Annotated in this window: 56 protein-coding genes and 2 pseudogenes (1 of these 58 only partly in view); 25 read left to right on the forward strand and 33 right to left on the reverse strand. The window is 65.0% G+C overall.

Going from position 1 to position 55,966, the window contains the following annotated elements:
* Positions 1–241, forward strand: a 241-nt coding sequence (locus tag NFC73_RS08620; protein WP_254749331.1) for a hypothetical protein, incomplete at its 5' end; no start/stop codon positions are given.
* A gap of 185 nt (positions 242–426) precedes the next feature.
* Here the strand turns inward: NFC73_RS08620 and NFC73_RS08625 are convergent.
* From NFC73_RS08625 to NFC73_RS08640, 4 genes are all read right to left on the reverse strand, one after another.
* Positions 427–1,422 (reverse strand): ribokinase, encoded by a 996-nt coding sequence (locus NFC73_RS08625; protein ID WP_254749333.1) that lies wholly within the window; start codon positions 1,420–1,422, stop codon positions 427–429.
* On the reverse strand, positions 1,419–2,846 hold the full coding sequence (gene uriT, locus NFC73_RS08630) for a uridine transporter UriT (RefSeq protein WP_254749335.1): 1,428 nt from the start codon (positions 2,844–2,846) through the stop codon (positions 1,419–1,421). The genes NFC73_RS08625 and uriT overlap by 4 nt, the downstream gene beginning before the upstream one ends.
* On the reverse strand, positions 2,847–3,866 hold the full coding sequence (gene uriH, locus NFC73_RS08635; protein ID WP_254749475.1) for a uridine-preferring nucleoside hydrolase UriH: 1,020 nt from the start codon (positions 3,864–3,866) through the stop codon (positions 2,847–2,849).
* A 169-nt stretch (positions 3,867–4,035) separates the two neighbouring features.
* On the reverse strand, positions 4,036–5,088 hold the full coding sequence (locus tag NFC73_RS08640) for a LacI family DNA-binding transcriptional regulator (RefSeq protein WP_254749337.1): 1,053 nt from the start codon (positions 5,086–5,088) through the stop codon (positions 4,036–4,038).
* A 278-nt stretch (positions 5,089–5,366) separates the two neighbouring features.
* Between NFC73_RS08640 and NFC73_RS08645 the strand changes: the two genes are divergently transcribed.
* The 10 genes from NFC73_RS08645 (at position 5,367) to NFC73_RS08690 (ending at position 16,556) form a co-directional block, all read left to right on the forward strand.
* Complete coding sequence (locus tag NFC73_RS08645) at positions 5,367–6,671, forward strand: extracellular solute-binding protein (protein ID WP_254749339.1); 1,305 nt, start codon at positions 5,367–5,369, stop codon at positions 6,669–6,671.
* Positions 6,672–6,673: 2 nt separating this feature from the next.
* Positions 6,674–7,576: a carbohydrate ABC transporter permease gene (locus tag NFC73_RS08650; protein WP_254749342.1), complete on the forward strand. Its 903-nt coding sequence runs from the start codon at positions 6,674–6,676 to the stop codon at positions 7,574–7,576.
* The gene (locus NFC73_RS08655) at positions 7,576–8,490 is read left to right on the forward strand and encodes a carbohydrate ABC transporter permease (protein WP_254749344.1); all 915 of its coding nucleotides are present in this window, start codon (positions 7,576–7,578) and stop codon (positions 8,488–8,490) included. The genes NFC73_RS08650 and NFC73_RS08655 overlap by 1 nt, the downstream gene beginning before the upstream one ends.
* Before the next feature lie 25 nt (positions 8,491–8,515).
* Complete coding sequence (locus tag NFC73_RS08660; protein WP_254749346.1) at positions 8,516–9,694, forward strand: Gfo/Idh/MocA family protein; 1,179 nt, start codon at positions 8,516–8,518, stop codon at positions 9,692–9,694.
* A gap of 42 nt (positions 9,695–9,736) precedes the next feature.
* Positions 9,737–10,435 (forward strand): ThuA domain-containing protein, encoded by a 699-nt coding sequence (locus NFC73_RS08665; protein WP_254749347.1) that lies wholly within the window; start codon positions 9,737–9,739, stop codon positions 10,433–10,435.
* Positions 10,420–11,538 (forward strand): Gfo/Idh/MocA family protein, encoded by a 1,119-nt coding sequence (locus NFC73_RS08670; protein ID WP_254749349.1) that lies wholly within the window; start codon positions 10,420–10,422, stop codon positions 11,536–11,538. Before NFC73_RS08665 ends, NFC73_RS08670 begins: the two co-directional genes overlap by 16 nt.
* A 46-nt stretch (positions 11,539–11,584) precedes the next feature.
* Positions 11,585–12,622 carry a LacI family DNA-binding transcriptional regulator gene (locus NFC73_RS08675; RefSeq protein ID WP_254749351.1) on the forward strand — a complete coding sequence of 346 codons (1,038 nt, stop codon included), beginning with the start codon at positions 11,585–11,587 and terminating at the stop codon, positions 12,620–12,622.
* Between the two features lie 52 nt (positions 12,623–12,674).
* A complete protein-coding gene (locus NFC73_RS08680; RefSeq protein ID WP_254749353.1) occupies positions 12,675–13,784 on the forward strand; it encodes a GTP pyrophosphokinase in 1,110 nt (369 codons plus the stop codon).
* A 131-nt stretch (positions 13,785–13,915) separates the two neighbouring features.
* Positions 13,916–15,268 (forward strand): glycosyltransferase family 87 protein, encoded by a 1,353-nt coding sequence (locus tag NFC73_RS08685; RefSeq protein ID WP_254749355.1) that lies wholly within the window; start codon positions 13,916–13,918, stop codon positions 15,266–15,268.
* A 61-nt stretch (positions 15,269–15,329) separates the two neighbouring features.
* Entirely contained in the window at positions 15,330–16,556 is a 1,227-nt protein-coding gene (locus tag NFC73_RS08690; RefSeq protein ID WP_254749357.1) for a glycosyltransferase 87 family protein, read from the forward strand.
* Between the two features lie 32 nt (positions 16,557–16,588).
* On the opposite strand, the gene mptB is transcribed toward NFC73_RS08690, so the two are convergent.
* Positions 16,589–18,202, reverse strand: a complete 1,614-nt coding sequence (gene mptB, locus NFC73_RS08695; RefSeq protein WP_254749359.1) for a polyprenol phosphomannose-dependent alpha 1,6 mannosyltransferase MptB — start codon at positions 18,200–18,202, stop codon at positions 16,589–16,591.
* 185 nt (positions 18,203–18,387) lie between these two features.
* Here mptB and NFC73_RS08700 point away from each other — a divergent pair.
* Positions 18,388–19,102, forward strand: a pseudogene (locus tag NFC73_RS08700) (SulP family inorganic anion transporter); the annotation flags it as partial.
* A 2-nt stretch (positions 19,103–19,104) separates the two neighbouring features.
* Here the strand turns inward: NFC73_RS08700 and NFC73_RS08705 are convergent.
* The 3 genes from NFC73_RS08705 to NFC73_RS08715 are packed head-to-tail and all read right to left on the reverse strand — an operon-like array spanning position 19,105 to position 22,284.
* Complete coding sequence (locus NFC73_RS08705; RefSeq protein ID WP_254749361.1) at positions 19,105–20,256, reverse strand: GGDEF domain-containing protein; 1,152 nt, start codon at positions 20,254–20,256, stop codon at positions 19,105–19,107.
* 49 nt (positions 20,257–20,305) lie between these two features.
* Positions 20,306–20,959, reverse strand: a complete 654-nt coding sequence (locus NFC73_RS08710) for a response regulator (RefSeq protein WP_254749363.1) — start codon at positions 20,957–20,959, stop codon at positions 20,306–20,308.
* Positions 20,959–22,284, reverse strand: a complete 1,326-nt coding sequence (locus tag NFC73_RS08715) for a sensor histidine kinase (RefSeq protein ID WP_254749365.1) — start codon at positions 22,282–22,284, stop codon at positions 20,959–20,961. The genes NFC73_RS08710 and NFC73_RS08715 overlap by 1 nt, the downstream gene beginning before the upstream one ends.
* 165 nt (positions 22,285–22,449) lie before the next feature.
* Here NFC73_RS08715 and NFC73_RS08720 point away from each other — a divergent pair, with 165 nt between their 5' ends.
* From NFC73_RS08720 to NFC73_RS08750, 7 genes are all read left to right on the forward strand, one after another.
* Complete coding sequence (locus tag NFC73_RS08720; protein ID WP_254749367.1) at positions 22,450–23,568, forward strand: ABC transporter permease; 1,119 nt, start codon at positions 22,450–22,452, stop codon at positions 23,566–23,568.
* 32 nt (positions 23,569–23,600) lie between these two features.
* The gene (locus tag NFC73_RS08725; RefSeq protein ID WP_254749369.1) at positions 23,601–24,341 is read left to right on the forward strand and encodes an ABC transporter ATP-binding protein; all 741 of its coding nucleotides are present in this window, start codon (positions 23,601–23,603) and stop codon (positions 24,339–24,341) included.
* 242 nt (positions 24,342–24,583) lie between these two features.
* Positions 24,584–25,432 (forward strand): sugar phosphate isomerase/epimerase family protein, encoded by an 849-nt coding sequence (locus NFC73_RS08730; RefSeq protein ID WP_254749371.1) that lies wholly within the window; start codon positions 24,584–24,586, stop codon positions 25,430–25,432.
* Positions 25,429–26,679: a Gfo/Idh/MocA family protein gene (locus NFC73_RS08735; protein ID WP_254749373.1), complete on the forward strand. Its 1,251-nt coding sequence runs from the start codon at positions 25,429–25,431 to the stop codon at positions 26,677–26,679. Before NFC73_RS08730 ends, NFC73_RS08735 begins: the two co-directional genes overlap by 4 nt.
* Positions 26,680–26,688: 9 nt before the next feature.
* Entirely contained in the window at positions 26,689–27,393 is a 705-nt protein-coding gene (locus NFC73_RS08740; protein ID WP_254749375.1) for an alpha/beta fold hydrolase, read from the forward strand.
* Positions 27,394–27,493: 100 nt separating this feature from the next.
* Positions 27,494–27,769 (forward strand): type II toxin-antitoxin system Phd/YefM family antitoxin, encoded by a 276-nt coding sequence (locus tag NFC73_RS08745; RefSeq protein WP_056347465.1) that lies wholly within the window; start codon positions 27,494–27,496, stop codon positions 27,767–27,769.
* Positions 27,766–28,059: a type II toxin-antitoxin system RelE family toxin gene (locus NFC73_RS08750; protein ID WP_254749377.1), complete on the forward strand. Its 294-nt coding sequence runs from the start codon at positions 27,766–27,768 to the stop codon at positions 28,057–28,059. Before NFC73_RS08745 ends, NFC73_RS08750 begins: the two co-directional genes overlap by 4 nt.
* 36 nt (positions 28,060–28,095) lie before the next feature.
* On the opposite strand, the gene NFC73_RS08755 is transcribed toward NFC73_RS08750, so the two are convergent.
* Complete coding sequence (locus tag NFC73_RS08755; protein ID WP_372494610.1) at positions 28,096–29,322, reverse strand: multidrug effflux MFS transporter; 1,227 nt, start codon at positions 29,320–29,322, stop codon at positions 28,096–28,098.
* Positions 29,323–29,491: 169 nt separating this feature from the next.
* On the opposite strand from NFC73_RS08755, the gene arfB reads away from it, so the two are divergent.
* The gene (gene arfB / locus NFC73_RS08760; RefSeq protein WP_254749379.1) at positions 29,492–29,914 is read left to right on the forward strand and encodes an alternative ribosome rescue aminoacyl-tRNA hydrolase ArfB; all 423 of its coding nucleotides are present in this window, start codon (positions 29,492–29,494) and stop codon (positions 29,912–29,914) included.
* Between the two features lie 44 nt (positions 29,915–29,958).
* Here the strand turns inward: arfB and NFC73_RS08765 are convergent, their stop codons facing one another.
* The 14 genes from NFC73_RS08765 to NFC73_RS08830 all read right to left on the reverse strand — a co-directional run bounded on the left by NFC73_RS08765 (position 29,959) and on the right by NFC73_RS08830 (position 42,847).
* On the reverse strand, positions 29,959–31,029 hold the full coding sequence (locus NFC73_RS08765) for a HoxN/HupN/NixA family nickel/cobalt transporter (RefSeq protein WP_254749381.1): 1,071 nt from the start codon (positions 31,027–31,029) through the stop codon (positions 29,959–29,961).
* On the reverse strand, positions 31,029–31,898 hold the full coding sequence (locus NFC73_RS08770; protein ID WP_254749383.1) for an urease accessory protein UreD: 870 nt from the start codon (positions 31,896–31,898) through the stop codon (positions 31,029–31,031). Before NFC73_RS08770 ends, NFC73_RS08765 begins: the two co-directional genes overlap by 1 nt.
* Complete coding sequence (ureG, locus tag NFC73_RS08775; protein WP_254749385.1) at positions 31,895–32,509, reverse strand: urease accessory protein UreG; 615 nt, start codon at positions 32,507–32,509, stop codon at positions 31,895–31,897. The genes NFC73_RS08770 and ureG overlap by 4 nt, the downstream gene beginning before the upstream one ends.
* 42 nt (positions 32,510–32,551) lie before the next feature.
* A complete protein-coding gene (locus tag NFC73_RS08780) occupies positions 32,552–33,262 on the reverse strand; it encodes an urease accessory protein UreF (protein ID WP_254749387.1) in 711 nt (236 codons plus the stop codon).
* A complete protein-coding gene (gene ureE / locus NFC73_RS08785; protein ID WP_254749389.1) occupies positions 33,243–33,728 on the reverse strand; it encodes an urease accessory protein UreE in 486 nt (161 codons plus the stop codon). Before ureE ends, NFC73_RS08780 begins: the two co-directional genes overlap by 20 nt.
* A gap of 24 nt (positions 33,729–33,752) precedes the next feature.
* Positions 33,753–35,465, reverse strand: coding sequence for an urease subunit alpha (gene ureC / locus NFC73_RS08790; protein ID WP_254749391.1), 1,713 nt, complete (start codon positions 35,463–35,465; stop codon positions 33,753–33,755).
* Positions 35,462–35,809: an urease subunit beta gene (locus tag NFC73_RS08795; protein ID WP_254749393.1), complete on the reverse strand. Its 348-nt coding sequence runs from the start codon at positions 35,807–35,809 to the stop codon at positions 35,462–35,464. Before NFC73_RS08795 ends, ureC begins: the two co-directional genes overlap by 4 nt.
* A gap of 15 nt (positions 35,810–35,824) precedes the next feature.
* Positions 35,825–36,127 (reverse strand): urease subunit gamma, encoded by a 303-nt coding sequence (locus NFC73_RS08800; protein WP_252567738.1) that lies wholly within the window; start codon positions 36,125–36,127, stop codon positions 35,825–35,827.
* 117 nt (positions 36,128–36,244) lie between these two features.
* Positions 36,245–36,565: a DUF1801 domain-containing protein gene (locus tag NFC73_RS08805; protein ID WP_254749395.1), complete on the reverse strand. Its 321-nt coding sequence runs from the start codon at positions 36,563–36,565 to the stop codon at positions 36,245–36,247.
* Positions 36,566–36,718: 153 nt separating this feature from the next.
* Positions 36,719–37,093, reverse strand: coding sequence for a rhodanese-like domain-containing protein (locus tag NFC73_RS08810; protein WP_254749397.1), 375 nt, complete (start codon positions 37,091–37,093; stop codon positions 36,719–36,721).
* A 65-nt stretch (positions 37,094–37,158) separates the two neighbouring features.
* Positions 37,159–38,934, reverse strand: a complete 1,776-nt coding sequence (locus NFC73_RS08815) for an ATP-binding protein (RefSeq protein ID WP_254749399.1) — start codon at positions 38,932–38,934, stop codon at positions 37,159–37,161.
* A 7-nt stretch (positions 38,935–38,941) separates the two neighbouring features.
* A complete protein-coding gene (locus NFC73_RS08820) occupies positions 38,942–40,657 on the reverse strand; it encodes a 5-oxoprolinase subunit B/C family protein (protein WP_254749401.1) in 1,716 nt (571 codons plus the stop codon).
* Between the two features lie 19 nt (positions 40,658–40,676).
* Positions 40,677–42,029, reverse strand: a complete 1,353-nt coding sequence (locus NFC73_RS08825) for an MFS transporter (protein ID WP_254749403.1) — start codon at positions 42,027–42,029, stop codon at positions 40,677–40,679.
* A 59-nt stretch (positions 42,030–42,088) separates the two neighbouring features.
* On the reverse strand, positions 42,089–42,847 hold the full coding sequence (locus NFC73_RS08830; RefSeq protein WP_254749405.1) for a LamB/YcsF family protein: 759 nt from the start codon (positions 42,845–42,847) through the stop codon (positions 42,089–42,091).
* A 106-nt stretch (positions 42,848–42,953) separates the two neighbouring features.
* On the opposite strand from NFC73_RS08830, the gene NFC73_RS08835 reads away from it, so the two are divergent.
* Positions 42,954–43,682, forward strand: coding sequence for a GntR family transcriptional regulator (locus NFC73_RS08835; protein WP_254749407.1), 729 nt, complete (start codon positions 42,954–42,956; stop codon positions 43,680–43,682).
* A 17-nt stretch (positions 43,683–43,699) separates the two neighbouring features.
* Positions 43,700–44,035, forward strand: a complete 336-nt coding sequence (locus tag NFC73_RS08840) for a hypothetical protein (protein ID WP_254749409.1) — start codon at positions 43,700–43,702, stop codon at positions 44,033–44,035.
* Between the two features lie 93 nt (positions 44,036–44,128).
* Here the strand turns inward: NFC73_RS08840 and NFC73_RS08845 are convergent, their stop codons facing one another.
* Complete coding sequence (locus tag NFC73_RS08845) at positions 44,129–44,878, reverse strand: LysR family transcriptional regulator substrate-binding protein (protein ID WP_254749411.1); 750 nt, start codon at positions 44,876–44,878, stop codon at positions 44,129–44,131.
* Between the two features lie 133 nt (positions 44,879–45,011).
* Between NFC73_RS08845 and NFC73_RS08850 the strand changes: the two genes are divergently transcribed.
* Positions 45,012–45,416 carry a DUF5997 family protein gene (locus NFC73_RS08850; protein WP_252603374.1) on the forward strand — a complete coding sequence of 135 codons (405 nt, stop codon included), beginning with the start codon at positions 45,012–45,014 and terminating at the stop codon, positions 45,414–45,416.
* A gap of 28 nt (positions 45,417–45,444) precedes the next feature.
* Here the strand turns inward: NFC73_RS08850 and NFC73_RS08855 are convergent, their stop codons facing one another.
* Together NFC73_RS08855 and NFC73_RS08860 are read right to left on the reverse strand one after the other, a co-directional pair.
* Positions 45,445–45,825, reverse strand: a complete 381-nt coding sequence (locus NFC73_RS08855) for a VOC family protein (protein WP_254749413.1) — start codon at positions 45,823–45,825, stop codon at positions 45,445–45,447.
* Between the two features lie 490 nt (positions 45,826–46,315).
* The gene (locus tag NFC73_RS08860; RefSeq protein ID WP_254749415.1) at positions 46,316–46,882 is read right to left on the reverse strand and encodes a recombinase family protein; all 567 of its coding nucleotides are present in this window, start codon (positions 46,880–46,882) and stop codon (positions 46,316–46,318) included.
* Between the two features lie 273 nt (positions 46,883–47,155).
* On the opposite strand from NFC73_RS08860, the pseudogene NFC73_RS21005 reads away from it, so the two are divergent.
* Positions 47,156–47,308: pseudogene (locus NFC73_RS21005) on the forward strand (LacI family DNA-binding transcriptional regulator); the annotation flags it as partial.
* 27 nt (positions 47,309–47,335) lie between these two features.
* Positions 47,336–48,235, forward strand: a complete 900-nt coding sequence (locus NFC73_RS08865) for a LacI family DNA-binding transcriptional regulator (RefSeq protein ID WP_254749417.1) — start codon at positions 47,336–47,338, stop codon at positions 48,233–48,235.
* Positions 48,236–48,257: 22 nt separating this feature from the next.
* Here the strand turns inward: NFC73_RS08865 and NFC73_RS08870 are convergent, their stop codons facing one another.
* The 7 genes in view from NFC73_RS08870 to NFC73_RS08900 are tightly spaced (at most 20 nt apart) and all read right to left on the reverse strand, a layout consistent with a single transcriptional unit that may run on beyond the window.
* On the reverse strand, positions 48,258–49,997 hold the full coding sequence (locus tag NFC73_RS08870) for an ABC transporter ATP-binding protein (RefSeq protein WP_254749419.1): 1,740 nt from the start codon (positions 49,995–49,997) through the stop codon (positions 48,258–48,260).
* Positions 49,994–50,806, reverse strand: a complete 813-nt coding sequence (locus tag NFC73_RS08875; RefSeq protein WP_254749421.1) for a sugar phosphate isomerase/epimerase family protein — start codon at positions 50,804–50,806, stop codon at positions 49,994–49,996. The genes NFC73_RS08870 and NFC73_RS08875 overlap by 4 nt, the downstream gene beginning before the upstream one ends.
* 20 nt (positions 50,807–50,826) lie before the next feature.
* Positions 50,827–51,708, reverse strand: coding sequence for an ABC transporter permease (locus NFC73_RS08880; RefSeq protein WP_254749423.1), 882 nt, complete (start codon positions 51,706–51,708; stop codon positions 50,827–50,829).
* Complete coding sequence (locus NFC73_RS08885; protein WP_254749425.1) at positions 51,705–52,658, reverse strand: ABC transporter permease; 954 nt, start codon at positions 52,656–52,658, stop codon at positions 51,705–51,707. Before NFC73_RS08885 ends, NFC73_RS08880 begins: the two co-directional genes overlap by 4 nt.
* A gap of 20 nt (positions 52,659–52,678) precedes the next feature.
* Complete coding sequence (locus NFC73_RS08890) at positions 52,679–54,229, reverse strand: ABC transporter substrate-binding protein (protein ID WP_254749427.1); 1,551 nt, start codon at positions 54,227–54,229, stop codon at positions 52,679–52,681.
* 2 nt (positions 54,230–54,231) lie between these two features.
* Positions 54,232–55,950, reverse strand: coding sequence for a hydantoinase B/oxoprolinase family protein (locus tag NFC73_RS08895; protein ID WP_254749429.1), 1,719 nt, complete (start codon positions 55,948–55,950; stop codon positions 54,232–54,234).
* Positions 55,943–55,966, reverse strand: partial view of a hydantoinase/oxoprolinase family protein gene (locus NFC73_RS08900; protein WP_254749431.1) — the end only. Its footprint extends 2,160 nt past the window's final position; the window shows 24 of its 2,184 coding nt (coding positions 2,161–2,184); the start codon falls outside the window, past its right edge; it ends in the stop codon at positions 55,943–55,945. The genes NFC73_RS08895 and NFC73_RS08900 overlap by 8 nt, the downstream gene beginning before the upstream one ends.

Here is a 55,966-nt window from a genome sequence, read left to right on the forward strand (position 1 = left end):
CCCGTGCCACCGGGGCACACCCACACCCCCACCCAGCAGCAAAGGCCACCCCATGCCCAACCACCACGCCCAAAAACCCACCCTCCGCCTCAGCCGCAACGGAACAGAACCCCTCGAAATCCAACTCGAATCAACAAACCCAGTCACCGTCCAACTACAACTGGACAGCCCCTGCACCTGCCAACACCCCACCCAAAACCGCCCCGGCTCCTACATCGACAGCGACCCCGGCACCCACTAACGCCAACAGCAACCACCAAGCGGCATCAGCCCCAAAAAACCATGACCGTTCAGCTGGGCATCCCAGTACTCCACCGGGCCAGAAGCCGGTAACCCCGGACTGCAGTGCGGCATACAAATGAAGCGCCCGACGGCGGCAGGAGACTGCCGCCGTCGGGCGCTTCTTGTGTAGCTGCCGTCAGACTGTCAGACGGCACCCGAGGTGAGTACGCGCCTGACGTCGTTCTCATCCGGGTAGGCGGCCTGCGTTCCCTTGCGGGTGGTGGCGAGTGCGGCGGCAACCGAGGCGAAGGCGGCGGCGTCAGCCAGCGGCGCACCGGCCGCCAGGCGGGCGGCCACGGCACCCGTGAAGGCGTCGCCCGCGCCGGTGGTGTCCACTGCGTTGACCCTGACAGGTGCTATCTGGATCAACTGCTGCCCGGCAGGGGCCAGCGAATCCAGTACCACGGAGCCGTGGGCCCCCAGCGTGACGAGGACCCGCTGGAGTCCCCGCTCGGCGAAGCGGAGCCTGACCGCTTCCCAGTCGCTGGCGTCGGCGTCGCTGCCGGGAATTGCGGCCGAGCCGGGATTCCCGGCGGAGCCGAGGAACAGCGACGCCTCGTGGGCGTTGACCAGCAGGACGTCGGTCAGGTCCGCCAGCTGCTGCGGGATTTCCGCGTAAGGCGAGAGGTTCAGCAGGACTGTGGCGCCGGCGTCGTGCCCTGCCCGGGCGGCGGCCTCAACCGTGTCACGGCCAACCTCCAGGCAGAGGCAGACCACCGCGGCGCCGTCGAACGTTTCCGCCGCGGCGGCGACGTCCGACGGCGAGAGGGTGCCGTTGGCGCCTGCCGAGATGATGATGTTGTTCTCGCCGTTGGAATCCACGGCGATGACGGCGACGCCGGTGGCCTCGGTTGCTGAGGTCCGCACGCCGGAGATGTCCACCCCGGCGCGGGCGGCGGAGGACAGGAGCATGTCGCCGTTGGCGTCCGCACCGACGGCGCCCACCAGGCTGACGGACCCGCCCAGGAGGCTGGCGGCGACGGCCTGGTTGGCGCTCTTGCCGCCCGGGTTCACGGCGAAACCGTTGCCGTGCACCGTCTCACCGGGCAGCGGCAGCCGCTCGCAGTAGATGGTCAGGTCCGCGTTCAGGGAACCGACGACGACGATCCGGCCTGGGGTGCCGGCTGTTGCGGAACTCATTCGGTCACCTCAGCCTCGACGGGCTTGGGGATGAGGAGCGAGGCGGCGAAAGCGGCCACCGTGATGACCAGGCCCGTCACAACCACGGAGAGGTAGGACGCCTGGGCGTCGCCGAGGGCCGAGGTGGCCACCAGCACGGCCGGCAGCACCAGGAAGCTCAGGCCGGCCCCCAGGTTGAAGGCGCCCGCGTTCATGCCGGGAAGGAACCCCGGGTTTCCGGCGGGTGAGAGGACAACTCCGAGTCCGTTCAGCATGATGTTGACCGTACCGGCGTACATGATGCCCAGCAAGACGGTTCCGGCGATCATCATGGGGAGGCTGCTGAGTCCGAAGAACGCGATGATGGCCAGGGCGGCGATGCTGCCCAGCATGCCGATCCGCAGGACCTTGGTGTAGCCGAGGATGGGCGCGAGCCTGCCGCTGAGGGGACCCACCAGCCAGCCGAGCAGGGCGTACGGGGTGAGGATGATCAGTGACATTTCGGTCGGGCCGATGCCGAATCCCGGATCCGCGGCCTGCACGTACGCCGGCACGATCCCGTTGATCACGGCGAAGATGCCGGTCATGGTCAGCGTGGTGGTCAGCAGCGGCGCCCAGGTGGAGCGCTGGCGCAGGTGGATGGTTTCCACCATGGGCTGTTTGGCGCGCTTTTCCACGGTCCAGAAGCAGTAGAACGCGACGGCGGCGACCACCACCAGTCCGATCGCCAGCAGGAGCGTGCCGGGTGCGAAGGCGCCCACCAGCTTGGAGCCCTCGTTGAGGGCGGTGAGCAGTGCACCCACGGCGACGACGATGAAGAACACGCCCAGCCAGTCCATGGAGGTGCCGGCGGCCGGCTTGCTCTCGCCGGCGAGGAAGGCGATCAGGGCGGTGGCGACGACGGCCAGGACCACCATGAGCCAGAAGATGCTGCGGAACCCGAAGTGTTCGGCGAAGTAGCCGCCCACAAAGGAGTCGACGCCGGCCACGCCGCCGTTGACGGCGGTGATGAGGCCCATCAGCGTCCCGTATTTGCGCGGGTTGCTGACGGCGGAGCGCAGCATGATCAGGCACAACGGCACGGTGGGGCCGCTGACGCCCTGGATGATGCGGCCCACAAAGAGCCAGGTCACGTCGGGGGCCATGGCCGCGATGACCGAACCGACGGCCATCAGGAGCATCATGCCGATGAGGATCTTCTTCCGGCCGATGATGTCGCTCAGGCGGGGCAGGAAGAGGGAGAACAGGGCGGCCGCGGTGAAGAACCAGGTCTGGGAGAGGCCGATGACGGCCTGATCGGTGTTCAGTTCCTTGCCCATGGTGACCAGGGCGGGGCTGAGCATGGAGGCGTTGAGCTGGAAGGCGACGCACGCGGCCAGCAGGGCGACCATCAGGGCAGTAACGTTGCCCCGGCTGGTCTTTGCCTCAGTGAGGGTGGCGCTCATCTACTTGCCTCCCGTGGCTGCTGCAAGGCCGGCGGGTTCAGCGGCGGCGGGAGTGCCGACTGTTTCTGTCAGAGGTTCCCCAATCCGCACCAGGGCATCCGTGACCAGGTCCCAGAAACGGGCGTGGTCCAGGTCAACGGCCACGGAGGTGGTGCAGTCCTCCGGTGCGGGGGCGCGGAAGTCGGCCACGGTCATGCCGAGCGTCAGTGTGCCCTGGAGTTCAATGTCCACCGGGACCTTGCGGGTGGTGACGATGCTGGGATCGATCACATAGGCCACGGCGCACGGATCATGGACGGGCGGGAAGTCAAAGCCCTGGGCGTCCTTGTAGGTCTGGGTGAAGAACTCCATCAGTTCCATCACGAACTTGGCGGGCTTGGTGCCGACGGCGGCGATCTTCTCGACGACGTCCGGGGTGGCGAGGGCCTGGTGGGTAAGGTCCAGGCCAACCATCACGACGGGCCACTTCTCGTTGAACACGATGTGGGCGGCTTCGGGGTCGATGATGATGTTGAATTCGGCCACGGCGCTCCAGTTGCCCACGTGGTAGCCGCCGCCCATCAGGACAACTTCCTTGACGCGTTCCACAATGCGCGGTTCCTTGCGGGCTGCCAGCGCGATGTTGGTGAGGCCGCCGGTGGGGACCAAAGTGACCGTGCCCGGTTCGTGGGCCATCACGGTATCGATGATGAGGTCGACGGCGTGGCGCGGGTCCAGCTCGATGGTGGACTCGGGCTGTGCCGGGCCGTCCATGCCCGTTTCGCCGTGGATGGACGGCGCGGTTTCGATGGTGCGGACCAGGGGCCGGCCGCATCCTGCGGCGAAAGGCACGCCGGTGATGCCGGCAATTGTCCCGACGGCGAGCGCGTTCCTGGTGACCTTTTCGAGCGTCTGGTTGCCCACCACGGTGGTGACGGCCAGCAGATCAATGTCCGGGTTGCCGTGCGCGAGCAGGATGGCCACGGCGTCGTCATGCCCGGGGTCGCAGTCAAGAATGATTTTCCTGGGGCCGGGTTTCATCGGTTTGGATTCCACGTTAAATCTCCACGTCATTGGGGCCTGCCGAAGCAGCGGCCGAAAGTATTCACGGAGATCATGACACCTGCCCAAGCCACGCGTCAAGCGCTTAACGTAGCCGCACGTCAAACGCTTGACGCATTTGACGAACGAGCAGTTCAGGCCACGCGGTTCAGGCCACGGGCAACAGCGCCTGCGGCGGCGCCGTGGATTCGCGGATGACGAGGTTCGTGGCCAACTCCACCCTGCGGGAGTCCAGGGTCTCGCCGCGCATTTGGCGCAGGATGAAGCGCAGCGCGGCCCGGCCCATCTCCTGCAGCGGCTGGGCCACGGAGGTCAGCGCGGGCACGGATTCCTCCGCCTGGTACGTGCCGTCAAACCCCACCAGGCTCAGATCCTCCGGCACCCGTACGTTCTGGCGCCGCGCCTCGGCAAGCGCACCCAGGGCAACGGTGTCATTTGCCGCAAATACTGCAGTGGGCCGCTCATCCAGCTGCAGCAGTTGCTTCATGCCCCGGACCCCCGCCTCGGACCTGAAGCTGCCCTGCACGATGTAGCGATCGTCCACCGGGACGTTCCTCGCCCGCAGGGCGGCCAGGTAGCCGTGGAGCCGGGCCTGGTTGCATTCGGCACCATCCGGACCTCCCAGGTAGGCGATCCTGCGGTGGCCAAGATCCAGCAGGTGGGACGTTGCGTCCTTGCCGCCGGCCCAGTTGGTGGCGCCGATGCTGACCACATTTCCGGCCGGGGGGTTGAGCGGATCAATCACCACCGTGGGCACTCCCCTGCGGTTGAAGGCATCAAGCTGGGGCTCGCTGAAGGCGGAGGTCACCACGATCATTCCGCAGCGCCCCTCGTCCACAATCCGGCGGGCGCGCTGCTCCGGGGTTAACCGCGAAGGCCCTTGCCTGCTGGTGACGTTCAGCAGCACTTCAATGTCCGCAGCGCCGGCCGCCTCCAGGATCCCGTTGAGGACTTCGATGGAGTAGGCGGAGTCCAGGGAATCGAAGACCACCTCCACCGCCTGCCGGCCCGCAAGGTTCCGCCGCTGCTGGACCGGGGACTTGTAGCCGGTCCGCGCCAGCACGGCCATCACCTTGGACCGGGTCTCCGCCGCCACGTCATCCCGGCCGTTGATGACCTTCGAGACTGTGGGCGCGGAAACGCCGGCCTCCCGGGCAATCGCTGCCAGGGTGAGCTTTCCCTGCTGCTCGACGGCGGTCATCTAGTTCTCCTTGACTTTCGAAACATTTCGCTCCGCCAGTTTTGCAGCAAGCCGCAGGCTGCGTCAATGCATTACTGAAATTTATTGCACAAAATGCCTTGACGCCCAATTGTGATGTCCGTTACCTTTGTTTCACTCAACCGAAAGCATTATCGAAATATTTCGAAGACTTTAGGTGAAACAAACTCCACTCACAGTGCTGCCTCTTTCCTGAGGCTGGACTTCTGAACTCACACCGGGCGCTCAGTGACGACCCCCGAAGGATGGACGGAAACCATATGTTCAATCGAAAGCTGCGTTCCACAGCCCTGGCTGCCGCACTGACGCTCTCCCTGGCCGCCTGCGGTTCCAGCGGCCCCGCAAATGTCAGCGCGGATTCGCCCTCGATGTGGGGGCTGACCGGCGGGAACCAGGCCAATACCCAAAAATCCATCGACGCGTGGAACACTGCGCATCCCGACCAGTCCATCAAACTCGACTTCTTCGCCAACGATGCCTACAAGACCAAGGTGCGCACCGCCATCGGCGCCGGTGAAGGTCCCACTTTCATTTACGGCTGGGGCGGCGGCGTTCTCAAGTCCTACGTTGACTCCGGGCAGATCGAGGACCTCACGGACTTCATTGCGGAAAACCCGGAGGTCAAGGACCGCTACCTGCCATCCATCATCAAGAACGGCCAGGTGGACGGCAAAATTTTCGCCCTGCCCAACAACAACGTCCAGCCGGTTGTGCTCTATTACAACAAGGAACTGTTCGAGAAAATCGGCGCCCAGCCACCCAAAACCTGGAATCAGCTGATGGCCCTCGTGCCGAAGTTCAAAGAGGCCGGGGTTGCTCCCTTCTCGCTGGGCGGCCAGTCCAAATGGCCGGACCTGATGTGGCTTGAATACCTGGTGGACCGCATCGGCGGACCCGAGGTTTTCAACAAGATTGCAGCCAACAAGCCCGATGCCTGGTCAGACCCTGCAGTGCTTGAATCCCTGACCAAGATCCAGGACCTGGTCAATGCGGGCGGCTTCATCAATGGCTTCTCCTCGATCGCGGCCGATTCCAACGCGGACCAGGCCCTGCTCTACACGGGCAAAGCTGCGATGGTGCTCCAAGGCGGCTGGATCTACCAGGGCATGAAGAAGGACGCGCCGGACTTCACCAAGGGCGGCAAGTTGGGCTTCACCACATTCCCCACCGTTGACGGCGGCAAGGGCGATCCCGCCAACATCGTGGGCAACCCGTCCAACTTCTGGTCCGTCTCCTCCAAGGCCACGGACAGCCAGAAGGCAGCCGCCCTTGAGTACATCAAGAACGGGATGTTTACCGATGCGGACACCCAGACCCTGATCGACTCCGGTGCAGTGCCGGTGGTCAACGGCATCGAAAGCAAGCTGGAAGCCTCACCGGACAAGGGATTCCTGAACTTCGCGTACGGCCTGGCCAAGAACGCTCCCAACTTCCAGCTCTCCTGGGACCAGGCACTGAGCCCTGCGCAGGGCGACGCGATGCTCGCCAACCTGGATCAGATCTTCCTGAACAAGATCACCCCGGAGCAGTTTGTCGCAACGATGAACGCAACGATCGGAAAATAGCTGTGTCAGTTACCACCGGTACTTCCCGACGGACCCTGGAAAAGGGTCCGTCGGGGTGGCTGGCCGCTCCAGCCCTCGTCTTCTTCCTCCTCTTCGCGATCATCCCGTTGTTCGGCGTGCTGTTCCTCAGTTTCACGAGGTGGGACGGGCTGGGCGAAATCACGCTTGATGGGTTCTCCAGCTGGACCACGGTCCTGACCGATCCGATCACTGGCAACGCACTGTTGGTGACAGCGAAGATCATGTTCTTCTCCTTCATCGTCCAGGCACCGATCAGCCTGCTGCTGGGCGTCTTCACGGCAGCAGGCCATAAGTACCGGGCAGCGCTTGCCGTCCTGTACTTCGTGCCCCTGTTGCTCTCCTCGGCCGCCGTGGCCATCGCGTTCAAGGCACTGCTGGATCCCAACTTCGGGCTGGGTCCGGGCCTGGGGCTGCCGTTCCTCACGCAGGACTGGCTGGGCAATTCGGACCTGGTGCTGTTCGTCGTCGTTTTTGTGATCGCGTGGCAGTTCGTGCCGTTCCACACCCTGATCTACCAAGGCGGTGTCCGGCAGATCCCCACATCGTTGTATGAAGCCGCGCAGATCGATGGCGCGGGGCGCATCCAGCAGTTCTTCAGCATCACGTTGCCGCAGCTGAAGTACACCATCATCACCTCCTCCACGCTGATGGTGGTGGGCTCACTGGCCTACTTCGACCTCATCTTCGTCCTGACCGCCGGCGGACCCGGCTATGCCACCCGCCTGCTGCCCCTTCACATGTACCTGACCGGGTTCAAGGCCAACGACATGGGTGCCGCGAGCGCACTCGGCGTCATCCTTGTGGTCATCGGCCTGGCCCTGGCCCTGCTGCTGCAGCGACTTGGCGGGAAAAACCGCAACGACAGCCAATTGGAAGGTGCCTGATGGCCACCGAGATTCAGCTACCCACGTCTCCTGCCGCCGTCGTACGCCGTCCGGGCAGCGCAGGGCGGCGGCCCAACAGCCGCACCGCCCGCACTGCCCGGCAGCGGCCCAACTTCCTGGGTGGCCTGGGCGGCTGGGCCTGGCTGGCCTTCATCATCATTCCCGTGTACTACGTGGTGGTGACCAGCCTGAAGAACCAGGCCGGATTCTTCACATCGAACCCCATGATGCCGCCCACCGAGCCGACGCTGGACAACTACAAACTGGTCCTTGAGAACGACTTCGCCAAGTACTTCACCAACAGCCTCATTGTGACCGTGGGCAGTGTGGTGCCGGGACTGTTCGTGGCGTTTATGGCCGCCTACGCGATTGTTCGTGGCAAGGGCAGGTTCCTGACTTGGACCAACAACCTCTTCCTCCTCGGCCTGGCCATTCCGCTGCATGCCACGATCATCCCGATTTACTGGATGATCACCAGGGCCCATCTCTACGACACGTTGCTCGCACTGGTCCTCCCGTCCATCGCCTTCGCGATCCCCATCTCCGTCCTCATCCTGTCCAACTTCATGCGGGATGTGCCCAACGAGCTGTTCGAATCCATGCGCCTGGACGGCTGCTCAGACTGGGCGATGATGTGGCGGCTTGCCCTTCCCATGACCAAGCCCGCTGTCATCACCGTGGGCATCTACAACGCCCTCCACGTGTGGAACGGCTTCCTTTTCCCGCTCATCCTGACGCAGAGCCCTTCCACGCGGGTGCTCCCCTTATCGCTATGGACATTCCAAGGGGAGTTCAGTGTCAACATCCCCGCTGTGCTGGCATCCGTGGTGCTCGCCACGTTGCCGCTGCTGGTCATCTACGTCATCGCCCGGCGCCAGCTGCTCAGCGGCCTGACCGCCGGGTTCAGCAAGTAACCCGAATTCTTACGAAAGGAAATCAATGACTTCCGCAAAGCCATTGCGCGTCGGTATGGTGGGCTACGCCTTTATGGGCGCCGCCCATTCCCACGCATGGCGGACAGCACCCCGGTTCTTTGACCTGCCGCTGGAACCCCAACTGACGGCTGTAGCCGGCCGGAACGAAGATGGCGTCCGCGCCGCGGCCAACAAGCTGGGCTGGAACTCCGTGGAGACTGACTGGCGGCGGCTGATCGAGCGCGATGACATTGACCTGATCGACATCTGTACTCCTGGCGACACGCACGCCGAAATTGCGATCGCCGCGCTCGAGGCGGGCAAGCACGTGCTGTGCGAAAAGCCGCTCGCCAACTCCGTGGAGGAGGCGGAACGGATGACCGTTGCGGCGGAGGCGGCCGCCAAACGCGGGGTGTTCTCGCTGTGCGGCTTCAGCTACCGGCGGACCCCCGCGCTGGCGCTGGCAAGACGGTTCGTGGAGCAGGGCAGGCTCGGAACAATCCGTCACGTGCGGGCGCAGTACCTGCAGGACTGGCTCTCAGACGAGAACGCACCCATGACGTGGCGCTTGGACAAGAGCAAATCCGGTTCCGGTTCCCTCGGTGATATCGGTGCGCACAGCATCGACGCGGCGCAGTGGATCACCGGACAGAAGATCACCGGCGTTTCGGCCCTGCTGGAAACATTTGTTGCTGAGCGTCCATTGGCCGGCGATCTTGTCGGCCTGGGCGGACACGGCGATGCGGGAAATGATGCGCCGCGAGGTTCCGTCACCGTCGATGACGCCGCGATCTTCAGTGCCCGGTTCGACGGCGGACCCATCGGCGTCTTCGAGGCCACCCGCTACGCGTTGGGCCGCAAGAACGCGATGCGGCTCGAATTGAACGGCACCAAGGGGTCGCTGGCTTTCGATTTCGAGGAAATGAACGTGTTGTCCTTCTACGACGCGGCCGAATCCCCCGATGCCGGCTTCCGGCGGATTTTCGTCACCGAGCCCGAGCATCCGTACGTCGGCAACTGGTGGCCCACCGGCCACGGTTTGGGCTACGAACACGGTTTCACCCACCAGGTGGTCGACTTCGTCACTGCCATCGCGGAGGACCGCCAGCCAGAACCGTCCTTCGCCGATGCCTTACAGGTCCAGCAGGTGCTGGCCGCCGTCGAGGACAGCGCAGCAAACTCCAGCCAATGGCAGAAGGTCTAGGACGTTGAGTACAGAACACGGAACCCCAGCAAAGGAAAACCCATGACAGACAAAAAGACCGCACTCGTGGTCCGTGGCGGCTGGGATGGACACCAGCCCATAGAGGCCACAGAGCTTTTCATCCCGTACCTGAAGGACAACGGCTTTGACGTCCGGGTCGAGGAATCCCCCAATATCTACGCCGATGCCGACTACTTGGCCGGCGTTGACCTCATCATGCAGTGCATGACGATGTCCACCATCGAGAAGGATGAATTCGAGGGCCTGCGGGCCGCCGTCGAGAACGGAACCGGCCTGGCCGGCTGGCACGGCGGCATCGCCGACTCCTACCGGAACACCTCGGACTACCTCCACCTGATCGGCGGACAGTTCGCCTGCCACCCCGGCAACCACCCCGACCAGCGCACCGGCGAACAGTCCGACAACTACGTCCCGTACACCATCAACATGCTTCCCGCCGCGGAAACCCATCCCATTACCCGCGGCATCGGCGACTTCGAACTGGTCACCGAACAGTACTGGGTGCTGGCCGACGACTACGTCGACGTCCTCGCCACCACCACCCAGAAGGTCCGCGCCTGGGATCCCTGGAACCGTGAAGTGACCTCGCCGGCCATCTGGACCCGGCAATGGGGCCAGGGCAGAATCTTCGTCGCCACTCCCGGGCACCGCGTGGAAATCCTCCAGGACCACAACGTCCGCACCATCATCGAAAGGGGCCTGCTGTGGGCAAGCCGTTGAAAGTAGGAATCATTGGGTGCGGGGCCATCATCGCCCAGTACCTCACAAACTTCCGGCGGCTCGATGCCATCGAACTTGTTGCGGTGGCAGATCTGGATCCGGCCCGCGCGCAGGCGGTCGCGGATGACTACGACGGCGTCCGGGCGCTCACGGTCGACGAACTGATCGCCGCCGATGACGTGGACCTGGTGCTGAACCTGACCATTCCCGCCGCCCATGCCGAAGTGGCCCTCAAGGCAATCGCCGCGGGAAAGAGCGTTTACGGCGAGAAACCGCTGGCGGCCACGACTGGCGAGGCCCGCCAGGTACTGGAAGCGGCGCGCGCTGCCGGTGTCGCCGTCGGCTGCGCCCCGGACACCGTCCTCGGAACCGGCATCCAGACGGCCCGCAAAGCGATCGACGACGGCCTCATCGGTTCCCCCATCTCGGCCACCGCCACGATGGTCACGCCCGGCCATGAACGTTGGCACCCTAACCCGGATTTCTACTATCAGCCCGGCGGGGGCCCGCTGCTGGACATGGGCCCGTATTACGTCAGTGCATTGGTTAGCCTGCTGGGGCCGGTGGTTTCCGTGACCGGGGCGGCCAGCCACACGCGGACGCAGCGGACCATCGGGTCTGGTCCGCGGGAAGGCGAGGTGATCCCGGTCAACTTCGACTCGCACGTGACGGGAATCCTGGTCCACGCGAACGGGGCGCTATCCACCCTGGTCATGAGCTTCGACGCCGTCAAGACCAGGTCCTCCAACATTGAGATCCACGGTGAGCGCGGCTCCCTGGTGGTTCCGGACCCGAACCACTTCGCCGGTGACGTGGAACTGTTCACCCTCGGCGACGACTCCTGGACGACCCTTCCGGTCTCGGCCGGGTACGTGGACTCCGGCCGGGGGTTCGGCATCGCCGATCTTGCGGCGACGCCGGAGGGTGAAGAACCGCGCGCCGGCGGCCGGCTGGCTTATCACGCCCTTGAAGTTATGGAATCGGTGCTCGAGTCGGCCCGGACCGGAGCCATGGTCCCGATCCAAAGCACGGTTCCACGACCGGAACCTGTGCCCCTCACCGCATCGCCGGATGACGCCCGCGTTCAGGAGGTCAGTGCATAGGTTCGCGGGTGCAATGCGGAACGTCCCGGCCTATTACGATCGACGTATGGAATCCGCGGAACAGGTGCAGCAGTCCGTCCGCCCTGGGCGGATCACCGCCGCCATGGTCGCGGCCCGCGCCGGCGTCTCGACGGCGACCGTTTCCCTGGTGGCCAACGGCAAGACTGCCGGCCGCGTCTCCGAGGACAACATCGCCCGCGTGCAGGACGCAATTTCCGAGCTCGGGTACGTGGTGGACGGGATCGGCAGCTCATTGGCCAAGGGCGTCAGCTCCATCGTGATCCTCGTGTCCCCGGACATCTCCAACCCGTTTTTCGCCAAGGTGATCGCCGGTGTCCGGGAGTCACTCGGGGCTGATTACCAGCTGCTGTTATCCGTCACTGCGGCCGGCGAGTTCCCGCAGGCGGGCGACGTCAGGAAGCTGATGGCACTCCGGCCGGCTGGCCTGCTGGTGGGTGCCCCCAACGCCGAATTCCTCGAAGAACTTTCCGCCGCCGGCCCCGTGGTCCTGCTCGATGCCCCGGGGCTGGAGGCCTACGCCCCATCCGTGAATCTGGACGTTGCGCACGGCGCGCGCCAGCTTGCCGCGCATCTGGCCGGGACGGGCCACCGCCGGGTGGCCTACGTGGACAGCGTCACCGGCACGGCCACGTTTGCTGTCCGCCGCGAAGCCTTCCTGGACGAGGCAGCGGCACACGGAATAACCGTGGAGCCCGGCCACATCATCAGCACCACCATCGACGTCGGCGCGTCCGCCGCCGCGTTCGCAGCCGCCTGGCCGGCATGGCATCAGGCCGGGGTCACCGCCGTCGCCTGCTGCACTGACACGCACGCCTACGGCGTGCTGCAGGAAGCACGGGTGGCAGGCGTGCAGATCCCGGGCCAGCTGGCCATCGCGGGCTTCGACGATCTGCCGTACTCCGCGACGAGCAATCCCAGCCTGACCAGCGTGCACCTGCCGGCTACGTCACTGGGGCTGAAGGCCGGCGGGCAGCTGCGCCGGCTCATGGAAGGCCACCGGCTGGAGCAGCCGCAGCTGACGCTTGAAAGTTCCCTGGTGGTCCGCAACTCCACCTCGGCATAACACTGTGCCGGCATGACAACCCGCTGTCACACCCCCGCCGTAAGCTGGTGGCATGCCGAGTAACTGGGACAGCCTGGACATCAGCCTGCGTGAATCCGTGCAGGAGAACGTGGAGATCTACGAGCGCGTCCGCCCTGCCCTGAAGCTGGTCACCAAGGACGTTCTCCACATCCTTCGCGACATGTTGAAGGACACCGAGGTCACGCCGCTGTTCGTCACCGGGCGCACCAAATCAGTGGAATCGTTCCGGGAGAAGATCTCCCGGATTGAGGAACCGCTGGAACCCGGCGGCCCTCCGGTACTGAAGTTTCCGGACCCGTTCCGCACCCTCAACGACATGGTGGGCGTGCGTGTTATCACCAAGCTGCCCGCGGAGAATGCGTTGGTGGCCAACATCATCAAGCGCCAGCGCCAGGTGTTCGACTGCCGCGGCGACCGCGAGAAGGACATCGGCTCCATCGAGTCCGGCACGTACGGCTATTCCAGCCGCCACCTCATCCTGCGCACCATCCAGAACGAGGCCGTCAAGGATTACCAGCAGGCCTTCAACCCGGACATTCCGGCCAACGGCAGCTACTTCTTCGAATGCCAGATCCGCACGGTCTTCGCCCACGCCTGGAGCGAGATCGAGCACGACATCCGTTTCAAGGCCGAGGACCCCCGCGCCTGGACGCCGCATTTCGACCGCCAGTTCACTGCCACCGCCGCCATGCTGGAAACCGTGGAAAGCGCCTTCGCGGACCTGCACGAACGCTACGAGGAAGTCCGCAGCTACTGGGACCTGGACGGTGAAGGCGCCGCGCAGCTCACTCCCAACCGGATCCGCGACGTCTGGCGCACGCTGCTGCCACACGTGGACCGCAAGGTGGATGACGACTGGGGCTGGGCCGCTGAGCTCATGGCCGCCCACGGCCTCAACCAGACCGTCCAGCTGGCCGGCCTGCTCAGCGCCCAGCGCATCACCGAGGTCCGCAAGGCGCTGGACCACCGATACTCCCCCGGCCCGGACCGCCTGCTGGATGACCTCCTGCTCTGGCAGTACGGCACCAAACACATCGACCTCACCGCAGAGGCGCCCGACGCCGTGCCGCACCCTCGGCGCGACAGCCTCCTGCGGCGGCTCAAACAGATCGAGCGCTACCGCCTGGCCAAGTCCGAGTAGGTCAATCGCGGCGCCGCAGGATTATTGGGCACCACCGACATTCAACTACCCTTGACTCATGGTGGAGGCTGTTGTAGACGGACCTCCGATGCTCCCGGTTCCAGCCCCGCGGCAAGATCCGGCACCTGTTTTTGCCCCTCTCTGACAAGGATTCCGCCATTTCCACGGACGCATTCTTCGCCACGCTCACCCGGATCCGCAACGTCATCCTGCCGGCGGCCGCACGGTCCTGGCTGAACACACCGCGGGGGCTCCTCACAGGCTTCATCCTGGTGCACCTGGGATTCCTGATTTTCGCGGCGCTGCTGTCCCTGCGCGGCGAGGCCTTCAGCGACACCTTCATTTACCGCGAGTGGGCCCGGGCGGGTTTTGACGAAACCCACCTCAGCGGCGGCCCCAGCCCGTGGGTGTACCCCATCCTCGCGCTGATCCCCATGGCGCTGGCAGGCCTTGCCGGCCCCGGACCGTTCTTCTTCCTCTGGGTGCTGATGACCACCATCCTCAACGGCTGGGCCTTGGCCAAGCTCACGGACCGCGGCCGCAACCAGGACGCCATCCCGGCGGCTTGGTGGTGGCTGATCTTCACACTGCTGATGGGCTGGCTCGGCTTCGCACGCGTGGACGGCCTCACCGCACCGATCGTCCTGGTGGCCCTGGCCTATGGTGTGGGCCGGCCGTTTATCGCCTCGGTCATTCTCGCCGCCGCGACCTGGGTGAAGGTCTGGCCCGCCGCGGTCATGCTGGCCCTGTTCGCCGTGGTCAAGAACCGCCTGCTGGTGGTGCTGGCGGGCGTGGCCACGTCAGCCGTGGTGGTGGCACTCGCCGCCGCAGTTGGCAGTGTGGCCAAGCTGCTGAACTTCCTGACCCAACAGGGTGACAGGGGCATGCAGCTTGAGGCAACATTCACCACCCCGTGGCTGTGGCTGTCCGTCCTGAACATCGGTGACTCCCGGATGTACATGAACACCGATATCAACTCCATGCAGGTGGACGGCCCCGGCACCGCGGTGATGTCCGTGCTGATGCAGCCGCTCCTCATCCTTGCCGCGCTGCTCGTGGCCGGCCTGACCTTCTGGGCGCTGCACAACGGCAAGCTCAACAGCAACGGCAAGGCCGACGGCGGCGTGGACCGTACCGAGCTGCTGCTGGCCGGGGCGCTCACCCTGGCCACCGCCTTTGTGGTGTTCAACAAGGTGGGCTCCCCCCAGTTCATGGTGTGGCTGGCCCCGGCCGTAGCGGTGGGCCTGGCGCACAGCTGGCGTGAGTGGCGGGTCCCCGCGGCCATGCTCATCGCCATCGCCGCGGCTACCTTCTTCATCTACCCCCTGTTCTACGATGCCCTCAGCCACAACAACCCCCTCATGGCGGGCGTGCTGACCATCCGCAACGTCCTCCTGGTGGTCCTGTTCCTGTGGTCGGTCCGGCGCCTCTACTCGCTGGGCAAAAAGACTTCAGCGACCGTCCCCGCGCTCAAGGAGTCCTGAGATTTCCACGAAGTTCTTCGACCGGCTGGTCAGCGTCCGCAGCACCGTCCTGCCCGCGCGCGTGGTGGACTGGTTCGCCCGTCCGTCCAGCGTCTGGTGGGGCTTCGCAGTCATCCACCTGTATTTCCTCGGCTGGATGGCGTCCTTCTTCCTCCACGGCGATACGTTCAGCGACACCGAGCAGTACCGCCAGTGGGCCATGGACGGCTACAACCCGGACAGCCTGGACGGCAAGATCAGCCCCTGGGTGTACCCGGTGCTGGCGCAGATCCCCATCTTCCTCGCGAACATTGCCGGACCCAGCCTGTACCTCCTGTGCTGGTTCCTGATCATCACAGCCCTCAACGCCGTCGGGCTTGCCTTCCTGACCCGCGGACCGCGGAAGGTGAAGGGCATCGCCCCGGCCTGGTGGTGGCTGTTTTTCACGGCCTTTATGGGCTACCTCAGCTTCGCCCGGGTGGAGGGCATCACCGCCCCCATCGTGCTGATTGCCCTCCTGTACGCGGCCGAACGCCCCGTGGTGGCAGGGATCCTGCTGAGCGTTGCCACGTGGCTCAAGGTGTGGCCGGCAGCGGTCCTGGTGCCCATCGTCATCGCCAGCCGGAAACGGATCCAGGTGCTGGCCTCCGGCGTGGCGGTCACCGCCGTCGTGGGCCTGGGCACGTACCTGTCGGGCGGGCTGCCGCACATCATGGACTTCCTGACCAACCAGGGCGAGCGTGGCATGCAGCTTGAAGCCACGTTCTCCACGCCGTGGGTGTGGCTCAGCGTCTTCAACATCGCCGGGTCCAAGATGGCGGACAACACGGCCATCAACTCCACCGAGGTCTACGGCCCCGGCGCCGACGTTGCCGCGTTCCTGATGCAGCCCCTGCTGATCCTCGCCGCCGTAGTGGCCGCCGTCCTGCTGGTCAGGGCACTGAACCGCGGCGCCGAGCGGGAAGAACTCTTCCTCGAAGGCGCGCTGATGATGACCACGGCGTTCATCGTGTTCAACAAGGTGGGTTCGCCGCAGTTCATCATCTGGCTGGCGCCGGTGATCATCGCCGGCCTCACGCACGACTGGGAACGGTGGAAGGTCCCGGCCGCGCTGCTGATGGGAATCGCCGTCACGACGTTTGTGATCTACCCGCTGTTCTACACCCCCCTCATCCACGCCCACCCGGTCATGGCCGCCATCCTGACCACGCGCAACGTGCTCCTGGTGGTGCTGCTGTGGTGGTCGGTGAAGCGGACCGCGGAGCTCGGCCGGAAGTCGCAGGCGGTCCCGCAGGCCAAGACCGCTTAGGGCCACTGGCCTCCGGGCTAACCGACCCCTGGCTAGCGGGCGCCGCGGCGCTGGTCCAGCAGCCAGCGCCAACCACGCCGGGCCCAGTCCAAGGGTTTACCCTCGATCAGCAGCTTCCGCGTGTGGATGTCCAGGACCAGCAGATAGAACGTGAACAGCAGCGCCGTCACGAACGCCAGCGACGACGCGTCAATGGGCAGCTCCACAAAGGACCAGACCGAAAGCTGGTCCTGCGCGCCGAACACCACAAAGAACGTCACACCCACGTACAGGCACCGAATCTGCCAGTCGTTCCGGATGCCCGTGACGGCCAGGAACGGCAGGAACCACAGGATGTACCAGGGCTGGATGATGGGCGAAAGCATCACGACCGCGGTAAACGCCAGAGCCAGCCGGCGCACCGCCCGCGAGTAGTCGCCACGGAACATCAGCAGCAGCACCAGCCCGATGGCCGCCCACTTCATGCCGGTCCGCAAGAGGTCCGCGATGGTCCCGCCCGGCAGTCCCAGCACGTTCCCCAGGAACTCAGCCTGCTGCCCCAGGAACCCTGACGGCGAATAGCCGGTGTACCCCGGCGTCGGGTCCATGATGGCCCACACCCAGCCCAACCCGAGGTTGTAGGGGATCCCGCTCACTGCCAGCACGGCGAAGCTGATTCCCGCCGTCGCACCCCAAATGAGGAACTTCCGCGTCCACGAGGCGGCTGGCCCGGCCCACATGACCCCGATGAACGGGAGAAGCAGCACGGTGATCGGCTTGATCCCGATGGAGGCAGTGACCAGCAGGATTCCGGCCAGGTAGCGCTTCGTCGCCGCGAAGTAGACACCGGCGACGGCGAGGCCCACCATCAGCGCGTCGTTGTGGGCGCTTGCCACGAAACTGATGAGGAACAGCGGGTTGGCCACCGCGATCCAAAGTGCCCGAGCGCCGTTAATGCCGTGCAGTTCGGCCAGCTTCGGCACGTAAATGACGCAGAGCAGAACCCCGACGCCGGCGATCAGGCGGAACAGCAGGACGGACACGTCGGGCTGTGCCCCTGTCAGCTCCACCACGCCGCGGGCGAGCCACAGGAAGTAGGGCCCGTAGGGGGTCCGGTTCTCGGCCCAGGCCGGATCCGCGCCGAGGGCAAACCAGTTGTTGAGTGTGGAAATGCCCACGGCGTACGGGTTCTGGCCTTCCATGACCAGGCGGCCCTGGCCAGTGTAGGCGTAGACGTCGCGGGAGAAGATGGGGACGGCCAGCAGGAGCGGCAGGGACCAGGCGGAGATGGCTATGACCACCGAGCGCAGCGAGTGTTCGCCCCAGTCGTCCAGCCGCTGGCCCAGCCGCAGCCAGGACCGCATCAGGAGCATCGCCCCCACCGTCAGGAGCACAGTGGACAGCGTCACGCCCCAGCCCTCGGTGCGCAGCGCGATGACCACCGGCTGGCGGATCATGGGTGAGCCGTTGGCGATCCAGCCCGTTCCGATCGAGCCCACAAACATCATGAGGGCGCCCAGGAACCCCTGCCAGGTGGCGATGTACGCCCGGCGCTTCGTGGGGGGAGTTAGGGCGGGCGCAGACGTCTCCGGGAGTTCCGCCGCAGTCTTTTTCGACGGACCCGGGACGCTCTCCGAAGTGCTGATGTGTGAACCGCCTGCCGTCATGTCTTGTGTGGTCCCCTACTTACGTTACGGCGCTGGCTGGACTAGCTATAGGCCGGTCTACAACCCAGTCATTTTAGCAGTTGGCTTAGCGCGTACCCCAGACTTGTAACGGCGGCCGTGCCCCCTCTTTCGCAATGATGCGTCGCGCCGCCCCATCCCCGCCCATGAATGAAGCCGCCGCTACCGGCATCACCGCCATGATTTCCGCCGCCACCGGCGCCGTCGCCCTGGTCATCGCCCCGCTGATGCGCAGCCATGGCCTGGACCACCTGATTGCGGCGGTGATCCTGGCCGGCGTTTTCCAGATCCTGCTGGCGCTCCTCGGCGTCACCCGGTTGATGCGGTTCATCCCGCGCTCGGTGATGGTGGGCTTCGTGAACGCCCTGGCCATCCTGGTGGGACTGCCCAGAATTACGACGGCGGTGCCCTCACCTTTGGTGGCCATCGTGGTGCTCACCGTGTTTGCCGCGCTGGCGGGCGTGGATGTGCCCACCGTCCAGGACAAGGGCCAGCTGCCCGAGAGCCTGCCGTCGGTGTTTGTCCCCCATGTCCCGCTGACGTGGGAGACGTTCCAGGTCCTCGCGCCGTTCTCGCTGTCCATGGCCTTAGTGGGGCTGCTCGAATCGCTGATGACCGCCAAGCTGGTGGACGACATCACGGACACACGCTCCGACAAGACCCGCCATTACCTTCGACTGGCACTCCATCGCCCCGCGGACCCTGCGCCGGATGCCCAAGTCCGAGACCGCCGTCATGGTGATCACTGTGGCAGTCGTATCGGCCACACATAACCTGGCCATCGGCGTCGGGGCGGGCGTGCTGGCGGCCACGGCGCTGTTCGCCCGGCGGGTGGCGCACTGTGGCCATGCGGGAACGGCTGGCGGGGAAGCTGAACTGACGGGCTAGCCCTGCGGGTCGCTGTGGACGGTGCGGTTCCGGCCCAGCGACTTGGCCTTATAGAGAGCCCCGTCAGCGGCGGCGATGAGGTCTTCCACGTCGGAGGTCCCGGCGTCGTAGAGTGCTACGCCGTAACTGACGGTGGGCATCTCCAGCCCGCCGACGGTGGGCACTTGCGCGAGCCGCCTGCTGACCTCCTCGGCGAATTCGTCCGCCCGCCCGGCGGAGGCACCCGGGATGAGGAGGACAAACTCTTCCCCGCCGTACCTGCCCACGAGATCCGCGGATCTCACCGTATCCCGGCACGCGTCGGCGAAGGCCTGGAGCGCAAGGTCGCCGGCAGCGTGTCCGTGGGTGTCGTTGACTGCCTTGAAATGGTCCAGGTCAGCGAGGATCAGGGCACCCGCGCCCCGGGCGACGGCCCTGTCGCCCAACAGCTCTGTGGCCAAGTCCAGGAAGGCTTTGCGGTTCAGCAGCCCGGTGAGGTCGTCCCGCGTGGCCACCATGCGCAGTGCCCGGGTCTGCTGTTCGCTGATGAGACCGGACATGCTGAAAGACACCACCACCAGCAGCACCATGGTGATCATGGTGGTGATTGCGGAGCCGAAGAACACCTCGAAGGTCGGTCCCCCCGGCCCATCCGTGAGAAATGCAATAAGGCGGGCGGTATAGAAGACGGACACCAGCCCGACAGATGCCGTCATGGGGATTCGGACCCGGGTGTAAGCGGGTCCGGCCGGCCACATCTCCCGGGTCGCCAGCCCAAACATCAGGGCCATCGAGGCCAGAAAGACCGGTCCTCCTGCCCACGTGTTCGTGGCCGGACTGTCAACAGCGCACGCCACCAAGGTGGCAGCGGGCGCGGCAGCGAACATCAACGGGCCTGGCGGGGACCGCCGCAGCGTACGTGCGCTTGACCAGACGCTCACCGCTCCCGAAACCAACAGGACATGCCCCATTGGATTAGTCCACCGTTGAAAAGGCGTGCCATCGAGCAGAAATGAAAGTGCTCCGGTGAGAAACAGCGCCAAGGCCACGCACCACCAGCCGCTGTACGGTGCGCGCGTGGTGCGGTAGACGAAGATGTAGAACAGGACGCCAAGCAGGAGAGCCATCAGACCGAACGCGACCCTCAGCGTGGCTGTATCCAGGACCATTTCCGAGGTTCCCCTGACGACGAAGCGATGAACGCCCAGTATGGCACCGTTACTGGCCCGGCGGGCGGATAATCCGGCGTTGCGTGGCCCGGGCGATGGCGGCGGTCCGGTTGTCCACCCCGAGCTTGCCATAGATGTGCACCAGATGGGTCTTGACGGTGGCCTCGGAAATGAAGAGGTGCCGGGCGATGGAACGGTTGGTCAGGCCGGTGGCCAGCAGTTCAAGCAGCTGCACCTCGCGGGCGGTGAGGGCCGTTTCGGGGCTGCTGATCCGCGACATCAGCAGTGCCGCGACCTTGGGCGCCAGCGCCGTCTGGCCGGCCGCTGCCGACAGTACCGCCTGGCGGATCTGGTCCGGCGGGGCGTCCTTGAGCATGTATCCGCTGGCGCCTGCCTCCACGGCGGCCAGGATGTCCGCCTCGGTGTCGTAGGTGGTCAGGATCAGGACCGGCGGCGGCAATTCCAGCCGCCGGATCGCTGCAGTGGCGGTGACGCCGTCCATCCCGGCGCCCATCTGAATATCCATCAGCACCACATCCACGCGCTCCCCCAGGGTCCGCAGGCGCGCGAGTTCGCGCAGCGCGGCGTCCCCGTCGGCGGCCTCGGCCGCCACACTGAAGTCAGCGAATTCAGTGAGCATGGCGCGCAGGCCCGCGCGGACCACCGGATGGTCATCCACGAGGAGAATACGGAGCTCCCCCATCAGTCCCGCTCCCCTTCCGGGCTGGTGTCCCCGCCGGTGAGCGGCAGCCGGAGGGCGACGACGGTCCCCTCGCCCGGTGCCGTCTCCACCTCCAGGGATCCGTGCAGCTCAGCCACCCGGGCGGCCAGCGAACGCAGCCCAAACCCGCTGCCGTCCGCCCGGCCGGCCCCGCCGGAAGCCGGCGCTTCCGGCAAAAAGCCCGTCCCGTCGTCGTACACGTCAAGCGTGACCTCGTCCCCGAGGAACGCGAGGGTGACGACGGCGGTGCTTGCCTTGGCGTGGAGCCTGACGTTGGCAAGGCTGGCCTGGGCGGCCCGGAGCAGGGTGACGCTGTACTGCGGCGGCAGCTCCGCGGCGTCGCCCACCAGTTCGAAGCGGCAGCGGAGCCCGTCACCGCGCGCGGCGGCGAGCGTTTCGGTTTCGCCGCAGAGCCGCTGCAGGCTTTCCGGGAGCGACGACTCCTGGAGCTGCGGCGAGGTGAGGCCGCGGACAAAGCTGCGGGCCTCCGCGAGGTTTTCCGACGCCGTCTGCTGCACCAGCGCGAACCGCTCGGCGGCGGCGGCAAGATCGCCGCTGGCCAGGGACTTTTCCGCCGCCCTCGCCACCAGGACGATGCTGGAGAGGCCCTGCGCCAAGGTGTCGTGGATTTCGCGGGCAAGGCGCTCACGCTCAGCTGCGACGCCGGCCTCATGCTGGGTCCTGGCAAGTTCTTCGCGGGTGCGCCGGAGTTCGTCCGCCGCCAGCCGCTGGGCTTCACTCTCCTGGTAGAGCGCGCGGTAAGCCAGCCCGGTGACCACGGCGAAAACGGCACCCAGCCCCGGTCCCAGGACCATGGGCAGGGTGGGCGACGGAAGCCCGCTGGCCACCCACTGCGACGCCACGACGGCGGCCGTCATCGCGGCGATGGTGAGCAGCGCAATCCGGCGCGGCAGGAGGTGCAGGTGGAGGAAGAAGAGCGGAAAGGCCACCCAGGAAAACTCGGCGCTGCCTGCGAGGAGGACGCCCCACAGTGCCGTGACAAGGCCCAGCCAGGGGGCGGCGTAGGGGTGCGGGTTGAAGCCGGAGCGGCCCGCGGCGAAGCGCTTCTCCAGGACAGTGCCGGCGAGATAGAGCGCGGCGAGCGCAAGGGCGAGTGCGGACCAGGCGAGGCGCTGGCCGGCTGCCGCGGGCGTGCCGGCACCGTCCGCGCCGACGGCTCCGTCAGCGACGTGGAGGCGCAGGATGGCAACCAGCAGCAGCACGGCAAACCCGACATGAAGCGTCACCCGCAGAAAGCGCAGGATGGCGGCCCCCGACGAAGTGGGCTGTGGGTCGGCGGCGGGCATTTCACCAGCTTATGCGCCTGCGGGAATGTGCGGATCAACCAAAAGGTTGACCGCCCCTTCAGTCCTTTGTCCCGCCAGGCTCAACCAAGTCCCCGATGTGGGCTTGGTTGATTCGCCGGAGAGTGGATTGAGAAGGAAGTCCACCCCGATTGAAGGAAGTACAACGTGTTTCTCGCTATTCGCGACATCCGGTTCGCCAAGGGCAGGTTCGCCCTGATGGGCGGCGTGGTGGCCCTGGTGACGCTGCTGCTGGTGCTGCTGTCCGGGCTCACCGCCGGCCTGGGCGACCAGTCCACGTCCGCCATCGGGAACCTCGGTGCCGGGTCTGGGCCGGTGGACAGCATCGTATTTGGTGCACCCGGCAGCAACCAGCCCACGGCATCCTTCACCGAAAGCGAAGTGACGGCCGCGCAGGTGGACAGCTGGAAGCGCACCGCGGGGGTGGCCCGGGCTGAGGCCCTGGGCATCAGCCAGTCGCGCCTGCAGGGCGGCGACGGCGGCACCGCCAACGTGGCGGTATTCGGCGTTGCCGAGGACGGGCAGCTGGCGCCATCGCCGGTCAGGGCGGGGTCGGTGGTGATCGGCGCGACTGTCGCCGCAGATCTCTCGCTCGACGTCGGAGACACGGCCACGGTGGGCGGCACTGAGGTGACCGTCGCCGCCGTCGTGGATGACCAGTGGTATTCGCACACCGGCGTTGTGTGGACTGCGCTGCCCACCTGGGCCGAGGTGGCGCACCTGGCTCCGGCTGCCGGCAGCGCTCCGGGGAGCATGCCGGTGGCCACCGTCGTCGCCGTCACCTACCAGGACGGGGCCGTGGTGGACGAGGCGTCGGCGAATGCGATGGCACGCACGGTCAGCACCAGCCGCACAGGATCGTTCCAGGCACTGGCCTCCTTCAAGAGCGAAAACGGGTCGCTGCTGCTGATGCAGGCGTTCCTGTACGGGATTTCGGCGCTGGTGATCGTGGCGTTCCTGACGGTCTGGACGGTGCAGCGCACCCGTGATATCGCGGTCCTCAAGGCCATGGGCGCGTCCGGCGGCTACGTGCTGCGCGATGCCATAACCCAGGCCGCGATTGTGCTCTTGGCCGGTGCAGGCCTGGGCGGGGCGGTCGGAATTCTGGGCGGGTTCGCCGCAGCCCAGGCCGCGCCGTTCCTGGTCACGCCGGCCACCACGCTGCTGCCCGTGCTGGGAATAGTGGCCTTAGGCCTGGCGGGCGCCGCGTTGGCGGTCCGCCGGGTGACCGCCGTCGATCCGCTGATCGCCCTCGGCGGCAACTAACTCCTTCTTCACCCTCCTGAAAGGTACTTCCCATGTCTGTCACACCTGCACTCGTATCCACGCCGGTTGCCGGCTCCGTCCTCACCCACCCGCTGACGCTGAGCAACGTGACCCTTGAATACCCGGACGGGGGCGGAACCATCAAGGCCCTGGACAGCGTCAGCCTTCGGGTCGCAGCGGGCCGTATGGTCTCGCTGGTGGGCCCGTCCGGCTCGGGCAAATCCAGCCTCCTGGCAGTCGCCGCCACACTGGTCCGCCCCACCAGTGGGAATGTGATCATTGACGGGATGAACACCGCAGGGCTGAAGGACAGGGAACTGACCGCGCTGCGGCGGGAGAAGGTGGGGATCATCTTCCAGCAGCCCAACCTCCTGGCGTCCCTGACTGCCGTCGAGCAGTTAATGATTGGCCACCACCTGCGCGGCAAGCCGCTGAAGGCCGCGCGTTCGCGCGCCGCGGGACTCCTGGATCTGGTGGGCTTGGCTGAGTCCGCGGGCAAGCGGCCGCACCAGCTCTCGGGCGGGCAGCGGCAGCGGGTGAATATTGCCCGGGCCCTCATGGGCAGCCCGAAGGTACTGCTGGTGGACGAGCCGACGGCGGCGCTGGACCACGCGCGCAGCGCGTCGATCGTCGGGCTGCTGCGCCGGGTCACCGAGGAGTTCCGCGTGGCGACGGTGATGGTCACGCACGACACCGAATTCGTCCGGCTGACGGACGCCGTCGCTGTGATGCGCGACGGCGGCCTGACCGCCCCGGTGTCGCCCGGTGCCTAAACGTTGGCAGGTGCTTTCCGTGATTGCAGCCGGAAGGGAAGCGTCGCTGGGTGGCTTTCCCGAACCATTGGGCAACAAATTGGCAATCGCTTGCAAAGTCCCGTGGTCCGACCTAGGCTTCCTATCCAAGTTGGAGTCCCAGCGCAGCGCCCTCTTCACTCTCTTGAGCCCCTTAGGCATCCTTAATTTAGATTTCCAGTGGTAACCAGTTGGCGGTCCAACCGCCGGAGGAGTTAATAGCCATGGCCATTGCACCAAACGTCCAGTGGGTCCTGTCCGGTTTTGGGGACGAGATCGACGCTGATCCCGCAGTTCAGATCGCAGTGCTGCAGGCATTGGGGGCCAGTTACATTGAAGTCCGCAGTGCCTGGGGTACCAACATCGTGGACCTCGATGATGACCAGCTGGCCCGCTTGAAAGTGCTCCTTGACGGGGCGGGTATGAAGGTCTCGGCCATCGCTTCACCGATCGGCAAGGTGGATGTGAGCCTGCCCGTGGAGCACGAGGTGGAGCGCCTGAGACGTGCAGCCAACGCCGCGAAGGTCCTCGATGCCGCCTACATCCGCATTTTCTCCTTCTTCTACGGAGAAGGCGTGGCTGTGGAGAGCATCCGCGACGCCGTCATCGAACGCATGCGTGCGCTGGCCAAGGTCGCCGAAGAGAGCGGCGTTATCCTGCTGCATGAAAATGAGAAGGACATCTTTGGTGACATCCCGGACCGGGTCCTGGACATCATGGAAACCGTCGCGTCACCTGCACTGAGGGTCGCCTGGGATCCCGCCAACTTTGTCCAGGTGGGCGTCAGGCCCTTCGACGAAGGCTACGCCAAGCTGCGTCCACACCTCGAATACCTCCAGGTTAAAGACGCAAGGTTAGCTGACGGCGTCGTCGTTCCTGCCGGTGAAGGCGACGGCGATCTGCTCCGCACGGTCGAGGCGCTCAAAGCTGACGGCTACAACGGCTTCGCGAGCCTCGAGCCGCACCTGGCCGATGCCTACAGCCTGGGCGGATACTCGGGCCCGACGGCGTTCGGCGTGGCAGCCCGCGCCTTTGCCAAAGTCCTGGCTAAGGCCGGGGTGGGAACCAAATGAGCGCAGCACCTCAACTCAATTCCCAAGGCTCGCAGCACCCGGTACTCAGAGTGGCCATTGTGGGTTGTGGCGTCATCGGCCGCACGCACGCCAAGGCCGTCCGCGCGACTCCTGAGCTTGAGGTGACTGCGCTCGTGGATGTCATCCCGGAAGCAGCCGATGCCCTGGCCCAATCGATCGAGGACGGCGGGTCACCCCGTCCTGCCATCTTCAGCAGCCTCACAGAATTGTTGGGCAATGGAAATGTTGAGGTGGTGGTCCTTGCGACCCCCAGCGGGCTCCACATTCAACAGGCCCTGGACGTGCTCGCTGCCGGAAGGCACGTCATCATCGAGAAACCGCTGGACGCCTCCATGGAGCGCTCCAGCGAGATCCTTGCGGCAGCACGGGCGGCCGAGGCCAAGGGGCTCGTGGCGACAGTCATCAGCCAACACCGGTTCGACCAGGCCAGCATCGCCGTCGATGAGGCAGTGCGCGAGGGCCGGCTTGGCCGCCTGACGTCCGCAATCGCATCGGTGAGCTGGTGGCGCACCCAGAGGTATTACGATTCCGGCGCCTGGCGCGGCACATGGGCGATGGACGGCGGCGGAGCCGTGATGAATCAAGGCGTCCACACGGTTGACCTGCTCCTGTGGTTCCTCGGACGTCCCATCGAAATCAGCGCCAAAACCGCCCTTCTGGCGCATGAAAACATCGAAGTCGAAGACACTGCGGTGGCTACACTGACTTTCGAGTCGGGTGCCCTTGCCGTGCTGCATGCAACGACGGCGGCATACCCCGGGCTGACGGTCCGGCTCCAGGTAATGGGCAGCCAGGGCTCGGCGGTCATCGACAACGATCGCCTGGAGTACTTCCACGCGGCCGACGCCGCTCCCGCCGCGGCAGGCGGCAACATGGGGCTGCTCGGCGGCGGCAACCAGGCGCCGGAGGAACTGGCCAAGTATGCGGGGACTCCTGAGGAGGAAACACTCGACCCCACGGTGTACCCGGCAGGCCACATCCGCCAATACAGGGACATCGTCGACGCCATCCACGCGGGCCGTCCAGCCGGCGTCACCGTCCGCGACGCGCTCACCGCCTTGGCCACCGTGCGCGCATTGTATGTTTCCGCCACGCTGGGCCAGCCCGTGCTGATCGACGACGTCCTGGCCGGCAAATACAACGATGTTGCCGTTCGGACCGGCACCGGGCAAGCGGAGGACATGCCGCCCAGGCCTCCCTACCCCGCTGCCGGTACCCCGGAGTAGGGTTCCGTCATGGACATCATCCTGGTACCCGGTTTCTGGTTGGACGCGTCATCGTGGGAGGAGGTGACGCCTGCCCTGGAGGCGGCGGGGCACACAACCCATCCACTGACTCTTCCCGGCCTGGAATCCGTGGACGCATCCCGCGCCGGCATCACCCTTAAAGACCACATCGCCGCCGTCGTGAACGTTGTAGACGGTCTCGACGGAAAGGTGGTTCTGGTGGGGCACTCCGGCGGCGGCGCGGTGATCCACGGGGTGGCGGACGCCCGGCCGGACCGCGTGGCCAGGAACATCTACGTGGACAGCGGACCCCTGGGCGAGGGCGGCGTCATCAATGACGGGCTGCCCACCGAGGGCGACGACGTGCCCCTGCCGCCGTGGGATGGCTTCGATGACGCCGATCTGGTGGACCTCACCGATGAGTTGCGCGCGTCGTTCCGGGCGCGCGCCATCCCCGAGCCCAAGGGCGTTGCGCATGGCCGGCAGCGCCTGCATGACGTCCGCAGGTACGACGTTCCGGCGACTGTGATCGCGTGCCAGTTCCCGTCGTCGCTCCTCACCGAATGGATCGACGCCGGCCATCCCTTCACCGCCGAGCTGGCCCGCATCCGCGACGTCGAGTACGTGGACCTCCCCACCGGGCACTGGCCCCAGTTCACGAAACCTGCAGAATTGGGCCAGGCGATCCTGGCGGCGGTGGAACGGGCGGGGTAAGCGGCGGGCCTGAGCGGTGACATCAGCTGATCCCCGAGAGTCCAATTATCGGCTAAAAGTCAGGCCATTAAATAGCCTGACTTCAGGCTATAATCACCGTATGAAAACCGTGCCCCTGAGCGAAGCCAAGGACAAGCTTTCCGCACTCGTGGAGGAGGCGGACAAGACGCATGAGATCATCCAGATCACCCGCCACGGGCACCCGTCAGCGGTATTGATGTCCGCTGACGACCTCGAGTCGCTCCAGGAAACCATCCACTGGCTATCGCAGCCGGACATCAGGACAGATTTGGAACAGGCCCGGCGCGACATCGAGGCAGGAAACACCGTCAGCGGCGATGACCTGCGCCGCGAGTTTGGGCTACCGCCGAGGTGAGTGAGGAAGCTTCGAACGAGCAGGGCCCCTGGAGAATCGAAGTCACCAGCCCCGCGCTGAAGGGGTTTCGTCGGCTGCCCGAGAAGGCTGCCGCAGCAATTGTCGAATTCGTTACTGGAGTTCTGGCCGACAATCCCCGCCGGCTCAGCAGGCCCCTCACAAGTGAACTCCTGGGCCTGCGCACCGCACGCCGCGGTGACTACCGCGTGTTGTTCACCCTGGATGTTAAAGCGCACACTTTATATGTCCACCGCATCGAGCACCGCGCGGACGTCTATAAGCCTCGCTGATGCATACCCATAGACGGTGCGCCAGTGTGGTCCGGGTCAGCGAATTTGATCCGGATCACGCCGCCTCCTGACCAGCCCCAGGCAAAGGACGGCCGCTGCCGCGGAAGCGGCCGCGACGATGCCGAAGGGGACGGCGTCGTTGGCGCCGCCGATGCCCACCAAGGGTGCGGCGATGCCGCCGAAAGCATACCGGGCCAGTCCCAGCAAGGAGGAGGCGGTCCCTGCGATGTCGGGATACTCCTTGAGTGCCAGCGAGGTGGCCGGCGGACTGGTGACCGCCACGCCGCTGACCATGGTGAACAGGGACAGGACAATGGCAATCAGCGGCAGGTGCATAACCGCCGTCGCCAGCAGCCCCAGGGCGCCGGCCGCCGTCATAAGCAGGCCCACGGCAAGCGTTCCCCGTTCGGACCACCGTTCAGCGAGCCGGCCACCGACGAACCCGAAAACCACAAAGCCCAGTGAATTCAGGCCGAAGGCAAACGAGTAGCCCTGCGGGGAGAGCCCGTACATGCCCTGGAGGATGTAGGTGGCCCCGCTCAGATAGGCGAAGACCGCCGAGTACGTGAAACCGGTGATCAGCACGGCGCCGACGAACACCGGGTCGGCGAGGAGCCGGCGGAGATCCTGCAGGGTGTGGGAGAGGCCTCCGGAGACCCGCCGGTTCACGGGCAGGGTCTCCTGGAAGACCACCAATGACGCCAGCAGGACGGCGACGCCGACGGCGGCGAGGAACAGGAACACTCCGCGCCAGTCCGTGACGGTGGCGAGTTGCCCGCCGATGACCGGGCCGATGATGGCGGCCAGTCCACCGAGAACCGTGAGGCGGCCGTAGTAGCGGATCAGCTTGGCGCCCGAGTAGACGTCCCTCCCGGCAGCCTGCGCAATAACGATGCCCACGCCTCCGGCCAGGCCCTGGACGAACCTCGCGACGATGAGCGTCTCGATGGTTGGGCTTAGCGCGCAGAGGACAGACGTCAGCGTGTAGGCAACGACGCCGATCAACAGCGGCGTCCGCCGCCCGAGGCGGTCCGAGAGCGGCCCGGCCACTAATTGGCCGATGGCGAGGCCCAGCAGACATGCGGTGATGGTCAGCTGGGCCACTGACGTCGTGCTTTGAAGCTCAACGGTGAGCGCCGGGAGGACCGGAAGGTAAAGGTCCATGGAGATAGGGCCGAAGATGGTCAGCAGCCCGAGCACAACCGCAAGGGGCCGTCCCACCGCTTGCTCGCGTGCGGGAATCGTGGTTTCGACGGCGGTCACGCTGGCTCCGTTCTAAGGGTTGGGGGCAAAAGACTGGGCTTCACGTTCAATACAACCCGGTCGTCCCGGACGCAGCGAGGGCCCTGCCTATCAGGGGCCTGCCAGTACCTCCCTCTGCTACCCGTGCCTGAGGGCGTGGATCGCGCCCAGAGTGTGCAACGCTGGTTGCATGGATCTGGAGGTGTCGCCCGCGCTCACGATTCCGGCGTCGGAACTCCGCTGGCGGTTCTCGCGTTCATCCGGGCCCGGCGGTCAGCACGTCAACACGACGGACAGCCGCGCGGAACTCTCCTGGAACATCGCCGGCTCCGCTGTGCTCACAGATGACCAGCGGCAGATGCTCCTCAGGCGGCTCGGACCACGCCTCATTTCCGGCGTGATCAACGTGGCCTCGTCCGAGCAGCGCTCCCAGCTGCGCAACCGCGAGACCGCCCTGGCCAGACTCGCAGACCTCGTGGCCGAAGGCCTGGCACCCGAAGGCCCCCGACGTCGGGCGACCAAACCCACCCGGGGATCTAACCGCCGTCGCCTCGCCGCCAAGGAACAGCGGTCGGCGACGAAGCGGCAACGGCAGCGGCCGTCCGCCGAGTAGCGCCGCCCGCGGCGGCGGCACCAAGGCGGTCCCGCCGTCGAGCCCTATCCCTGCGGATTTCCACTCGTTGCGGCAGAGGCGGCTGAGGCGGCTTCGTCGGCCCGGCGCACCCAGGTATGTCCAGCCCAGATGAAGAGCAGCAGTGCCACAAGGACCAGCCCCGCATGACCAAGGTCGAGCTCGGCCAGGAAAGTGGTCACCGGGTCGGTGAGTCCGAGCATCGCCTGCAGTACGCCTGCGATGGTGATCACCGAGATGAACAGGGCAGAGGCGGCGGACACACCCGTGATGACCATGTTGAAACCGATCCGGCGGCGGGGGTCCACAACGGCACTTCGGTACATCTTCATCATCGCGACGCCGTTCACCGTGTCGCACAGCGTCATCGCCGCCATGAAGCCGAGGGGCAGGGCCATGAGCGCGACCGGTGAAATCCCGGCGACGGCGGCCGTCGCTGTGAGGAGCAGGAACGCGATGGTGGAGGCCGTGTCGAAGCCGAGGCCGAAGAGGAAGCCCAGGACAAAGATGTCACGTGGGCGGTTGACGCGGGAGAGCGGTTTGTCGAGCAGGCGGGCCACGAGTCCGGTCGGGGCCAGTGCCTCACGCGTGACGGTCGCACCGTCCTTGACTCGGCGGTACACCAACGCGGTTCGTCGGAACGCGGCCGCGTTGTAAACACCGATGGTCAGCAGGAACAGCCCCGAGACCGATGCCCCGGTAATGCTCAAAACCATGTTCGCGGACGAGCCGTCATTAAGCGCGTCCTGGATGATGCCGGCACCACTGACCACCAGCACCCCGGCAAGCACAACCACCATGCTGTGTCCCATGCTGAAGGCGAAGCCCACGCTGACGGGGCTGCGGCCCTGGGCCGCGAAGCGGCGGGTGGAGTTATCGATCGCGGCAATGTGGTCCCAGTCGTAGCTGTGCTTCACGCCGGCCAGGTACGCGGTGATGAGCAGGCCGAGCACCACGGGGTTGTGGTTTGTGCGCAGTGAATCGGCCAGCAGCGCGAGCATAACGATGTGGAGGGCGGCGACTGCCGCGAAGGTCACCGCCAGGCGGCGGGCCGTCGGGAGGGCTTCCCGCTCGTGGTGGTTCAAAAGCGCTTTCATTAGTACTTTCGAAGGTTGAGGCCGGGCTGGCCGTGCCAGCGGAAGCGCAGTAAATCGATGCCGGCGCGGATGACGGCGTCCAGCGGCTCGGTAGCGTGGGCCAGGGCCCGGATGGCCAGGCCGCCGTCGAGCAGTGACATTCCCAGGTTGCAGCCGTCGGCAAGGGGCGCCAGCACCTCATGCAGCTCGTTCAGCAGCGCGGCGTCCACGCGGGCATCCATGACCAGGAGGGAACCGACGTGGGTGTAGTCCTCGAGGAACGCCATGCCGCCTATCGGGGCGGCACCGGTCAGCGGGCGGATCAGCAGGTTGTCGAGCACCGCCAGGCGCCCGTCCACCGAGATCTCGTTCCGCAGGCGGATCTCGTCATAGCCGAACAGGGCGCCGTCCGGGGACCAGCCCGGGGTGACGATCTCGGCCATCACCAGCGAGGCGCTGCCGTGCATCTCAATCACCGTGGCCTGCCGGTAGGTTGCCCCGCGGTAGGCGATCAGCGGGTCGGGCACGGATTCCAGGCTCGCGTGGGGGCCAAGACGGATGTGCGTCCGCTGTTCGGCCAGGGTCCCGGGAGTGCGGTAGACCTTCGTCGCTGACTGTGTTGTCAGGAGGAGCCGTGCCCCTGTTTCCACAGTGATGTCGATTTCATACTCGTCGCCACCGACGTACCCGCCCCCGGGATTGACCACCACGTAGCAGACCTGGCTGGTGTCATCGAGGTAGTGCGGCCGCAGGATACGCAGAGCGCCCTGGTGGTACTGGCTCGTGGCGATGCAGCGGTCGCCCCGCACACCCACGGTGAGGGCGAGCGTACCCGCGAGTTCGACGGCGGCGCGGCGCACCGGGAGTTCGGGCGCCGACACACCCGTCACTGGCGGAGATCAAGCATGAGCACGTCGCGCCTGATCCAGTTGATGACGTACTCCAGGCCTTCGTCGGTCTTGAGATTGGTGAAGCAGTAGGGCTTGTTGCCGCGGAACTCAAGCGTGTCCGCCTCCATCACGGAGAGGTCAGCACCCACATAAGGGGCCAGGTCCATTTTGTTGATGATGAAGAAGTCGGACTTGATCATGCCCTGGCCGGCCTTGCGCGGGATTTTTTCGCCCTGCGCCACGTCGATGATGTAGATCGAGAAGTCCACGAGCTCCGGGCTGAACGTGGCCGAAAGGTTGTCTCCCCCGCTTTCGATGAAGACGACTTCGAGGCCGGGGTGGCGCAGCCGCAGCTCCTCCACGGCGGCCGAGTTCATCGACGTGTCCTCCCGGATGGCCGTGTGCGGGCAGCCGCCGGTTTCGATGCCGATGATGCGGTCCAGCGGCAGGATTCCGTTGGCCGCGAGGATCTTGGCGTCCTCGATGGTGTAGATGTCGTTGGTGATCGCGGCCATCGAAATCTCGGCGCTGAGGTGGCGGGTCAGGCGTTCCACGAGCTGGGTCTTGCCTGCGCCGACAGGACCGCCGACGCCGATTTTGATGAGTTTCATGGTGCTCCTTGCTACGTTTTGGGTGCGGCGAACCGCGGACTTCTAAGACATAAACATGCGGACGCGCTGGCGTTCGTGGCGCATCTGGGCGATTTCGAGGCCCGGGGCCGTGATCCCGAAGTCGTCGGCATCGAGTGCCTGGATCCGCCGGACGGCATCCATGATCCTGGGATGCGTTCCCAGCAGCACACGCTGACCGGCGTCCTGCCCGATGGGGATGGCCCGGATGGCGTTCTGGGTCAGCGACGTGACCGCCGTGAAGAGGTAGCTCGCCAGCAGTTCCTCCAGCGGGACGCCCAGCTGCCGGCCGGCGACGCCGAACGCAACGGCCGGATGCCCGGCGCAGCGCCCGGATCCGACGTCGGCCGCGTATCCCGCGAGCCGGGCTCCCGGCGCCACGGTACCGGCGATGGCCAGCATCCGTGCGCCCATCTTGGTCCCCGCCTCGCGGACCTCCCGGGGCAGCGCCGCCGCCGCGATCATCCGGTCGACCCGGGCAATCTCGTCAACCGAGGACGCCTCGTACGCCAGGCGCAGCGCGAACCCGTCACTGTAGGTCAGTTGGATGCCCACAAACTGGCTCAGCCAGCCGGCGAAGCTGGCTTCGCCGTCGATGAGGCCACGTTCCAGGAACGTTTCCATCCCGAAGGAATGGCTGAACCCGCCGGTGGGGAGCGCGGAGTCAGAGAGCTGCAGCAGCGGCAGCAGGTACGACGGCGGCTCGTTCACGCGCTCAGTGCGTGTGTTCGGCATGGCGGAACGGCACGGGCACCACACGTTCCTGGCGGGAATAGGGCACGCCAATGTGGCTCAGGTAGTCCTCGATCGTGTGGTCGTACTGCACCACCATCACCTCGGCGGCATATTCACTGTCGGCGTCGAAGAACTGCGCCTGCATGTGCCGGTTGCCGAGGTTGTGCGCCACGACCCCCATTTCACGGATGCTGCGCGCGGCAATAACAAGGATGTCCGTTGCCAGCGCCGTCACCACGATGACGGTTTTGTCGTCGCGGAACAGGATGTCGCCGTCGCGGAGATCCCGCACCGGGCCTGCGGCATCGCTGAGCCGGATGCCCAGCTCACGGCCGTGGTCGGTGGTCACCCGCTGTATTTTTTTGACGAGTTCCGCACTCGGCAGGAGGACCTGCTCCTCATGGAGGCCGGCCAGCTCGCCGTCGGGGAGATCATGCCGGTTGGCGATGACGTGGTCGATGATCATATATGCCCCCTTAGGGATATGTGTCTAGAAGAGGAAGTAGCGCTGCGCCATGGGCAGCACCGTCGAGGGCTCCGCCGTGATGGGCTCGCCGTCGACAGTCACCGAATAGGTTTCCGGGTCGACCCCGATGTCCGGTGTCGCGCCGTTGTGTTTCATGTCGGCCTTGGTGAGGGTGCGGATCCCGCTCACCGGGCGGATCACGCGGCGCAGGCCCAGCTGCTCGGGCACTCCGGCGGCTATGGCGGCCTTGGAAAGAAAAGTGATCGAGGAGGCATGTACCGCGGTGCCGAGCGCCCCGAAGTTGCCGCGGAGGGTGCGCGGCTGCGGGGTGGTGATCGAGGCGTTGGGATCTCCCATAACGCTCATGACCGCTTGCCCGCCTTTGAGCACGAGCTCGGGCTTGACGCCGAAGAACATCGGGTCCCAGAGCACGAGGTCGGCGAATTTGCCCTCCTCGATGCTTCCGACCGAGTCCGCGATGCCGTGGGCGATCGCCGGGTTGATCGTGTATTTGGCCACGTAGCGTTTGAGCCGGAAGTTGTCCCCCACCTCGGGGTCGCCGTCGAGCTTTCCGCGTTGGCGCTTCATGGCGTCCGCGACCTGCCAGGTGCGCAGGACCACCTCGCCCACCCGGCCCATGGCCTGGGAATCGGAGCTGGTGATGGAGAAGATGCCCATGTCGTGCAGCACGTCCTCCGCGGCGATGGTTTCCTTGCGGATCCGCGAATCGGCAAAGGCCACATCCTCGGGGATGTCCGGGCTCAGGTGGTGGCAGACCATCAGCATGTCGAGGTGTTCGTCGATGGTGTTGACCGTGTACGGCAGCGTGGGATTGGTCGACGCCGGCAGGACGTTGGGCAGCGCCGCGATCTTGATGATGTCCGGGGCATGCCCGCCGCCGGCGCCTTCGGTGTGGAACGTATGGATGACGCGGCCGCCGATGGCCCGGATGGTGTCTTCGACGAAGCCGCACTCGTTGAGGGTGTCGGAGTGGATGGCCACCTGCACGTCATACTCGTCGGCCACGCGCAGCGACATGTCGATCGAGGATGTGGTGGAGCCCCAGTCCTCGTGTACCTTCAGCCCGATGGCGCCGGCCCGGATCTGCTCCGCGAGGGGCTCGATGGCGCTGGCGTGGCCTTTGCCGAGCAGGCCGATATTGATCGGGAGGTTCTCCACGGCCTGAAGCATGCGTGAAATGTGCCAGGCGCCCGGCGTGACGGTGGTGGCCTTGCTCGCGTCGCTCGGTCCGGTGCCGCCGCCGATCATGGTGGTGATCCCCGAGGCCAGCGCCACCGGCACCTGGTCCGGGCTCACGAAGTGCACGTGTGTATCTATGCCGCCTGCGGTGAGGATCTTGCCCTCACCCGCGATGATGTCGGTGGCGACGCCGATGGTGATGTTCACGCCGCGGGAAATCTGGGGGTTGCCGGCCTTGCCGATCTTGAAGATGTGCCCTTCCCGGAGGGCCACGTCGGCCTTGTAGATGCCGGTGTAATCAAGCACGATCACGTTGGTGATCACGGTGTCCGGGATGTCGTCGTCGCGGACCAGCTGCCCGTTCTGGCCCATGCCGTCACGGATGACCTTGCCGCCGCCGAACACGACTTCCTCACCGTAGTTGGTGTGGTCGTGCTCAATCTCGAGGAACAGATCAGTGTCGGCCAGGCGGACGGCGTCGCCCGTGGTGGGGCCGTACAGGTCCGAGTACTGTTTGCGGCTCAGCTCGAAGCTCATTTGGTGTCGTCCTGCAGGGAGATCAGGCCGCGGCTCGGCTCGAGCGGGCCGTTGATGCGGTCCCGGAATCCGAACACCGCACGCTCGCCCGAGAGAGCGAGCAGGTTGACCGTCTTGGCATCACCGGGCTCGAAGCGCACGGCGGTGCCCGCAGGAATGTCCAGCCGGAAGCCGAGGGCCGCATCCCGGTCGAATTCGAGGGCATCGTTCACCTCGAAGAAATGATAGTGGGACCCCACCTGAATGGGGCGGTCACCGCGGTTGATCACGCTGAGGGCGCGGGGAATGAGGCCCGCATTACACGTAACGGGCTCCGGGCGGAGGATGTATTCGCCGGGTTTCATGGGGTTCTCCTTCGCCTAGCGAATGGGATTGTGCACGGTGACGAGCTTGGTGCCGTCAGGGAACGTCGCTTCGACCTGGACGTCATGGATCATGTCGGCGACGCCTTCCATGACATCTTCCCTGGTCAGGATGGTGGTGCCATAGCTCATGAGGTCCGCGACCCGGCGTCCGTCGCGGGCGCCCTCCACCAGCTCATAGGTAAGAATCGCGATGGATTCCGGATGGTTGAGCTTGAGTCCGCGCTTCTGCCGCCGTCGTGCAAGATCGGCAGCAACCACAATCATCAGTTTTTCGCTTTCGCGTGGCGTCAGATGCATTAAAGCCTCCCAATCATTCGCGATAAATCGCGAGTTCCCACTCGTTATCTACAACCGGCCAAAGAGGCGACCGGGAGGCCCGTGGATGACTGAAGACTATCAGAGTCAACCCGCAGGTCAGGCTCGAACCCACTCCCGGACCAGCGCCACGAAGTCCTCCTGCCGGGCGGCCGCGGCTTCCGCGCTTGTGAAAATCACCTGGCCGCGGTCCTGCCCGATCATTTCCAACAGCCCGCTCCATTTAGAGGGATCAAAATCGAAGTCATCCTCGATGGTCTTGGCACCGCGGTGAAAAATCAGCTGCACGTGATGCAGCGGCCGCAAGTTGAACGTGACTCGGTCGACAGAGTTGAAGCAGAAGCTCGGCGCCCTCCACTTAATGCGCTCCGTGATTGCGTCATCCGCGTCGAGGATGGCGACCCGGAGGCGCTCGATCACCGGCTTCAGCGGGTGGTCCAGTGACTCAAGAAAAGAGTCAACCGCCGGGTTTCGATTTGGTGTTCATGAAGCATATTCAAGGACCTTCCTCTTCCGACTCCGACGGCCGGGGGGACCCCGGCTGCGCCGCAGGCCGTAGTACTGGAGTGTGTTTCATCTGGGGATCGCGTGGTTTCCGCGGCCCCGGGATCCGCGGTGAAGCTGCCGCCAGGGCAAGAAACTCGACAAGTTCCATGAGAACAAGCGACCGGAACGGCGGCCTGCTCGATGAGAAAGTCCGGCGCAAGCCCCTGACCACCTTCGATGGAGACCACCGCTTCCGGCGAATGCCAACGCTGCACGTGTGCTGCCATTGCAGCCGGGACCCCAGGAGTAGACCACTATTTTCCTGTCGAGCGGAATCAATTGCCGCGCACGGCGCTCAACGTCAGCAGTAGGCAGATGGAGTGCCCCAGGAACGTGGCCGTGGTCCCACGATTCGCGACGACGTGAGTCGACAAGGACGAATCCCCCTCGGCGCGTCGGCAACAGACCTTCGGCTCGAGCCGGCAGGGTAAGCAGGCGGCCGGATTCGGGTCTCAGGGTGTGACGCGTCAGCCGATCAGCGCCAGCACGGCCCCGGCGTTCACAACCCCGCCGGCTTCTGCGCGGACCCCGGTCAGCATTCCGGCGCGGTGGGCGGTCACCTGCGTCTCCATCTTCATCGCCTCAAGCACGACGACGGCGTCCCCCGCCGCCACTTCGGCGCCCGGCTCCACGAGCCACTTGACCACGGTCCCGGCCATGTCGGCCCGCAGCTCGCCGGGATCAGCGGCACCAGCCGCAGCACCGCCGTCAGCAGCGCCATCCAAACCAGCCCCGTCAAGGGAGAGACCCGCAGGAACGGCCGCGCCGGAGCGCGCCCAGCCATCCAGCAGGTCAGCGGGCAGGCCGACGGCGAGGCGCCGGCCGTCGACGTCAACGGTAATGGTGCGCCGCTCACCGTCCGGAACGGACGTGCCGAACTCCGGATCCGCCGCGATGGAATCCGCGAAGTCAGTTTCGATCCAGCGGGTGTGGATGCCGAGCGCGGTCTCGGACATGAAGTCCGGCGCCTGGACCACGGCCCGGTGGAACGGCAGGACGGTGGCCACGCCGGTGATCTCCATTTCGGCGAGGGCGCGGCGGGCCCGGCGGAGCGCCTGCTGGCGGTCGGCTCCGGTGACGATCAGCTTGGCCAGCAACGAATCGAACTGGGGCGCCACGATGGAGCCGGAGCGGACGCCGGAGTCAAGCCGGATGCCGGGTCCCGTCGGGCCGCTGAACGTCGCGACGGTGCCGGGCGACGGGAGGAAGCCCCGGCCCACGTCCTCGGCGTTGAGCCGGAATTCAAACGAGTGGCCGCGCGGCGCGGGATCGGCGGTCAAGCGCAGCGGCTCACCGGCGGCAATCCGGAACTGCTCCTGGACCAGGTCCACACCGGTGGTCTCCTCGGTGATGGGGTGCTCCACCTGCAGGCGCGTGTTCACCTCAAGGAAGGCGACGGTGCCGTCGGCGGCCACCAGGAACTCCACCGTCCCGGCCCCCGAATAGGAGGCTTCGCGGCACACTGCCTTGGCGGCGTCGTAAATCAGCTGGGTCTGCTGATCGGTCAGGAACGGTGCAGGGGCCTCTTCCACCAGTTTCTGGTGCCGGCGCTGCAGTGAGCAGTCGCGGGTGCCCACCACCACCACGTTGCCGTGCTGGTCCGCCAGGACCTGTGCCTCCACGTGCCGGGGCCGGTCCAGGTAGCGCTCCACGAAGCATTCGCCGCGGCCGAAGGCCACCACCGCTTCGCGGACCGCGGAATCGAAGGACTCCTCGATCTGGTCCATCTCGCGGACCACTTTCAGCCCTCGTCCGCCGCCGCCAAAGGCCGCCTTGATGGCGATCGGCAGGCCGTGCTCCTCGGCGAACGTGCGGACCTCCGCGGCCGAAGCCACCGGACCGTCGGTGCCGGCCACCAAGGGGGCGCCGGCGCGGACGGCGATCTCGCGCGCCGTGATCTTGTTGCCGAGCTGCCGGATCGCCTCCGGGTTAGGCCCGATCCAGGTAAGGCCGGCGTCCAGGACCGCCTGCGCAAAGCCGGCATTCTCGGACAGGAAGCCGTATCCCGGGTGCACCGCGTCCGCCCCGGACTCCGCGGCCACGCGCAGCAGCTTGGGGATATCGAGGTACGTTTCGGACGGCGCGTTGCCGCCCAGGCTGTACGCCTCTCTGGCGGCGCCCACGTGCATGGCGTCGGCATCCACGTCCGCGTAGACAGCCACGGACTCCAGTCCGGCGTCCTCGCAGGCGCGGGCGATGCGGACGGCGATTTCTCCGCGGTTGGCGATCAGGACCTTGCGCATCAGTTGCTCACTTTGTCTGGGAATCTTTTGTCTGGGAAATGTCAGGGGAAAAACGGGAAAAGCTCATGGGCAGCCCGTAGCCGGGAGCCCAGCGGAACCGGATGGACCCGCCGATGGGAACCTGGGCGGCCAGGTCCAGCTGGTGGTCAACCACCACGCCGACCACGGGGTAGCCGCCGGTGATGGGGTGGTCAGCCAGGAAGAGCACGGGCTTTCCCTCCGGCGGGATCTGGAGCGCGCCGGCCATGGTTCCCTCGCTGGGCAGCTCCCCGTCCCGGCTCCGGCTGAGCGGCTGGCCGTCCAAACGCATGCCCACGCGGTTCGAGCGGGGCGTCACTGCCCAGTCCTGGGCGCAGAGCGATTCCAGTGCTGCGGCGTCGAACCAGTCATCGCGGGGTCCGGGAACGATGTCCAGGACCGTGACGCCGGTGTCCGGAAAGTCGGGCTGCAGCTCAGGGTTGCCCACCACGTTGGAGGACGTGGCGGCGCCGGCTCCCAGCAGTTGCCCGGCGGCCAGCGGTGCAGGTCCGATCCCGGACATCGTGTCCGTGGACCGGCTCCCCAGCACCGCATCGACTGCTGCGCCGCCGCGGATGGCCAGGTAGCTGCGGAAGCCGCGTTCGGGTGCGCCGATGGTCAGGATCTCGCCGTCCAGCAGGGCGAACGCCGTGGCCATGGGCACCTCGCGCACCCGCTCGGACTGGTCAGTTTCTTCGTCTTCAGCTTCCGGGCCGGGAACGTCCGACGGCGTCACCACAGTCAGTGCCGAGGGCGCGCCGGCCACTGCCAGCACCTGGTCCCCCACAGCCTGCACCCGGAGCCCGCCGGCAACGGATTCGACGACGGCGGCCGACGGGTCGTTTCCCACGAGGCGGTTGGCCCGGCGCAGGGAGGCGCGGTCCAGCGCCCCGGCTGAGGACACGCCGAGCCCGGCGTGACCGGGGCGGCCGAGGTCCTGGATCAGGCTCTGCAGTCCCGGCGACAGGATCAGCAGGCCGGATTGGATGCCCGGTTCCTGGGCAGCAAGGGCGGCGGCATCCACGGCAGCAACGTGCGGCGCCGCGACTTCAATGAGCTCGCGTACCGCGCTGAACTGCACACGGTCACCGGGCGCGGCCAGGGCCGGCTGCTCCCGGCTGAGGTCCCACATGTGGGCCGCGGTGCGGCCGATCAGCTGCCAGCCGCCCGGGGATTTCCGCGGGTACACGGCCGAATAGTTGCCGGCCAGGGCCACGGAACCTGCGGGGACGGCCGTCCGGGGCGAACTCCGGCGCGGGACTTCGAGTACCTGGTTTTCCCCCACCATGTAGCTGAAGCCCGGCGCGAAGCCGCCGAACGCGACCGTCCAGACCTGCCCGGTGTGGGCTGCAACGACGCCGTCAGCGCCCAGCCCGGTGAGCCTGCCCACTTCGGCGAGGTCGTCGCCGTCGTACACGGTCTCAATCTGTACCAGTTTGCCTTCGGCGTGGGACTGGACCGTCAGGTCCATCTCCAGCAGGCGGGCCGCCATCCGGCGCGCCGCAGCGGGCGAATCCGCCTTGACCATTACGGTTTCGGCGGCAGCCAGGACGTCCACCTGGCCGGGCAGCGGCTGCTCCAGCAGGAGGGCCTGGAGGGCCAGGACGTCGTGGAGCCCGGAGAGCTCGGCGAGTACCGCCGTCGTACCTACCGGCCGGACGGCGAGCACGCGGGCCGCGGCTGTTGGCTTGCTGACTGTTTCCATGGGGATCAGGCCGCGCCGCTCAGGCGCGGCTCTCCTGCACGTCGTCGCTGTGCAGCAGGCGGAGGTCCTCTTCCGGCTGCGGGTCGCGGCCCAGGCGCATGCCCACGATGGTGATGATGGCAGTCAGGAGGATGTACCCGGCGATCAGGTACCAGCCGCCGGACGCTGCGCCGTAGAGGGCGGTGAAGATCAACGGAGCCACGGCCCCGCCGATGACGCCGGCAAGCGTGTAGGCCAGGGAGCTGCCGGCGTAGCGGAGGCGGGCCGGGAACTGCTCGGTGATGAAGGCTGCCTGCGGGCCGTACATAAAGGCGTGCAGGGCCAGTCCGATCACCACGCCGATGATCAGCATCACCACGGACTTGCCCGCGATCATCAGGAAGAACAGGGGAATATAGACGGCGGTGGCGGCAGCGGCAATGCCGTAAACCCAGCGGCGGTTGAACCGGTCGGTCAGGGCGCCGGCGAGCGGGATCAGGAAGAGCTGGAACGCGGAGCCGATCAGGATGGCGGCCAGCACGTTGCCGGTGGTCATGCCCAGTTCCTTGGTGGCGTAAACGGCCACAAAAACTGTGAACAGTGCGTAGAGCACGTCCGGGCAGACGCGGGACAGGGCAGCGGCAATCAGCGCACGGGGCTGGGTGGTGAAGACTTCCTTGATGGGCGCCTTCGGCTGGTTGCCGTGGGCTGCGATGGCCTTGAAGACCGGGGTTTCCTCGAGCTTGAGGCGGATGATCAGGCCGAAGACCACCAGCAGGGCGGAGGCCAGGAAGGCTACCCGCCAGCCCCAGGAGAGGAACGCTTCGGTGCTGAGGGAGGCTGCGAGGACGGCCAGGACGCCGTTGGCCATGAGGTTGCCGGCGGGCGGGCCGATCTGGGCTGCGGAGGACCAGAAGCCGCGCTTGTTGGGGTCGCCGAATTCGCTGGACAGCAGCACAGCGCCGCCCCATTCGCCGCCGACGCCGATGCCCTGGGCCAGGCGCAGGAGCACCAGGACGATGGGGGCCCAGATGCCGATCGCAGAGTAGTCAGGCAGCGCACCGATGAGGACGGTGGCGACGCCGATCAGCACCAGGGTGAAGACCAGGACGTACTTGCGGCCCACGTTGTCGCCGAGCCGCCCGAACACGATGCCGCCGATGGGGCGGGCGAGGTAGCCCACCGCGAAGGCCGAGAAGGACAGGAGGAGGCCTACGAATTCATCATCCGAGGGGAAGAAAATCTTGGGGAAGACGAGGGCTGATGCCACCGAGTAGATGGCGAAGTCGTAGTACTCAAGTGACGTGCCGGTAAGGCTGGCGACGTACGCCTTGAGCGCGCCGGGCGGCGGCTTCCTTGCCGCGGCCTTTGCTGCCTTGTTTGCGCTGGTCATGGTTTCCTCCGGGGGGATGAGGGGTGGGGCGGGGGCCTGAATGCTGCCGTGGGATGGGGCTAGAGGAACGAGCCGATGCTGACACCGGCGTCTCCGAGAGCGGACTTCACTGCAGTGGCCATCGCTACGGCCCCCGATGAGTCACCATGCACGCAGATGCTTTCTGCGCGGATTTTGAAGGTGGACCCGTCAATTGCCCGGACGGCGGATTCCGTGGCCATCCGTAGGACATGTTCCGCCACTTGTTCCGGATCCTCAAGGACTGCTCCGGGGAGGGAGCGCGAGACAAGGCTGCCGTCCGGGTTGTAGGACCGGTCTGCGAACGCTTCGGTCACGGCGCGCAGTCCGGCTTTCTCTGCAAGCCGCAGGACTTCCGAACCGGGGAGGCCGAGGATCGGGAGGTTGGGGTCAACCGATTTCACGGCGTCGACGACGGCCTGGGCCTGGGCTGTGTGCGTGACGATGGCGTTGTACAGTCCGCCGTGCGGCTTCACATACCGGACTTGGGTTCCTTCAACGGCGGCCAGGGCCTGCAGGGCACCGATCTGGTACACCACGTCGTCGGCCAGTTCCGCGGGGCTGATGTCCATAAAACGGCGTCCGAAACCGGCGAGGTCCCGGTAGCCGACGTGGGCACCAATAGCGACGCCGGCAGCAGCAGCCTCGCGGCAGGTCCTGCGGATGACGCTGGGATCGCCGGCGTGGAATCCGCAGGCCACGTTCGCGCTCGAAACCGAGCCGAACATGGCCAGGTCATCGCCGAGGCTCCAGCGGCCGAAGGACTCGCCGACGTCGCTGTTCAGGTCAATCGTTGCCATTTGTGATCCCCGTCTCATTGAGTGGTCCTACTAGGATGCCCTAAATTTACAGATTGTTCAACAATCCTTCGATTCAACAATGTGACGATCGTGTAAATTCTCGAGTATGGCCTCTTCAGAACCGATCATCTCCTCTCCCCGCTTTTCGGCGAATCACGCGGCGACGCGGACCGCCGCAGGCCGCCTGCGGGTGGCCGTTCCGTCCGTGGCTGAGCGGGTGGCGGATGAACTCCGCCTGCAACTGGCGGAGGGAGCATTGCTTCCCGGAACGCGGCTCACCGAATCCACCATCGCGGAGGACCTGGGCGTCTCCCGCAATACGGTGCGCGAGGCATTCGTGGAACTTGCCAGCGAACGGCTGGTGGTCCGCCATCCCAACCGCGGCGTCTTCGTGGCAAGCCTGGAGGCAGGGGACATCCACGACGTCTATACCGTCCGCCGCGCCATCGAGGTCAGCGCCCTGCGCGCCGGAGGCAGCCCGGAGGACGTGGCCGCCGTCCGGGCCGCCGTCGAGGAAGGCAAACGGGCTGCGGCAGCCGGTGATGACGAAGCCCTGGGCACCGCCAACCAGCACTTCCATGGCGCCATTGTGGCCATGGCCGGAAGCCCGCGGCTGAACAGCATCATGGGCCAGGTCCTGGCCGAGATGCGCCTGTTCTTCCACAAAGCCACCGTGGACGCGCAGTTTTACCAGCACTACCTGCCGGACAACGAAGCGATCTGCCTGGCCCTGGAAGCCGGGGAACTGGACCGTGCGGCCGACCTTCTCCTGGCGTATCTGGACCGCTCCGAAGACAACCTGAGCGAAGTGCACGGCGAAGCCGGAACAGACTGAGCCGTTAGGCTGGACGAATGAAACGCCGTCTTGCAGCCTTGTCCGCCGTCCCCCTGATGCTCCTCCTCTCCGCCTGCGGATCGGTCCAGGAAGTCGCTGAAACCGCCGCGAACGATGCCGCCTCCAAGGTGGCAACCGCAGCCTCGGACGAGGTCCGGAAGCAGGTCTGCACCGTGGTGGAGGACGGGCTTGTCAGCGTCCAGGACAAGGCATTGCTGGGCGGGCTGGTCTCCGCCGCGGACACTGCCGGGGTGCCTGCGGAAATTACGACGCCGCTGGGCCAGATCGCCGAGGCCGGAGACCAGGTGCCGGCTGAGTCTGTCACAGCACTGACGGAAGCCTGCTCGGCTTAGTTCCCGGCCGCCTCTGCTAAGGCAACGCGGGGTCACTTCCGGCCCAATAACCAGGGATTATTGGGCAGGGAGTGACCCCGCGTTCCTCACAAGCTAGCGCTTGCCCTTTTTGCGTGATCCTTTGCCGCGGCCCTTGTCCGGATTCGGCGCGTAACGCTGGGCCACCTTCGGCTTCTTGACCGCGGGGCCGCGCCGGTCCGGCTTCGGCTCCTTCTTGGGCTTCTCCTGCTGGGCCGAGGGCTGCCGGGAGCTCGCCGCGGTGCGGCCGCGGACAATCCCGATGAACTCCTCGATGATGTCGTCCGAGGAATCGCTGGGCCAGGCCAGCGCGATCTCCGTGACCGGGGCACCCGTCAGCCGGCGGGCCACGGTGTCCTTGACGTTGAAATGCCGGGCCACGGACATGGGCAGGATCACCAGCCCCGCGCCGGACGCCACCACCTGCATGGCCGCTTCGGGTCCACCCAATTCGGCGACATCCAGGAAAGTCTCTGCCGCGAGGTCGGCCAGGGCCACTTCCTCAAACACTGAAATCTCGTGCCCCTTAGGCGCCACCACCACGGGCTGCTCCTCATACAGGGGGATCACATTCAGACCCTCGCGCTCCACCGGAAGCCGGACAAAGCTGAGGTCCGCAGAACCGTCACCCAATACGGAAAGCTGGGCGCCGTCGTCGGACATAAACGACTCCAGCGGGATGTCCAGCACGCGCTCTTCCCAGCGGCGGATCCACTTGCCCGGGGTTACGCCGGGCACATAGGCGAAGCGGAGCACACGGGGCGCCTCCTGCTCCGGCGATTCGTCGGGGCTGGCGTTCTGGGGGGATTCATTGTCTGCGGGCACGTCTTCACAGTACCGCCCGCGCGGCCCCGCGATGCCGGAACTGGGGCGGGGTTGGCTCAGGGCTGGTACCGAGATGGTGCGGAGCCGCGCAAAGCTGGTGCCTTTCAGGCGGGCAGCCGGATACCCTTGAACCATGACCTCTGCAAACTCCCAGTCCATGAAGCCGGCCACCGTTGCCAAGAAGCTTGGCATCTACCTGCCGGCAACACCGCAGGAGTTCCAGGATTCAACCATCAGCCGCGCCGATTTCGCCGAACTCCAGTCCAACCCGCCGGAGTGGCTCGTGGAGCTCCGCCGTAACGGCCCGCACCCCCGCCCGGTGGTGGCCCAGAAGCTGAACGTCTCCATCAGCGGCCTGGCCCGCGGCGGTGTTGAGGAAGCGCTGACGACGGCGGAAATTACCGCGCTGCTGCAGGCTCCCCCGGCATGGCTGGTTACCGAGCGCTCCACCCACGCCGCCGTCCGCACCGAAGCCCAGCGGGTCAAGGACGAGGCGGCCAAGAAGGACGCCAAAAAGGCTCGCGCCCAGGCCGAGTAACCTCCGCTTCCTGAGTCCCGCGGGAGCGTCAGTCCTGGTGCAGCTGCACGAAGTTGCCGCAGCCGTCGTCGAAGACCGCACTGATCCCGGACGGATCCTCTGACGGCTCGCCCTGGAATTTCACGCCGGCAGCCACCAGCCGGTTGTACTCGGCCTGCACATCCGGAACCCCGAAGGTGATGGCCGCGATCCCGGCGTCGTGCAGTGCGTTCATGTAGTTCGCACCGATCGGGTTGTCGCTGGGCTCCAGCAGCAGACCCACCGACCCGGCGTCGGAGCCAGGATCCTTGATGATGAAGAGGTTGTACTCGGGCATCGCCATCAGCGTCTCGAACCCGAGGGTCCCGGTGTAGAACGTGTGGGCGGCGGCCGGATCCTGGACATGGATGCTGCACATTTTCAGTCTCATGGTCCCAAGCTACCGGCCGGCAGCAGGCGCGGGAACCTTCAGCGGAGAAGAGCCGTCCTACGTGTCCATCAGAGCTGCCAGCCCGGAGATTAGCGGTCTCCAGGACCCAGACCGAAGGCACATGCGCCAGGCAGCCTCCGCAACCGCATCGCTGCGCAGGCCGCGGTGAAATGTGGCGTGGACTCGGCCGTGGATCCGGATTCGAAGAAGTCTTTCGGTGACATCGAAGGCGGAGCCGAAGTCCCGTGAGCGGCCGCGAGGTGCCCCTGGCAAGGTAACGCCAATCGAGTCCGCGAGCTGCGTTTGCCGAGTACGGCGAGGCAGATCCAGACAGTCCGCAGATTGCCAGGGCTGTTGAGATTCTTGCCAAAACTGAAACCGGACACGAGAGCTGCGCATTCCGGCCCTCTTCGAAACTGGCCGATAAGGGACCTTCCATCAAGCAAATTGCGTTCCCTAGCAGTAACAGCCGCGCCGGCGGGCAAGAGGTTCAGTCCAGCTTGGCGTGGCGCAGGTACTGGTAAACGGTCTCCCGACTGATCCCGTAGTCACGGGCAAGGAGGGCTTTAGGCACACCGCTGCTGGCGCGCTGGACCAGTTCGGCGGCCCGTTCCGGTGTGAGAGTCTTTTTTCGTCCTTTATAGGCGCCGCGCTGCTTGGCCAGAGCGATGCCTTCCCTTTGGCGTTCCCTGATGAGGGAGCGTTCGAATTCGGCGAAGGCGCCCATGACGGAGAGCATGAGGTTGGCCATGGGCGAGTCCTCGCCGGTGAAGACGAGGCCTTCTTTGGCGAACTCCACCCGCACGCCCATGTGGGTGAGGACGTGAACCAGGGCGCGAAGGTCATCGAGGTTGCGTGCGAGCCGGTCCATGCTGTGCACAACCAGGGTGTCCCCATCACGGGCGAACCGCAGCAGCTCTGTGAGCTGTGGTCTGGCGGTGTCCCTGCCGGAGGCCTTGTCCATGAAGACCCGGTCCAGAACCTGGCCTTCGAGCTGGCGCTTCTCGTTCTGATCCAGAGTGCTCACCCGCACGTATCCGATCCGCTGGCCAGCCACGATTTCCTCCAACCTTCGTTTTGTCAGAATGACTTCTAGGCCCGATCCAGCTGAAAGTCAAGACCTCCCCAGTCTGTTCTGTCAGGTTGAGTTCTAGGCCCGCGCCAGAAGAACGTCAAGACATACGCGTCCTGTTCGTCAGGTTGGGGTGTACTTCAACTGCAGAGTCACTGCAGCGACGAATAGGGCCAACCTCCGATGCCGGGTTGCGGAGCGGAAATCGTGAGAAGATGGTAACGGTCCCAGTATTTTCATTACTCTGAAGGGTTGTCCGTGTCCCGATCGCCTCTTCATGCAGCCACGATTGTCGATGTAGCCCTCCGGGCCGGTGTTTCCAAGTCCACAGCAGCAAGGGCTTTAGCCGGTTACGGGTCGGTCAGCGGAAAGGCCCGGCAGAGGGTGGAAGATGCCGCGAGGGAACTCGACTATCAGCCTAATAGCCTGGCCAGGAGCATGATCACCGGTCAGACCAACACTGTTGGCGTCGTGATTCCTGATATCAGCAGCCACTTCTTTGCGAATGCACTCCGAGGTATTTCCACGGCAGCGCGTGAAGCAGGTTATGAGCTACTGCTGAGCAGTACGGATGGTGATCTCGGTTTGGAGCGCAGAGCAGTCGACTTGCTGGCAGCAAAACGTGTGGACGCAATCATTGTTGCTCCCGTATCTACCGAGGACACCGCTCATTTGGAGAAGCTCGCCGAGCAGGGCATTGCTGTTGCTTTGCTTGACAGGCCAGCACCTGAGGTAAAAAGGGCATCGTACGTTTCTGTTGATCACGTCGGGGCGTCGAGTATGGCGGTGAACCATCTTTTGGATCTCGGGCACCGGCAAATCGGAATCGTGACTGAGGCGGTAATGCCTCCAGGTTGGCAGGAGGCAGTGGACTCGGGAGACGCTCTCTCGCTGCGCCCCAGCGCTGCGCGCCTGGTCGGGTACCGAAATGCTTTGCGGGGGGCCGGTATACGGTTTCGAGACGAGTATGTGGCCCACAGCGCGTACTCAAAGAGTTCCGCCCGTGCGGCCACGGAACGCTTGCTGCGCCAGTATCCTGAGATCACGGCCATTTATTGCACCGATAGTGAGCTCAGTGCGGGTTCTTTCGCGGCTCTGCAGGATCTGGAGATCTCGTGTCCGGACAGCATTTCCCTCATTGGCTTCGATGATCAGGATTGGGCGACGCTCGTTCGTCCACGCCTCACAGTGGTCGAACAGCCCAATTACCAGTTAGGGAGGGCCTCGGCGGAAGAGGCAATTGGGGCGATAACTGATCCGGGGGGTGCCCGGCGGAATCGGACATTGAGTGGTCGGTTGATCGTACGGGATTCCACAGGCCGGCCGCGCGCGCGCTGACCGGCCTGCGGTCCGGGGTCTGTCAGGCGCGGGTGGCCTCGTTTGCTGACATGGCCCTGCGTTCGACTGTCCTGCGTCGCTGCTCGCGTGGATCAGGAATTGGTGCGGCGGCGATCAACCGTTGGGTGTATGCCTGCTGGGGCTGCTTCAGCACCTGATTGATTGAACCAGCTTCCACAATGGTTCCGTTCCTCATAACGGCGACCCTGGAAGCAAGACTTTCAACGACAGCAAGGTCGTGGCTGATGAACAGGCAGGAGAAGCCCATTCTGCCTTGCAGTTCGAGGAGGATCTCCAGAACCTTGGCTTGCACCGAGACGTCCAAAGCGGACGTGGGCTCGTCGGCGACCAGCAGTTCGGGTTCCAGTGAGATCGCTCTGGCGATTCCAATGCGCTGACGCTGGCCTCCGGAGAGTTCATGCGGGAACCTTTCGTACCATGACGAGGGCAGTTCGACGCTTTCAAGGAGTTCTCCCACGCGCTTCCGAGCCTCCTTGCCCGAAGACAGATTGCCGTGAAGGCGGAGCGGTTCGGCGATGCTGTCGCCGATGCTGGCTCTGGGATTCAGAGACGAGGCCGGGTCTTGGAATACGATGCCAAAACGTTTGCGAAGCGGGCGGATCCTGCGGCTCGATAGGTTGGAAATGTCGTGCCCGCAGACGTTGAGTTCGCCTTCGGTGGCTTTGAGCAGGCCCACCACGCATCGGCCTACGGTAGATTTTCCTGACCCTGATTCACCTACGAGTCCAAGGATTTCGCCGCGATGGACCTCGAAGTTGACGTTTTGAACCGCTCTGAAGCCCCGCCGGCCCAACCGGCCCGGGTATTCCACAACGAGGTCCTTTGCACTAAGGACGACATCCTCTTGGGATTCAGCAGGATCTGACTCGATTACAGGCACTGAGCCTTCACTGATCGATAGGCGGGGCACTGCTGCCAGGAGTTTGCGGGTATACGGGTGGCGTGGGTCATCGAACAGGTCGTTGACGAATGCCTCTTCAACAACCCTTCCCTTTTGCATAACTATCACTCGTTGGGCGACGTCGGCCACTACGCCCATGTCGTGGGTAATGAATAGGACGGCCATGCCGGTTCTTTGCTGGATGTCCTTGATGAGGTCGAGTATTTCTGCCTGAACAGTGACGTCCAAGGCAGTTGTGGGCTCATCGGCAATAAGTACTTTAGGATCACAGATCAAGGCCATAGCAATCATGGCCCTCTGTCGTTGCCCCCCGGAGAGCTGATGCGGGTACTGCTTGGCACGGCGGGCGGGTTCGGGCATGCCAACGCGATCGAGCATCTCGACGGCGAGTTGATGTGCCTCTTTTGCGCTGACGGTTCGGTGGGCTCGCAGTGCTGCACTGATTTGGTGGCCGATGGTGTAGACCGGGTTCATCGCGGTCATCGGCTCTTGGAAGATCATTGCGGCGTCGTCCCCGCGGAGGGCTTCCATTTCGGCTTCCGTAGCGGACAACACGTCCGTCCCGGCTGTGGTGATGGAACCGGTGACGTTGGCTGTGTCAGGCAGCAGGCGCAGGGAGGCAAGGCTCGAAACGCTCTTGCCAGAACCAGACTCCCCTACGACGGCCAGGATCTCGCCAGCATAGACGTCGAAGGAGACATCCTGTATTGCTTGAACACGTTCCCCGCCGATGTTGAAATCCACCGATACTTCCCGGATGGCCAGGACGGGCGGCTCGTCTCGGGGCGGGCATCGCCTGACAGCCTCCATCGACAGGTCTTCGCTGGTGTTGTTGCTCATGTGAGTCCTCGCAAGTAGTCGATGCCTTTGGTGACCATTGCCTTCTCCGTGCAGAGGTGGCGCCAGGTGTTGGATTTTGCTGCGATTTTTGCATGGGTGGGAGTGAACGCTTCAAAGGTCAACCAGCCGTCGTAGTCCACGGCGCGGAGGGATTTCATCACGTCCGCCCATGGAACATGCCCGCTTCCCAGGAGGCCTCGGTGGCTTTCGGCGATTTGCACGTATCCCAGCCGGTTACCGGCATCCAGGATCCCCTGAGGGACGGAGGCTTCCTCAATGTTCATGTGGAAGGTGTCCAGTTGGACTTTGATGTGCGAAGAGCCGATCTGGTCGATCAGGCCGCGGGCCTGCTCTGCAGTATTTAGTACGTAGCCGAGGTAGCGGCTGGTCGCTTCGATGCTGACTGTGACGTCCAGGGCTTGGGCTACGGCTGATACTTCAGTTAGCCCCTCCGCCGCTCTTTCAAGCTCGCTCGGAGTCACTGGCCTCCCGGAGAATATCCTGCCCGCCGCCGAGAGCACACCCCCGATGTTGGTCGCGCCGATATCGGCTGCCGCCCGTACGGCGCTGGTGATGTGCTCAACTCCGGCTCTGCGAATTGCGGGATCCGGGCTTACCAGGTTGTTCTCGGCTGTGAGGACGACACCAAGCGTCCAGTCCACGCCATGCCGGGCCCCGGCCTTCTTCATTTCCTGCGTGGGAAGGCTTGCGGCGAGGTCTGTATGGACTTCTACGCCGTCGGCGCCCCATAAGGCGGCCGTGGCGGCCAGCCCGTCGACGGATTGCCGATCAATTGAGTCGACGATCATTAAGCTGTGGACACCGAATTTCACGCGCGGACCTCCGTCAGCGCGGCGGCTTTCGGGCGGGATACCTTGCGGCTCCGTGGGTCCAGCCAGTCCCGGAGGGCGTCTCCGAGGACACTGAAGGACAAGATGGTGGCCACTACCGCTATGGCAGGTGCCAGAAGCAGGTCCGGGTTGGAAGCCATGAACCGCTGGCCCTCGGCCACCATGAGTCCCCAGGAAGCTGTTGGCGGTACTACGCCGAGACCGAGGAAGCTCAGGCCGGACTCCAGAAGGATGGCGGAAGCGAGAGTGAGGGACATTTGCACGGCAATTGGAGACATGATGTTGGGCAGGACCACCCTGAGGAGAATCCTCGGCGTCGGCGCTCCGATGGCTTTAGCCGCTTCGACGTATTCCGCATGTTTGACGCCTACAACCTGGCCGTAGGTGATGCGTGCGAAGTTCGGCGCGAAAAGCAGCCCCATGACGACTATCAGTGTCATAACACCGGACCCGTATATTGTCACGATCAGCAGTGCCAGGATGATTGGCGGGAAAGCCAGGATTACGTCAGTCAGACGCATGGTCAGCGTCTCGATGAGCCGGCCGAAGTAGCCGCCCATGAGGCCAAGAAAAGTGCCGAAGAGACAGGCGAACAACGTTGCTCCGAGGGCGACGACGATTTCTATCCGGGCCCCGTAGATTAGCCGTGAGAGACTGTCCCGACCGAACTGGTCGGTCCCCAGAAGATGCCCTGGAGTCCCGATCGGACGCAACTTGTTGGCGACGTCCTGTGCGATCGGATCGTGTGGCGCAAATAAAGGCGCGAACAGGGCGACGGCAACAACGGTGACCACGACTGCCAGCGCGACGTAGCGCAGGGGGGTTGCGTGTTCGTGGAACCGCTTAAGGAATGCGGTCATGATGTTCTCACTCTCGGGTCAAGCATGCCGTATGAGATGTCGACGATGATGTTGATGAGGATAAATATCACCGAGATGACGATGACGATGCCTTGCACGACTGGGTAGTCCCGCTGCAGGACTGACTCGACGAGGAGTCCGCTCAGCCCGGGCCAATTGAAGATCCGCTCTACCAGAACGGTTGAACCGAGCAGGGTCCCCACTTGCAGGCCGACAACGGTGACTACAGGGTTCAGGGAGCCCCGGAGGACGTGCTTCCTGAACACGGTCGGGCCGCTGAGGCCGATGGCCTTGGCCGTGCGGACGTAATCTTGTCCAATGACTTCCAGGACGGCCGATCGAGTCATCCTCGAGACCACTGAAATGATCCCGAAGGATAACGCCAGGGCAGGAAGCAGGACCCGTTGGAGGTGTCCGGCGAGGTCGGCTTCGGCAGGCCGATAGCCGCCTGCCGGGAACCAACCCAGCTTCAGTGAGAAAACCAGGACAAAGACCGTCCCGATGACGTACACGGGAACGGATATGCCGGTGCTGGTCACCAGGTTGATTGCGGCGTCAACTACACCCCCACGCTTGGCGGCAAGGCTGCCGAGCGGAATGCCGACGACAAGTGCCAGGAGTACAGCTACGGCGACAAGTTCCAGGGTGCGCGGCAACCGCTCGGCCACGGCCGCCGTCACAGCGCTGTTGTCCCGGAAGGAGGATCCGAGGTCGCCGCTTATGATGCCCGAGAGGTACTGCACGTACTGGGTCCAGAGGCTCTGGTCGAGTCCGAGTTCTGAGCGGACTTTTGCCAGAGCCTCCGGGCTGGCGGCACCCCCTCCTTCGCCGGTCAGAATGATCTCCGCAGGGTCACCGGGGACCAGGTGAAGCGAAAGGAAGATTAAGGTGAGGACGATGAAGGCCAGGAATAGGCCGAGAAGACATCGTTTCAACACGAATCTGAGCAAGGGGTGCCTCCGGCTGTCAGTTATGGGGAAACGATTGACGTTTCGGTGAGGGTGTATCCCGAATTGAAGGTCAGGAATCCGGGGATGTTGGAGAAGCCGGTCACGGACTTCTGGTAGGCGTAGGCCTGCGCACGGCCAGCGAGAGATACGAACGGTGCATCGGTCAGGATGGTTTCTGACAGCTTGTCGTAGATGGCCTTTCGTTTGGCCTCGTCCGTTTCTGCCACACCCTGTGCCAGCAGGTCATTGATGGTGGCGTTGTTATAGCCAAAGGAACGGGTGTGTTCGGCGGGGCCTGTGACGAATTTGCTGAGGAATGACGGGTCGTTGACTACGCCGGCGGAACCGGAGACCGCGATGTCGTAGTCGCCGGCGTTGCCCTTGGAGACCCTGGTTGCCCAGTCAGGAAGATCCAGATCGAGTTTGATCCCGACGGCTGCGAGGTCGGATTGGACGGACAGGGCCGTGTCCTTGTGGAAGGCGTACTGGGAGGTGGAAAGCATCTTGGCAGTGAACCCGTCAGGATAGCCCGCCTCGGCCAGGAGGGACTTGGCTTTTGCAGCGTTCTGTTCCCAGCCGTTGGCCAGTGACTTGTTGTAGAAAGGGCTGGTTTCAGGAACCGGGACGCCCTGGATTGGCGTTCCGTTACCGGACAGGGCAGCCGATACGACGTTCTCCCGATTCACGGCCAGGGCAACTGCTTCGCGCACCTTGGCATCTGCGAAGGGGCCTTTAGTGACATTGAAGTTCAAGTACATGAACGGGCCGCTCTGGGCGTCGAGGGTGATATTCGAATCGGATTTGACCCGGTCGAACTCCTCCCAAGGGACGAAATCGATCAGGTCCACGTCCCCTGCCAGCAGGGCGTTTGTCCTGGCCTGCCCATCCGTGTAGATGGGGAAGTCGATTTTGTTCAGTTTTACTGATCCGGCGTTATAGTATCCGTCAAATTTCTCCACCACGAACGAGACGCCTTTGTCGTGGGAGACCAACTTGAAGGGCCCCGCGCCGACCCAGCTTTCTCCGCCGGCGGTGAATGCCGCCGAGGGAAGGACCGCTGCTGTGGTGTCTGCAATGTAGCTCAGGAAAGCGGCGTTGGGAGATTTGAGCTTGATAATGACGGTTTCGGCGTCGGGAGTTTCGATGCTTTGGATGCCTTGGGTGACGGAGACGATTTTGGCCGCCGATTTGGGATTGGCCAGGTCCTCGAAGGAGGTCTTGACTTCGGCACTTGTCAGCGGGCTGCCGTCGTGGAACTTCAGTCCCTTGTGGAGGGTGAATTTGTAGGTTGTGGGGTCGGTTTGCTCGTACTTTTCGGCCAGGGCGGTGGTGATTTCGCCTTTGGCGTTGTAGCCGAGGAGACCGCGGTGGAGGACGGAGTCCAGCATCATTGCTGCTGCTCCCTGGTCCAGGTGCGGCTGCAGCTTGGGAACGTCCGCGGAGAGCCCGAACTGGAGTTCCTGCGCGGGGGCCGCCCCTTGTGTTGTTCCTCCGCCTCCGCAGGCAGCAAGGGCTAGGGCAGAGGCTGCGATGGCTGCGGTGGTGGCCGCGTACTTCAACTTTGTGAACATCGTTAGTTTCCTTGTGTGGGGAGGGAAGGTGTGTCTGTCGTTGCCGCAGCGGTCAGGGCCGCCGTTTGTTGGGGGTAATGGAGCTCGGCACTGGCTTGGGAAATTTTTCCCTCGGCGAGGTCGCGTGCTACATGTTGAACTGTTCTTTTCGAGGGGTCCCCATAAGCTCCGGCGCCGGCTGTTTCCACTGAGACCCGGTCCCCTGGTTGGAGGACCGTGTAACCGTGGTCGATGGGACGGGCTTCGGGGTTGAGAACCACATCGGCGCTGGCACCGGCGGTTCCGCCGTCCAGCCCCCATGGCTGTGACTTTTGCCGGCTTGTGTCCAGCCAAAAGTGGATGTCTTTGTCTTCGACGCGGACAGCCCTGCGGATGGCGAGGCCGCCACGGTGGTGGCCAGCTCCGCCGGAGTCCTGGATCAGTTCATAGGCCTCAACGACCAAGGGGTATTCCGTTTCCAGGCTTTCTACAGGCAAGTTTGAGGTGTTGGTCATATGGACCTGGACTCCGTCGAGTCCGTCTTTGGTGGCCCTTGCCCCGCAGCCGCCGCCGATGGTTTCGAGGTATACGAACTCCTTGCCAGTGCGGGAATTCCGTCCTGAGAAGTGAACGCCGGTGTTGGCGCCGTTGCTGGCAGCGGTTACCCGGTCGGGGACAGCCTGTGCGAGGGCTCCGTGAATGAGGTCTACGATGCGTTGGCAGGTTTCGCTGCGGCCGTTGACAGCTGCCGGTTCCTGGCAGTTGATGATGGAACCCAGCGGCGCTTCGATTTTGATCGGACGGTAGAGTCCTGCGTTGGCGACGATGTCGGCGTCCATGAGGCTTTTCAGGGAGTAGTAGACCGAGGCGTACAGCGCAGTCCAGACGACGTTCACACTGGCCCGGACTTGGGGCGGGTTTCCGGCGAAGTCGAAGAGGATTTCGTCGCCTTGGACGGCGATCCTGACCTGGAGGTCAAGTTCTTCATCCAGTTCCGGGCAGTCAAACTTGTCGGCGAAGGTGTAAACGCCGTCGGGCATCTTTTCGATGGCCGCCCGGGTCCTGCGTTCCGTGTAGTCGAGCAGCTCTTCAGCGGCCTGTGCCATAACTGCGCGGCCGTAGCGGGCGCACAGGTCCTTGTACCGCAGGGAACCAAGACGGTTTGCGGACTGTTGGGCCCGAAGGTCCGCCTTACGCTCGTGCGGCACCTGGCAATTGAGCAGGATCAGGTTAAGCATCTCCTGCTGAAGCTCTCCCCGACGGACCAGCCGGACGGGAGGGATTCGCAGGCCTTCCTGAAAGATGTGCGCGTGCCCGCGGTCGCCGAAATCAGCGTGGTGGGCAAGGGTTGCGGCCCAGGCAGAGAGGATGCCGTCAACGAAAATGGGCGTAGCGAGGACGATGTCAGGCAAATGGGATCCGCCGCCACTGAAGGGGTCATTGCCGATGAACGTGTCCCCGTCATTGATTCCCTCCGCAGGGTACCTGGCCAGGATGGCGTCAACGATGCCCATCAGCGAACCAAGGTGAAGAGGGGAGCCGCCTTCGTCCTGGGCGATGCCCCTGCCTTTTGCATCAAAAAGGCCGGCGGTACAGTCACGACGTTCTTTAATATTCGTGGAATAGGCGGCCCGGACGAGCGTGCCGCTCATTTCTTCTACAACCGTGGACAAGGCTGATCCGATGACTTGTACCAGGACGCTGTCGAGGGTCTCAGCTGCGGCGGTGTGAGTGCTATTCACTGGTACTCCTACGGAT

The sequence above is a fragment of the Pseudarthrobacter humi genome (genome assembly GCF_024294965.1).
Lineage (GTDB): Bacteria > Actinomycetota > Actinomycetes > Actinomycetales > Micrococcaceae > Arthrobacter > Arthrobacter humi.

Excerpts from the sequence above, each read along its gene's own strand:
- NFC73_RS08880 (WP_254749423.1), bottom strand. The coding sequence starts at position 51,708 with ATGACCGCATTCCTTAAGCGGTTCCACGAACACGCAACCCCCCTGCGC.
- NFC73_RS08800 (WP_252567738.1), bottom strand. The coding sequence starts at position 36,127 with ATGCATCTGACGCCACGCGAAAGCGAAAAACTGATGATTGTGGTTGCT.
- NFC73_RS08645 (WP_254749339.1), top strand. The coding sequence starts at position 5,367 with ATGTTCAATCGAAAGCTGCGTTCCACAGCCCTGGCTGCCGCACTGACG.
- NFC73_RS08745 (WP_056347465.1), top strand. The coding sequence starts at position 27,494 with ATGAAAACCGTGCCCCTGAGCGAAGCCAAGGACAAGCTTTCCGCACTC.
- NFC73_RS08765 (WP_254749381.1), bottom strand. The coding sequence starts at position 31,029 with ATGAAAGCGCTTTTGAACCACCACGAGCGGGAAGCCCTCCCGACGGCC.
- arfB (WP_254749379.1), top strand. The coding sequence starts at position 29,492 with ATGGATCTGGAGGTGTCGCCCGCGCTCACGATTCCGGCGTCGGAACTC.
- NFC73_RS08710 (WP_254749363.1), bottom strand. The coding sequence starts at position 20,959 with ATGGGGGAGCTCCGTATTCTCCTCGTGGATGACCATCCGGTGGTCCGC.
- NFC73_RS08835 (WP_254749407.1), top strand. The coding sequence starts at position 42,954 with ATGGCCTCTTCAGAACCGATCATCTCCTCTCCCCGCTTTTCGGCGAAT.
- NFC73_RS08675 (WP_254749351.1), top strand. The coding sequence starts at position 11,585 with ATGGAATCCGCGGAACAGGTGCAGCAGTCCGTCCGCCCTGGGCGGATC.
- NFC73_RS08655 (WP_254749344.1), top strand. The coding sequence starts at position 7,576 with ATGGCCACCGAGATTCAGCTACCCACGTCTCCTGCCGCCGTCGTACGC.
- NFC73_RS08875 (WP_254749421.1), bottom strand. The coding sequence starts at position 50,806 with ATGATCGTCGACTCAATTGATCGGCAATCCGTCGACGGGCTGGCCGCC.
- NFC73_RS08725 (WP_254749369.1), top strand. The coding sequence starts at position 23,601 with ATGTCTGTCACACCTGCACTCGTATCCACGCCGGTTGCCGGCTCCGTC.
- uriH (WP_254749475.1), bottom strand. The coding sequence starts at position 3,866 with ATGAAACCCGGCCCCAGGAAAATCATTCTTGACTGCGACCCCGGGCAT.
- NFC73_RS08780 (WP_254749387.1), bottom strand. The coding sequence starts at position 33,262 with ATGCCGAACACACGCACTGAGCGCGTGAACGAGCCGCCGTCGTACCTG.
- NFC73_RS08705 (WP_254749361.1), bottom strand. The coding sequence starts at position 20,256 with ATGGTCCTGGATACAGCCACGCTGAGGGTCGCGTTCGGTCTGATGGCT.
- ureE (WP_254749389.1), bottom strand. The coding sequence starts at position 33,728 with ATGATCATCGACCACGTCATCGCCAACCGGCATGATCTCCCCGACGGC.
- NFC73_RS08740 (WP_254749375.1), top strand. The coding sequence starts at position 26,689 with ATGGACATCATCCTGGTACCCGGTTTCTGGTTGGACGCGTCATCGTGG.
- NFC73_RS08840 (WP_254749409.1), top strand. The coding sequence starts at position 43,700 with ATGAAACGCCGTCTTGCAGCCTTGTCCGCCGTCCCCCTGATGCTCCTC.
- NFC73_RS08660 (WP_254749346.1), top strand. The coding sequence starts at position 8,516 with ATGACTTCCGCAAAGCCATTGCGCGTCGGTATGGTGGGCTACGCCTTT.
- NFC73_RS08795 (WP_254749393.1), bottom strand. The coding sequence starts at position 35,809 with ATGAAACCCGGCGAATACATCCTCCGCCCGGAGCCCGTTACGTGTAAT.
- NFC73_RS08855 (WP_254749413.1), bottom strand. The coding sequence starts at position 45,825 with ATGAGACTGAAAATGTGCAGCATCCATGTCCAGGATCCGGCCGCCGCC.
- NFC73_RS08820 (WP_254749401.1), bottom strand. The coding sequence starts at position 40,657 with ATGGAAACAGTCAGCAAGCCAACAGCCGCGGCCCGCGTGCTCGCCGTC.
- uriT (WP_254749335.1), bottom strand. The coding sequence starts at position 2,846 with ATGAGCGCCACCCTCACTGAGGCAAAGACCAGCCGGGGCAACGTTACT.
- mptB (WP_254749359.1), bottom strand. The coding sequence starts at position 18,202 with ATGACGGCAGGCGGTTCACACATCAGCACTTCGGAGAGCGTCCCGGGT.
- NFC73_RS08865 (WP_254749417.1), top strand. The coding sequence starts at position 47,336 with ATGATCACCGGTCAGACCAACACTGTTGGCGTCGTGATTCCTGATATC.
- NFC73_RS08715 (WP_254749365.1), bottom strand. The coding sequence starts at position 22,284 with ATGCCCGCCGCCGACCCACAGCCCACTTCGTCGGGGGCCGCCATCCTG.
- NFC73_RS08665 (WP_254749347.1), top strand. The coding sequence starts at position 9,737 with ATGACAGACAAAAAGACCGCACTCGTGGTCCGTGGCGGCTGGGATGGA.
- ureC (WP_254749391.1), bottom strand. The coding sequence starts at position 35,465 with ATGAGCTTCGAGCTGAGCCGCAAACAGTACTCGGACCTGTACGGCCCC.
- NFC73_RS08680 (WP_254749353.1), top strand. The coding sequence starts at position 12,675 with ATGCCGAGTAACTGGGACAGCCTGGACATCAGCCTGCGTGAATCCGTG.
- NFC73_RS08870 (WP_254749419.1), bottom strand. The coding sequence starts at position 49,997 with ATGAGCAACAACACCAGCGAAGACCTGTCGATGGAGGCTGTCAGGCGA.
- NFC73_RS08815 (WP_254749399.1), bottom strand. The coding sequence starts at position 38,934 with ATGCGCAAGGTCCTGATCGCCAACCGCGGAGAAATCGCCGTCCGCATC.
- NFC73_RS08890 (WP_254749427.1), bottom strand. The coding sequence starts at position 54,229 with ATGTTCACAAAGTTGAAGTACGCGGCCACCACCGCAGCCATCGCAGCC.
- NFC73_RS08735 (WP_254749373.1), top strand. The coding sequence starts at position 25,429 with ATGAGCGCAGCACCTCAACTCAATTCCCAAGGCTCGCAGCACCCGGTA.
- ureG (WP_254749385.1), bottom strand. The coding sequence starts at position 32,509 with ATGAAACTCATCAAAATCGGCGTCGGCGGTCCTGTCGGCGCAGGCAAG.
- NFC73_RS08830 (WP_254749405.1), bottom strand. The coding sequence starts at position 42,847 with ATGGCAACGATTGACCTGAACAGCGACGTCGGCGAGTCCTTCGGCCGC.
- NFC73_RS08825 (WP_254749403.1), bottom strand. The coding sequence starts at position 42,029 with ATGACCAGCGCAAACAAGGCAGCAAAGGCCGCGGCAAGGAAGCCGCCG.
- NFC73_RS08625 (WP_254749333.1), bottom strand. The coding sequence starts at position 1,422 with ATGAGTTCCGCAACAGCCGGCACCCCAGGCCGGATCGTCGTCGTCGGT.
- NFC73_RS08640 (WP_254749337.1), bottom strand. The coding sequence starts at position 5,088 with ATGACCGCCGTCGAGCAGCAGGGAAAGCTCACCCTGGCAGCGATTGCC.
- NFC73_RS08850 (WP_252603374.1), top strand. The coding sequence starts at position 45,012 with ATGACCTCTGCAAACTCCCAGTCCATGAAGCCGGCCACCGTTGCCAAG.
- NFC73_RS08730 (WP_254749371.1), top strand. The coding sequence starts at position 24,584 with ATGGCCATTGCACCAAACGTCCAGTGGGTCCTGTCCGGTTTTGGGGAC.